The following is a 55,540-nucleotide window of genomic DNA, read 5'->3' as shown; positions in this document are numbered from 1 at the left end:
GTCGAACGGATATGAAACCCGAGTCAGGTCTGCGCGAACGCACCCGCCGGGCGGTCCAGCGGGAGATCGGCGAGGCCGCCCTCGCGCTGTTCATCGAGCGGGGTTTCGACGCCACCACCATCGACGACATCGCCACCGCCGCCGGCATGTCCCAGCGCAGCGTGTTCCGCTATTTCGCCACCAAGGAAGAAATCGTGGTCGGCAAGATGGACGCGACCGTGCCGCTGATGCTGCACACGCTGCGCGCCCGGCCGCCCGGCGAACCGGTCTGGACGTCGCTGCGCCACCTGTTCTTCATGCTGGACGAGCCCGGCCGGGCCGAGACCGCCGAGGCGACCCACCGGGTCCTGCTCGAGACACCCGCCCTGTTCGCCGCCTACCTGCGAAAGTTGCACCTCATGCAGGAGGCGGTGGTCCAGGTCCTGCGAGAACGCGCGACAGCCACCGGTACGCCCTACACCGACGACGACCCGGCGCCCCGCGCGATCACCGCGGCCGCCTTCGGATGCCTGGTCGCCGCGCAGCACTCCTGGCTGGCCTCCGGTGCGACCGGCACACTCGGCGACGCCATCGACCGGGCCATGGCCACGGTGGCGCCTCGCTGAGGGGTACAAGCGTTACCAGGCTCGCCGCCGGTCGGGAGCGGCAGACTGGAGACATGACTGACACGGAGTTCGGGCCGGCCGTGCGCCGCTGGCGTGATCGGGTCACCCCCGAGGCCGCCGGGCTTCCCGCGGGCGGCCACCGGCGTGCGGCCGGCCTGCGCCGCGAGGAGCTGGCCCTGCTCGCGGGCATCTCCGTCGACTACATCACGCGCCTGGAACAGGGCCGCTCGACCGGCCCGTCCGCGCAGGTCGTCGAGGCCCTCGCCCGGGCGCTGCGCCTGGACGCGACCGAGCGCGAGCACCTGTTCACCCTCGCCGGTCTGGCGCCGCCCGCGCGGGGCGTGGTCTCCGCGCACATCACCCCGGGCGTCCAGCGGCTGCTCGACCGCCTCTCCGACACACCGGTGGCGGTCCACGACGCGGCCTGGAACCTCATCACGGGCAACCCCCTGTGGGCGGCGCTGTTCGGCGACCCGGCTGCCCTGCACGGGCACGAGCGCAACATCGTCTGGCGGCACTTCGCCGGTTTCAACAGCCGGGTGATCCAGACGCCCGAGCAGGAACGCGTCTTCGGTGCCGCCACCGCCGCCGACCTGCGCGCGGCCACCGCCCGCTATCCCGCCGACAGCCGTGTCACCGATCTCATCAAGGAGTTGCTCGCCCGCAGCGAGACCTTCGCCCGCATCTGGGAGGCCGGGGCGATCACACCGCACGACTCCACGTCCAAGCTCGTCCAGCACCCCCAGGTCGGCGACATCCACCTCGACTGCGACGTGCTGACGGTCCCGGGCAGCGATCTGCGCATCGTGGCGTACACCGCCGAACCGGGCAGCGAGGCCGCCGACCGCCTGGCCTTGCTGTCGGTGGTGGGACAGCAGAGCTTCACCGGATGACCGTATTGTCGGTGCGATGGACTGGACGCTGCTCGCCGCCCTGGCCGGTCTGGCCCTCGTCGACAGCACCAGCGTCGGGACCTTGCTGATTCCCCTGTGGATGCTCCTCGCGCCCCGCCTGCGGGTCCGGCCGTTCTTCCTCTATCTCGCCACCGTGGCGGCCTTCTACTTCGTCGTCGGCATCGTGCTGACCGCCGGCGCGGGCACGCTGCGCGGTCTGATCGGCCGCAGTGACACGCTGAGCTGGGTGCAGCTCGTGGTCGGAGTCGCCTTGTTCGCCCTGAGTTTCTGGTTCGAGCCCAAGGCCGTACGCCGCCGCCGCGCCCGCCGCGGTGGCCCCGACCCGGCGGACCGCTGGCGTGCCCGTCTCTCCACGGCCGAGGCCTCCCCGGGCGCAATGGTCGGGCTGGGTGTCGCGGCGGCCGGCATCGAGGTCATGTCGATGCTGCCGTACCTGGCCGCCGTGGGCCTGATCACCGCCTCGGGAGCCGGCGCGACGGTCTGGATCCCGGTCCTGGCCGGCTACGTCCTGGTCATGATCCTGCCGGCGCTGCTCCTGCTGGGCATCCGCCAGGCCCTCGGCACACGCATCGAGACACCCCTGCGGGTGATCAGCGCCTGGCTCTCCCGCCACCTCGACGGCGCCCTGAGCTGGATCTTCGCCATCATCGGCTTCCTCCTCGCCCGCGACGCAGTGATACGCCTCGACCTCATCGGGTGACCGTCAGTAGGCATCCGGGCGACGCTGATCCGGAGCCATGTCAGCGCTGCCACGCAGTTCCGGCAGGTTCCAGACGGTGATCCGGCCGTACCGGGTGCTGATCAGGTGAGAGCGGCGCATGTCGCGGAGCGCCTTGTGCACGGTGATCTCCGCCGCGCCGCACATGGTCGCCAGTTCGGGCTGCGTGAGCCGCACGCCGATCTCGAGCGCGCCGTGCCGCCGTTCCTGTCCGTAGAGCTCGGCGAGCTCGGCCAGAACGCGGGCGAGCCGGGTCTTGAGCGGGTACGACGTGAAGTCGATGCGGCGCCTGTTCGACCAGCGGAGTCGCTCGCCCACCATGGTGGCCAGTTCGACGGCAGCACCGGGAAAGTCGTTCAGGAACGGCGTGAAGTCCCGCCGGTGAACAAAGCGCACCAGGCCCGACCCGCACATCGTGACCGTCGCCGAGCGAGGTGACCCGCTGAGCGCGGACATCTCTCCGAGGATGTCGCCCGCGACCCGGATGGAAAGCAGCGCCGACCTGCCGTCGGCCATCTCCGCGGTCACCTTCGTCAGTCCTCGCCGGATGATCACCACGTGCGACTCGGTGCTGCCCTCGCGGATCAACACCCGACCGGCCGGCACCCGTTGCTCGACCCCGAGGCTCAGCAGGGCGTTTGCGGTCTGCGGAGCCAACCTGGCGAGCAACGTCCCCTCCGGCCATTGAGGTGTCTCGGCTCCGGGCATGCACACTCCCGCCACATGTACTCAACGTTACGCTGAGCCTACTGTGCGGTGCTCGCCAGGCATAGCCAGCCGACGATGCCTGAGACGGAGACGACCATTGCGCACATCGCGATCCGGACGAGCTCGTACTTGCGTCGTGCTGTGCCGGAAAGGTCCATGGCCAGGCGCCACGCATCCTCGGGACCTGTGTGTTCTCGTGATCGGGGAGGCTCGGCGAGCGCGGCCAGCGCTGGAAAAGCGAACACGTTGCCCGCGTGATCGCCGCTGATCCGAGGCCAGATCACCGCACCGAGCAGGGCGAGCGAGCCGGCGAGCCCGAGCACCAGCATGACCGCAAGCACGATTGCCGCGCTACGCGTGCCCGAACTCCACACCCGCGCCGCAGCCTCGGTCTGGCCGAGCGCGATGGTGAGCACCGAGAGCTGAAAGCCCGCCAGCCCGGCCGCTTTGGTGTCGGCACGCCGGATCGAGAGCTGAGCCCGGTCCACCGCGCCGAGCGCCATGGTCAAGTCGTCGGCCTGGATCTCGTCGTTCTTCTCCATGCCTCCAGCAGAGCCGTTCACGTGCGTCGGAACCCGGTCGAAAGACGGTTTGTGAGCGATGGGCAAACCCATATTTCGACGGGGTGTCACGGCTGCCTGCGGCCTAGGAAGTAACAAGCCGGTCGCCAGACCGCGCCATCCTTTCGTGGAGGTCGACGTGGGAGATACATCCCGTTCATTCCGGCGCCTGGTCATGGTCGCCGACATGGAGCGGTACAGCGCGCGGAGCTCCGTGCTCCAGAACAAGGCACAAACTGTCTTCCTCGATGCTCTCGACGCCGCGGGCCTGGCCGCCGATCTCGACCGGGGTACGTGGCGACGGCAGGCCAGCGGCGACGGGGAACTCGCCGTGCTTCCGGCTGATGTCGACGAGCCGGCCCTGCTCAGCGCCTTCCTGCTGACTCTGGACAAGCGTCTGCGGGCGTACAACGTCGAGCGGCAGCCGCAGGCGAGAGTCAGGGTCAGGGTCTCGGTGCACCAGGGTCTGCTCTTCCCGGAGAGCCGGAACGGCTTCGCCGGCGAGGCGGTCAACACCGCGGCGCGGCTGGTCGACGCCCCGGTCCTGAAGCGGGCGCTGAGGGAATTCCCTGACGCTGCCGTCGCGTGCATCGTCTCCGACGGGATACATCGCGACGTCATCGCCGGCGGCTACGAAGGAATCAGGCCGGAGCGATTCCGCCGCCTCCGGGTCGTTCTCGGCGACAAGAACTTCGACGAGTGGGCCTGGCTGCAGATCGTGGACGAGGACATCAACAATCTCGATCTGCAGTCGGCGACCGCCGAGTCCGTTCCGGTCGTGTCGGAGCGCCGGCCGTCACGGGAGGTCCCGCCCGGCGGCATTCAGGTCGGTGATGTGGACAACCGCGACGGTCAGGTGGCCATCGGTCACGGCGCCACCGCCACCGGGGGAGTCCACCAGCGGATCCGGTTCCCGCGATGAGCGAAGAGCCGCAGGACGAAGACACGCCCGAAGCTGCCCCCGCCGAGGATTCAGCGCCACCTGAGCCCGGCGAGCCGCCGAAGGACGAGTTGCCCGACGACTTCGTGGTGTCCGAGAAGCAGGACATCGGCCAGGAGAAAATCGACCGCCAGCTGTCCGGCATGGTCGGCGGGATCGGGACAGGCAACATCCGCAACAAGGGGCAGGCGGCTATCGGTGACGGCGCGATGGCCGCCGAGTCGATCTACTACACGACGTACAACCTGCGGCAGAAGGGAAAGAGCTGGTTCGGCACCGTGCCGGGCGACCACCTCGGCCGTCTGCTCGCCGGGTATTCCCCAGGACCGTCCGACACCGAGCTGGCCGCCGCCCTCAAGCTCCGCCACGTCGTCTACCTCAGTGCCCGGCCGGGTTGGGGCCGGTACGCGACAGCGCAGGTTGCCCTGGCCAGACGCCACTCACCGGACCGGGTGGTGATGATCCATGTCGCCCGGGGTGAACGGATCGTCGACGCCGTCGACGAGGGCAGTTACTCGGAGGATCACGGCCACGTCCTCGACGCCAAGGACGCGGAGTCGATCAGCTTCATGGACCTGCTCCTGATCGACCAGCACGCCCGGAGCCGGAAGGCCAGCGTCATCGTTATCGGGCCGCTCGCCGACCGCGGACATGACTTGGGCTCCTACCTGTTTCCCTTGCGCAGGCCGACCGCCGCGGCGGTCTTTCGGAGCCAGCTGACCTACTTGTTGCACGAGCGGGGCAACTGTGTCGGCACTTGCGCGGACTGCGGACTCGACTGTGTGGCGGACTACGTCGAGAAGTGCGTCTCCGGGGGTGAGCTGAGCCGGCATCTCAACGAGACTCTCGCCCTCGAGGAAGCCGCAAGAATTGCCTCGGTAATCGGCACCGCGGCGTCCGATGCGGACCGGGACCAGCTGGTCGCGCAGATCCTCAACGAGCAGCTGCACGCCCAGGCCCGGCTCGTGCTCCGCGCCTCGGACGCGGAGAGGCGGGCCGACGGGGAGCACTGGAGTGGCACCGCGGACTACCGACGGGCGTTCCGCCTCGCGTTCGGCGCCCTGGAGGGAGCGCCGATGGCCTCCGTCTACAGCGCGGCCGCGCGTCTGGTCCGCATCCATCGTGAGGAGCAGCCGGAGACCGCACCCACACCCGACCCGATCGAGTTCGAGCTCGACTGCCTGCTCTCGTACGAGATGCAGGTGCCTGACCTGAATTCGCTGCCGGTCGGCGCGCCACGAATCGCGCGGCTGGCCAACCCCGGGCTCGTTCCCGCGATGCTCGACGTCGCCTGGAACGAACGCGGGCTCGGTCCTCGGCTGATGCGCTGGCTGGGGGAACTGGTGACCGAGCCGCAACTCGTGGTCCGTGAGCGGGCGGCGATGATGGCCGGTCTGCTCAGCTTCAGCGACTTCACCGGTGTGATGGACGGCCTCATCGCGCCCTGGGCGCGCAGCCGCAGCATGCGTCCGCGGCAGGCCGCCGGCCTGAGCCTGCTGTCGTGTGCCCACAACCCGGCCCTGCATCCGGCCTTGCAGGGCCGGATCAAGCAGTGGATGGACAAGACCAAGGGCAACGCCTACACCCGTGACACGGTGGCCTGGGCGTACGCGTACGGACTGGGCCGTTATCTGCCCTACGACGGCCTCGCCCAGTTGCGTCGCATCGGCAAGGACCTGTGGCAGCGGCGCAGTTTCCTCGTCGCCTTCGGGGTGGAGCAGGCCTACACCCGGGATCGCGCCGCCTCCCTGCTGGGTGAGCTGCTCGAGTGGACCCTCGCCGAGGACAACGGGAAACGGCTGCAGGTGCACGCGGCCCGCGCCTTCGTCCGGCTGTCCGGCATCGAGACGCTGCTGGGCAGTGTGCGCTGGCCGGAACTCCTGCTCCGGCGGCACCGAGGTGACGTCGATGAGCAGCAGCTGGCGGATCTCTGGCTCACCGCGCTGTGCCTGCCGTCGACCGCCTGGTCGGCCTGGAAGGCGTTCACCCGCTGGCTGACGCTCGCCGAGAACGATCCGGACGTGGCCGACCGCTTTCTGGCCCTCCTCAGGGTCCTTGTCGCCGATGGCGGCCTCCGGACCCGTCTTGCTCATCACCGTGACCACGTCTGGGCCGAGCAGCGGCCCTCGAGCGCCTTGCTCACCGCTGCTGCCGCGATCATCGGAAGGGTCTGATCATGTCCGCGAACACGCACACAGCCGGGTTCGACGTCCCGGTCCAAGGCCGTGCCGAGGGAAGACAGGGCTGGTTCACGAAATTGTTCTCCGCCACCCACGAAACCATCAACCTGCCGCCGTACCCCGACCGGGAGTTCAGCTGCCGGCACGAGCCCTCGGATCCGATCCGGGTTCTCGCCGACGGCGACGCGTTCACCTTCAAGGTTTTTCCGACTTACGAGTGGCGGGGTTACGCCGACTCCCGCGAGGAGCTTCAAGACCTCACTCACGTCCTCCTGCCGCGGGCGCGCCGGACGGCCGTGCACGTGCTGAGGCCGATCGCCCGCGGCCATCAGCCGCACCGGGCGCGGGACTTCGAGATCGCCGTCAACAAGCGGACCGACGAGGACTGGCGGAAACTCACCGACGACGGCCGCGACTTCTGGTTCCGGTTCACCGTGCGTGCCGAGCCGGACGACCTCATCCAGGAGCAGATCCGTCCGTATTGGGAGAAGCGGATCAAGGCCGAGTGCGACCATGCACTCGGGCTGCAGCGGGCGCAGCAGGCCGACGAGCTGACGCGGCGCTGGTCGACGATCTTCGACAACCTGGAGAAGGACCCGCGAGCCGCGCACGCCGCGAGGCTCAGTGGCCAGGATTTCGCCGAGGTCTTCGGGGCCTTTGTCGGCGGGAAGAAGAAGGCGGTCGCCGACCTGTTGAAGCTTTTGCAGGATGCGGTGAGCGGTAACGAGGCCGGGCTCGGCCCGTCCGAGTACACCCGGGCCTGGGACGAGGCGCTCAAGGCTTTCCAGCAGCAGTACGGGCTCAAGGTCGGCGAGTCCGACTAACGGGTGACCGCATAAAACAACAAACTTGCCGCATGGCTATGCGCGTTGATACGGTTCTTTGCATAGTCATGCGGAGGTAAGTATGGGAATCAGGGTTGCTGTCGCCGGGGCGAGTGGGTACGCCGGGGGCGAGTTGCTGCGCCTGATCGCCGGGCACCCCGAGCTCGATCTGGTCGCGGCCACGGCGCACACACAGGCGGGTTCGCCCGTGGCTGCCGTACATCCGCAGCTCACCGGGCTGGACCTGGTCCTCGGGGCGACCGATGCGGCCACGCTGAGCGACGCCGACCTGGTCTTTCTCGCTCTGCCGCACGGGCAGTCGGCGGCGCTGGCCGCGCAGCTGCCCGCCGGGGTGAAGGTCGTCGATCTGGGGGCCGACTTCCGTTTGAGGGACGGCGACGCCTGGGGCCGCTACTACGGCGGCACGCACGCCGGGACCTGGACCTACGGCCTGCCGGAACTGCCGGGGCACCGGGCCGCGATCGCCGCGAGTGACCGGGTGGCGAACACCGGTTGTTATGCGGCCACGATCACCCTCGCGCTGGCACCGCTGATCGCCGCCGGGCTCGCCGACCCGGCCGACGTCGTTGTCGTTGCCTCGTCGGGCACGTCCGGCGCCGGGCGGTCCGCGAAGGTGAACCTGCTCGCCAGCGAGGTCATGGGTGACCTGTCGCCCTACAAGGTCGGCGCGCACCAGCACGTTCCCGAGATCAAGCAGGCGAGCGGGGCGACCTCGCTGTCGATGACGCCGGTGCTGGCGCCGATGCCGCGCGGGATCCTCGCGACGGTCACGGCACGTCCGCTGGGCCCTGGAGACCCCCGCGAAGCACTGCAGAATGCCTACGCCGAAGAGCCGTTCGTGCACGTGCTCCCGACCGGGAGCTGGCCGCACACCGCGGCCACCGCGGGTTCCAACTCGTGCCACCTGCAGGCCACGCTCGACGTCGACTCCGGCCGGATCGTCGTGGTCAGCGCGCTCGACAACCTCGGGAAGGGTGCTGCCGGCCAGGCCGTGCAGTGCGCCAACCTCATGCTCGGCCTGCCGGAAACCGCGGGCCTCTCGGTATTCGGAGTCGCACCGTGACCGTCACCACCCCCAGGGGATTCCGGGCCAGCGGTGTTGCCGCCGGGCTCAAGACCAGCGGCGGCGCCGACGTGGCGATCGTCGTCAACGACGGGCCCGACGCGACCGTCGCCGGTGTCTTCACCGGCAACCGCGTGAAGGCCGCACCGGTCATGTGGAGCCAGCAGGTGCTCAAGGGCGGCGTCGTGCGGGCCGTCGTGCTCAACTCCGGCGGTGCCAACGCCTGTACGGGTACGCAGGGCTTCCGCGACACGCACGCGACCGCCGAACATGCCGCCGCCGTGCTGCGCGGCGGGCCGAAGCCGCTGCTCGTCGGCGCCGGTGACATCGCGGTCTGCTCGACCGGCCTCATCGGCGAGATGCTGCCGATGGGCAAGCTGCTGCCGGGGGTGACCGCGGCGGTCAAGGCGCTGAACACCGACGGCGGCGCACGCGCGGCCGAGGCCATCATGACCACCGACACGGTCGCCAAGAATGCGGTCGTGCAGGGTGACGGCTGGTCGGTCGGCGGCATGGCCAAGGGCGCGGGCATGCTCGCCCCGGCGCTGGCCACGATGCTGGTCGTGCTGACCACCGACGCTGTCGCGGGTTCCGAGGCGCTGGACACCGCCCTGCGTGAGGCGACCCGGCTCACCTTCGACCGCATCGACGCCGACGGTTGCATGTCCACCAACGACACCGTGCTGCTGCTGGCCAGCGGCGCTTCCGACGTTCAGCCCACGCAGGAGGAGCTGACCGCCGCGGTCACCGCCCTGTGCCACGACCTGGCGCAGCAGCTGATCGACGATGCCGAGGGTGCCACCAAGCACATCGCGATCGAGGTGCTCGGCGCGGCCAGTGAGGCCGACGCGGTCGAGGTCGGGCGTACGGTGGCCCGCAACAACCTGGTCAAGACCGCGCTGTTCGGCAACGACCCGAACTGGGGCCGCATCCTCGCCGCGGTCGGCACCACCCAGGCGGCGTTCGCCCCGGACCGCATCGACGTCGCCGTCAACGGTGTGTGGGTGTGCCGCGGTGGCTCGGCGGCCGACGACCGCTCCAAGGTGGACCTGGCCGGCAAGGACGTCACGATCACTGTGCACCTGCACGAGGGTGAGATGTCCGCGACGATCTGGACCACCGACCTCTCGCACGCCTACGTGCACGAGAACTCGGCGTACTCGTCGTGACGCCCCACGAGAAAGCCGCCACCCTGATCGAAGCTTTGCCGTGGCTGGAACGCTTCCACGGCACCACCGTCGTCATCAAGTACGGCGGCAACGCGATGATCGACCCGGAGCTGCAGCGGGCGTTCGCGGCCGACATGGTCTTCCTGCGCTACGCCGGCATCAAACCGGTCGTGGTGCACGGCGGCGGCCCGCAGATCTCGTCGATGCTGGGCAAGCTCGGCATCGAGAGCGAGTTCCGGGGCGGCCTGCGGGTCACCACCCCCGAGGCGATGGACGTCGTCCGGATGGTGCTGGTCGGGCAGGTCGGCCGCGAGCTGGTCGGCCTGATCAACGAGCACGGCCCGTTCGCCGTGGGCCTGTCCGGTGAGGACGCCCGCCTGTTCACCGCGGTCCGCCGGCACGCCGTGGTCGACGGTGAGCCCGTCGACATCGGCCAGGTCGGCGACGTCGCGCACGTGGACACCTCGGCCGTCGACGACCTCATCGCCGCCGGGCGCATCCCCGTGGTCGCGACGGTCGCGCCCGACGTCGACGGCGTGGTGCACAACGTCAACGCCGACACCGCCGCGGCCGCGCTGGCCGTGGCGCTCGGCGCCCGCAAGCTCGTCGTGCTCACCGACGTGCCCGGCCTCTACACCAACTGGCCCGACACGTCCTCGCTGACGACGAAGATCGACACCGACGCCCTGGAGAAGCTGCTGCCCAGCCTGCAGTCGGGCATGGTGCCGAAGATGGAGGCGTGCCTGCGCGCCGTCCAGGGCGGTGTGCCCGCGGCCCACGTGGTCGACGGCCGCGAACCCCACTCCACGCTGCTCGAAGTGTTCACCTCGGAAGGATTCGGCACGATGGTGGTCCCGTCATGACGTCGTTCGTCGACCGCTGGTCGCAGAGCATGATGAACAACTACGGCACGCCGTCGCTCGGCCTGATCAGCGGATCCGGGTCCGTCGTGGTCGGTGAGGACGGCAAGGAGTACGTCGACCTGCTCGGTGGCATCGCCGTCAACGCGCTCGGTCACGCCCACCCGGCGATCGTCGCCGCCGTCTCCCAGCAGGTCGCCACCCTGGGGCACGTCTCCAACCTCTTCATCGCCGAGCCGCCGCTGGCCCTGGCCGAGGTGCTCCTCGCGCTCGCCGGGCGTCCCGGCCGGGTGATCTTCAGCAACTCGGGCGCCGAGGCCAACGAGGCCGCGTTCAAGCTGTCCCGCCTCACCGGGCGCACCCACGTGGTCGCGGCCGACGGCGGATTCCACGGCCGCACGATGGGCGCGCTCGCCCTGACGGGCCAGCCCGGCAAACGCGAGCCCTTCCAGCCGCTGCCGGGTGAGGTCACCCATGTCCCGTACGGCGACAGCGAAGCCCTGCGTGCGGCGGTCACGACGGACACCGCCATGGTCATCCTGGAGCCGATCCAGGGCGAGATGGGCGTGGTCGTGCCACCGCCCGGTTACCTGGCCGCGGCGCGGGAGATCTGCACCGCCACCGGCGCGCTGCTCGTCCTCGACGAGGTGCAGACGGGCATCGGCCGCACCGGGCACTGGTTCCACCACCAGAGCGAGGGTGTCGAGCCCGACATCATCACGCTGGCCAAGGGCCTCGGTGGTGGCCTGCCGATCGGTGCGTGCATCGCCTTCGGCAAGGCCGGTGACCTGTTCGGTCCCGGCTCGCACGGCACGACCTTCGGCGGGAACCCCGTGAGCTGCGCCGCCGGTCTCGCCGTCATCCGGACGATCGCTGGTGAGGGACTGCTCGACCACGTCAAGCGGGTCGGCGAGCTGATCCGGCGCGGTGTCGAGGGCCTGAACAACCCGGCGATCGCCGGTGTCCGGGGTGCCGGTCTGCTGCTCGGCATCGAGCTGACCTCGCCCATCTCGGCTCAGCTCGCCGAGTCCCTGCGGGAGGCCGGGTTCCTGGTCAACCCGATCCAGCCCGACGTGATCCGGCTCGCGCCGCCGCTGATCCTGACCACCGAGCAGGCCGAGGCGTTCGTCGCGGCGCTCTCCGAGGTGCTCGCATGACCCGCCACTTCCTGCGCGACGACGACCTGTCCCCGGCCGAGCAGAGCGCCGTCCTCGAGCTCGCCGCGGCGATGAAGGCGGACCGGTTCGCGTACCAGCCCCTCGCCGGGCCGAAGTCGGTGGCGGTGTTCTTCGACAAGGTCAGCCTGCGGACACGGCTGTCGTTCGAGACCGGCATCCCCGAGCTCGGCGGCAACGCGATCGTGGTGGACACCCAGGCCACCCACTTCGGCCGGGGCGAGTCGCTCCTCGACGCGGGCCGGGTCGTTTCCCGTTACGTGTCCGCCATCGTGTTCCGCACCTCCGGCGACGAGCGGCTGGCCGAGCTCGCCTCCGACGTCAACGTGCCCGTGGTCAACGCCCTGACCGACGGCTTCCACCCGTGCCAGCTGCTGGCCGACCTCCAGACGGTCCGCGAGCGGCTCGGCGGCACCCAGGGCCGGATCCTCACGTACGTCGGTGACGGCGCGAACAACATGGCCCACTCGTACCTGCTGGCCGGGGCGACCGCGGGCATGCACGTACGGATCGCGGGTCCTGAAGGTTTTGATCCGGACCCCGAGGTGGTCGCCCGGGCCGCGGAGATCGGGGCGTCGACGGGCGGCTCGGTGCAGGTGCTGCGGGACCCGCGCGAGGCCGCCACCGGCGCGGACGTGCTGGCGACCGACGCGTGGACGTCGATGGGCATGGAGGACGACGGCATCGACCGGCGGACGCCGTTCTGGCCCTACCAGATCAACAAGGAGCTGCTGGCCGCCGCCGCGCCCGGCGCGATCGTGCTGCACTGCCTGCCGGCGCACCGCGGCGAGGAGATCACGGACGAGGTCATGGACGGCGCCCAGAGCGCCGTCTTCGACCAGGCCGAGAACCGTCTGCACGCGCAGAAAGCCCTGCTGGCCTGGCTCCTGGCTGTGAAAGAGCAGTGACCGGGCCCGGCACCCGTGCCGCGCGGCACGCGCGCATCGTCGACCTGATCCGGGACAAGGCCGTCCGGTCGCAGACCGAGCTCGCCGAGCTGCTCGGCCTCGACGGCGTCCAGGTCACCCAGGCGACGCTGTCGCGTGACCTCGAGGAGCTACGTGCCGTCAAGGCCGGTGGGGTCTACGTCATCCCCGAGGACGGGATGCCCGCGCTGCGCCCGGTGGAGCAGGCCCCGGCCCGCCTCATCCGGCTGCTGCGCGAGCTGCTCAACTCGGTCGACGTCAGCGGCAACCTCGTCGTCCTGCGGGTGCCGCCGGGTGCCGCGCAGTTCCTGGCCAGCGCGCTCGACCGCTCGGGCCTGCCGGACGTCGTCGGCACCATCGCCGGCGACGACACGATCCTGGTGGTGGCGCGCGACTCCGGCGACGGGCCGGGCGCCGCGCTCGCCGAGAAACTCACGGCTTGGAGCCGTACCGACCCCGAAGGGAGCCAGCCATGACCGCCGTCGAGGCTCATTTTCCCGGCTTTGCCGACAACATGCAGAAGCTCCTGGGCCACGGCCTCGAGTTCTACCTGGCTTCCAACGAGACGCTGCGTCCCTACCTCAACGAGGTCCCGTACGGCCTCAAGCTGAGTTGGCTGGACTTCACCGACACGACCGAGGACAAGGGCTGGGACACGGGCGAGTTCCTCAACCTGTTCAACGTGATGAACGGCATCGCGTTCGGTGACCGGGGCATCCCGATGCCGCAGTGGGTGATGGTCGACCTGATCCTGATGCCCTCGGCCGCGGTCATCGCCGCGCTGCCGCAGTCGGCGTTCACCGAGATCCTCGAGACCAGCGCCTTCGACGAGGACGCCAAGCGGCACATGCGGGCCGTCTTCGACAAGGCCAAGCAGAGCGACTACAACGGGCCCATCCCGATCGCCGGGTACTGCGCGGCCCCGAGCGCCGCCCCCGGCACCTGGGTCGGCTGGTCGCTGTGGTCGTTGTGGACCAGCGTCGGGCTCGGCAAGGCGCTCAAGGCGCTGGCCCTCTCGGCCTACCAGGCGGAGAAGCTCGACGGCGTCACCCAGTACGACAACAGCGCGCTGCGCGTGCACACCCGCTTCGGCCGGCTGCGTGTGCTGGTCGCCACCGTGCCGTTCCATACCTCACCCGGGTCGTTCGTTTACGAGAACGACTTCACCGTGCCGGTGACCGCGACCGAGCCGGAGCCGTCGTTCCTGCTGGATCCGTTCGACTACGAGCGCCAGCGGGCCATGCAGAAGGCCATCGAGAACCGGGAGTGCACCTATTACGTGCTCGCCCCCGGTCACCTCGTGCAGGACGGGACGACCTATGTGCCCGTCCTCGAGATCCCCACAGCCCGATAAGGAAACTTGATGTCCAAGCGCAAGATCGTCCTCGCCTTCTCCGGCGGTCTCGACACCTCGTACGCCCTGGTCTCGCTGCGTGAGCAGGGCTGGGAGGTGCTCACCGCCAACATCGACACCGGTGGTCTGCACAGCGGTGAGGGTGACGTCGTGCGGGCCCGCGCGGAGGAGCTCGGCTCGGCGCAGCACTTCGTCATCGACGCCCGCGAGGAGCTGTACGCCCGCGTCGTCACGTACGCGGTCAAGGCGAACTATCTCCGCAACGGCGGCTACCCGTCCTGTGTCGGGGCGGAACGTCTCGTGCAGGCCGAGAAGGTCGTGCAGTGCGCGCTGGAGAACGGCGCCGACGCGGTCGCGCACGGTTCGACCGGTGCCGGCGCGGACCACGTGCGTTACGACTCGGTGATCCGCGCGCTCGCGCCGCACCTGGAGATCATCACCCCGATCCGCGACGAGCGGCTGACGCGGGAGTTCGAGCGGGACTTCCTGCGGCAGCACGGCTTCGAGACCAGTGACAAGGTCACCACGTACTCGATCAACGAGGGTCTGATCGGCACCTCCATCGGTGGCAAGGAGACCTACGGCTCGTGGGACTACCTGCCCGAGGACGCGTGGGAGAGCACCAAGGCGATCAAGGACGCGCCCGAAGACGGCGTCGAGCTGATTCTGGCCTTCGAGAAGGGTGAGGTCACCTCGGCCACGACCCTCGACGGCACCCCGATCGACGGCACCGGCCCGGACGCCCCGAACTACGCGATCCTGCGGTCGCTCAACGTCCTCGCCGCCGAGCACGGTGTCGGCCGCGGCATCCACATGGGCTCGACCATGGTCGGCAACCTCGCCCGGGTGGGCTTCGAGGCCCCCGGCATGCTCACCCTGATCGCCGCGCACCGCGAGCTCGAACGCCTCACCCTGAGCAACCGCCAGCAGGCGACCAAACTCCAGCTCGGCAACACGTACGGCGACCTGCTGCACGAAGCGGTCTACTACGACCCGATCCTGGACGACTTCCGCGCGTTCCTGGACTCGAGCCAGACCCGGGTGACCGGCGAGGTGCGCGTACGCCTGCAGAAGGGCAACATCGTCGCCCTCGGCAGCCGCAGCCCGTACAGCCTGCTCGACGCCGCCACGCGCCAGGGTGTCGTCTACGGCTACGGTTCTTCGCTGTGGAGCGGCGAGGAAGCCCGCGCGTTCGCCCACATGTACGCGATCCCGGGTGCCATCGCTCGCAACGCCGGCCTGGCCGAGCAGCCGAAGCCCTGAGACTTCCTGCCTTTTTTGAGATTCGACCTTGAGGAGTGAGCACGTGCCGGAGACCGAAGGTCCGACCAGGCTGTGGGGTGGCCGTTTCACCGGTGGACCGGCGGACGCCCTGGCCCGCCTGAGCGTGAGCGTGCACTTCGACTGGCGCCTGGCGCCGTACGACATCGCCGCGTCGCGGGCCCACGCCCGCGTCCTGGCCGGCGCCGGCCTGCTGGACGCCGACGAGCTCGGTCAGATGCTGGCCGCCCTCGACGACCTCGAGTCGGCCTGCGCGGCGGGGGAGTTCCGCCCGACCGTCGAGGACGAGGACGTCCACACCGCCCTCGAACGCGGCCTGCTGGAACGTCTCGGCGGTCTCGGCGGCAAGCTGCGCGCCGGCCGGTCCCGCAACGACCAGGTCGCCACCGACCTGCGCATGTACCTGCGCGACCACGCCCGCGGTGTGGCCGCCGCGGTGGTCGAGCTGGCTGACGCCCTCATGGAACAGGCCGGCCGCCACATCGACACCCCGGCGCCGGGCCTGACCCACGTGCAGCACGCCCAGCCGGTCAGCTTCGGCCACTGGCTGCTGGCCCACGTCCAGCCCCTGCTCCGCGACCTGGACCGCCTCCGCGACTGGGACGAACGCACCGCGATCTCCCCGCTCGGCTCGGGCGCGCTGGCCGGCTCGTCCCTGCCGCTCGACCCGGGCGCGGTCGCCAAGGAACTGGGCTTCAAGGCCCCGGCCCAGAACTCGATGGACGCGGTCTCCGACCGTGACTTCGTCGCCGAGTTCCTCTTCATCACCAGCCTGATCGGCGTGCACCTGTCCCGCCTCGGCGAGGAAGTCGTCCTCTGGACCTCCCAGGAGTTCGGCTGGGTGATCCTCGACGACGCGTTCGCCACCGGCTCGTCGATCATGCCGCAGAAGAAGAACGCCGACATCGCCGAACTCGCCCGCGGCAAGGCGGGCCGGCTCATCGGCGGCCTGGTCGCGGTCCTGACGATGCTCAAGGGCCTGCCCCTGACCTACGACCGCGACATGCAGGAGGACAAGGAACCCGCCTTCGACGCGATCGACACCCTCCAGCTCCTGCTGCCCGCCCTCGCCGGCATGATCTCCACGATGACGGTCCGCGTCGACCGCCTCGCGGCGGCGGCCCCGGTCGGCTTCTCCCTGGCCACCGAGGTCGCGGACTGGCTCGTCCGCAAGCACGTCCCCTTCCGTGACGCCCACGAGATCACCGGTCGTCTGGTGGCCCTGTGCGCGGCCCGCGAATGCGAACTCGAGGACGTCTCGGACGAAGACCTGAAAACGGTCAGCGAACACCTCGACCCGGCGGTCCGCCAGGTGCTCAGCGTCAAGTCGGCGCTCGCGGCCCGGACGACGGCCGGCTCGACCGGCCCGGGCCCGGTGGCCGACCAGCTCCAGACCGCCTCGGACAAACTCGACGGCTGGCGCGAATGGTCCATCGAACCGGTCGTCCCCCGCTAGATCATTTTCCTTGCGAGGCGTCGTCCATTCCGGACGGCGCCTCGTTTCCTTCGGTACGCAAGACTTGTCGCCCGGTCGTGGTTGTCCGATAACCGACGGTCATCATCGCGCCTTTACAGTGGCCTCCGGTCAATCCTGGGGAGTCGCTGGTGCGCGTAGTTTCAGTCATGAATTACAAGGGCGGCGTCGGGAAGACCACGCTGACAGCCAATCTCGCCGCGGAGATCGCCAACCGCGGTCACCGGGTGCTGATGATCGACCTGGACCCGCAGACGAACCTCACCTTCTCGTTCTTCACCGTCGAGGAATGGAACGCCGACCTTCGGAACACGCGCACCATCCAACGCTGGTACGACGGTGAGATGCCCGGGCGGGACATCCCGCTGGAGCAGCTGGTCCTGACGCCGGAGCGGGTCAACGCCAAGGTCAAGGAGAATGCCGGGCAGCTCGACCTCATCTCGTCGCACCTGGGTCTCATCAACATCGACCTGCAGCTGGCGGCCAAGTTGGGGGCCACGACGCTCGGCGAGTCGAAGCGCAAGTTCCTCCAGGTGCACGGCTGTCTGGCCGCGGCTCTGAAGTCCCCGGCCTTCGCCGATTACGACCTCGTGCTGATCGACTGCCCACCCAATTTTGGGCTGGTCACCAAGACGGCGATCGTAGCGAGCGAATACATCCTGGTCCCGGCCAAGGCCGACTACCTGTCTACCTTGGGCATCGGCTATCTGCGGCACAGCGTGGACAAGCTGGTCACCGACTACAACGACTACCTAGGGCACGGTTCCGTTGGTGAGGCCGGTGGAAAACGCATCGAACCAAAATTCGCCGGAGTCGTCTTTACGATGACCCAGATTCACGCCGGGCAACCGATCAACACACAGCGGATGCAGATCGAGAACACCAGGGCGCTCGGAGACATGCCGGTTTTCCGGGCGTCCGTCCGCAACAGCCCGCGCTATTTTGCCGAAGCAGGTCCTGACGGAGTCCCGCCGGTCCTGGTCGGCGCCATTGACGATCCGGTGAGCCGGGAGTTGCGCGCGCTGTCGGACGAATTCGTCGAGGCGATCGCCGGCGGAAAGCACCGGTCTTGAGCGCCGACCTGCTCGGCCTGCTCAGGCTGACCCACCACGTGACGGGGTTCCTCATCCGCCTCACTCCCGGCCAGCTCAGCGGCATCGCCGAGGGCCGGGTCCAGCTGAGCCTCGCCGAGGCCGCGACCCCGACGTCTCTACCCACACAGCGGGATGTCACCACGTCGAGAACCGAGCCCGCCGCAACCAGCGCGCCCCCGGCCCCGATGCCACAAGCTGCCCCCGTCGCGCCTGCCGGCAGCGAAGGAACGCGGGCGGCGCCGACCGCGCCTGGCGGCAGCGAGGGGCCGCGGGCGGTGCCGGCCGCGCCTGGCGGCAGTGAGGGGACGCGGGCGGTGCCCGTTGCTCCTGGCGGCAGTGAGGGGACGCAGGTGGTGCCCGTTGCTCCTGGCGGCAGCGAAGGAACGCAGGTGGTGCCCGTCGCGCCTGGCGGTAGTGAGGGGACGCGCGCGGTGCCCGTTGCTACTGGCGGCAGCGAAGGAACGCAGGTGGTGCCCGTCGCTCCTGGCGGCAGCGAAGGGACGCGGGTTCCGCCTGTCGCCGGGGTCCGCGGCAGGGGGACGCGGGTTGCGCCGGTCCCCGGCGAGGAGATCGACTATGCCGGGATCGCGGCCAAGGTTCGCGAGCAGGAGACGGTCGACGACGGTATCGCCTGTCTCGAAGGGCTGAAGCTTCGTGGCAAGAAGCCACTCAAGAGTGACCTCATCGCCATCGCGAAGGAGCTCGGCTTGACACTGCCGGCGAGCGTCACCCTGGCCGACGCGAAGCGCAAGTTGCTGCACCACGCGATCGGCAACCGCCGGAAGTACGACGGTCTCAGGCCCTGACGCTCTCCTCTGCGGGCTGGGTCTCGCTCGGCGTCTCCGGGGCGGGGCGGGTGACCCGGCGCCAGATCGCCAGGCCGATGGCGGCCAGCAGGGCAGCCCCGGTGATCGCGCCGACGGCCGGTGTGGGGACGTCGAGGAGTTTGAGGGCGCTGGCCAGCAGGACGATCACCAGGGCGGCGCGGACGATGCCACCCGGGGCGCGGGAGGAGATGCGGGCGCCGAGCAGGACGCCGGGGATCGAGCCGAGCAGGACCGCGCCCGCGATGTCGAGTTTGAGGTCGCCGAAGAGGGCGTGGCCGATCGCGGCCGAGATCACCAGGGGGATTGCCTGGATCAGGTCGGTGCCGACGAGGTCGTTGGCGCGCAGTTTCGGGTAGAGCGCGAGCAGCGCGACGATGATCAGGGAGCCGGAGCCGACCGAGGTCATGCCCACGATCACGCCGCCGCCGATGCCGACCAGCAGCGTCGGGATCGGGCGCACCACGATCGGTTCGGCCGGGCCGTCGCTGCTCTGGCGGCGGGTGACCCAGGCCTTGAGCAGCATGCCGCCGGCCGCGAGCAGCAGGGCGACGCCGAGGGCCACCTTGATCGTGTGCTGGACGGTCTCGTCGTCGCCGAGCAGGCGCAGCAGCAGGACCCCCAGGAAGGCGCTCGGGATGCTGCCCGCGCAGAGCCAGCCGACGAGGCGCCAGTTGACCGTGCCGCGGCGGGCGTGGACCCAGCCGCCGAACGGTTTCATGACCGCGCTGGCGGCCAGATCGCTGGAGACGGCGGCCACCGGCGGGATCCCGAAGAACAGGACCAGGATGGGTGTCATCAGGGCGCCGCCGCCCATGCCGGTGAGTCCGACCACGATGCCGACGCCGAGTCCGGCGAGCGCCAGGGTGAGATCCATCGGTCGAGTGTCGGCCAGAATCCCCTCTTTGTCTACTAACTTGGTTGACTTAGTGGTGTTTTCCCAGCCAGCGGATTCGGGGCCGCTCACCGGGCCGCTGAGCGCCTCGTTGCGGAAGTGTTACGCCTTGACTACGGGAATGTTAGCGATAACACTGCGAGATACGTGTCGATAGATACGACGGGGTGTCGATCGAGGAGGTCTCGGTATGAGCAGCCTGCCCCGCCAGTCGACGCGCGACAGCAGCCGGCGGTCCGGAAGCCCGATCCGGGCCGTCCCCGACGCGGTCAGCAGCGCCCGCATCGAGCTGCGCCAGCTGCGCTACCTGGTGACGCTCGCCGAGGAGCTGCACTTCGGCCGGGCCGCTGCCCGCGAGCACATCGTGCCCTCGGCGCTCAGCGCCCAGGTCCAGCGTCTCGAGCGCGCCGTCGGCGTTCTGCTGGTCGACCGCACCACCCGGCACGTCGCGCTGACCCCCGCCGGTGCCCGTTTCCTCATCGAGGCCCGCCAGATCCTCGAGCACGTCGACCGCGCGGCCTTCCTCGCCCAGGGCATGGCCCTGGCGGCGCCGACCCTCCGCGTCGGCGTCCTCGACGAGGGCTACGACGCCGTACGCCCGGTGCTGCGCGCGGTGCAGGCCCGCCACCCCGAGCTGGAGATCCACCAGGTGCTGGCCGGTGTCCCCGAGCAGTGCCGCCTGCTCGCCGACGGCCGCCTCGACGTCGGCATCGGCCGCCTGCCGGGCACCGCACCGGAGATCGCCGCCGAGATGTTCCGCCTCGACCCGCTCGGTGTCCTGATCCCCGACGAGCACCCGCTCGCCCGCCTGCCGCACATCCCGGTGTCCGCGCTGCGCGACGAGACCCTGCTGCTGGCCGACGAGGAACAGGCCCCGGAGTTCAACGCCTTCGTCGCCGAGGTGTGCCGGTCCGCCGGCTTCTTCCCGAAACTCTTCTCCGGCAGCGTCCAGACCCTGCGCGCGGCGGTCGACCTGGTGGTCCAGGGACGCTGCGTCCTCTGCACCTCCGCCTCCACCGCGGGCATCTCCCACGGCACGGACCTGACGTGGCGCCCGCTCGGCCCCTCGGTTCCCCGTTACCCCTGGTCCATCCTGTGGCGAGCCCAGGACCCTTCCCGGTACGCCGTCGCCCTCGTCCACACGGCCCGCGAACTCTCCGCCGAACGCGGCTGGCGCGAAGCCGCCGGCGAACGCGCCAGCTGATCCCGCCACGCGCTTGCCCCGACCGATCCGGCCGCGCGCTTGCCCCGACCGATCCCGCCGTGCGCGTGCACCGACCAATCCCGCCGCGCTTGCGCCGACCAATCCCGCTGCGCGAGCGCGCGTGCTGAGCCGGCCCGCGGGCGAGGCAGGCTGGCGACGTGTCGGTCGTTCCGGGCTTCAGGATTTCCGGGCGCGCCCGTGCACGAGCGCGACGACGTGATCGAGCCCGCGTGGTTCCAGCGGTGACGCGACCTGCGGCAGCACGAGCGCCGCGATGCCGGCGACGACCGCACCCCCGTCCCCGGCCGGGTGGTCTCCCACCATCACCGTCTCGGCCGGGTCGGCCCGCAGCGCGTGCAGCGCCGCCTTCCAGATAGCCGGGTCCGGTTTCACGAAGCCCACCTCGTACGACAGCACAAAAGCGTCGACGAACCCGTCGAGCCCGTTGCGGGTGAACGCCGGCCGCAGATCGCAGCCGATGTTGCTCACGACGCCGATGCGTACGCCCAGGGTTTTGAGGGTCTTGAAGGTCGAGGCGACGTCGGCGTAGGGCGCGAGGCTCGTCATGTGGGTCGCGGCGAGCGCGGCCGCGAAGTCCGGCGTCACACCGGGGATGCCGGTGAGCACGACCGAGATGGCCGCGTCGTAGACCGACGGGTCGAGGTCCCGGGCGAGGTGGGCCGGATCGGTCGCTGTTGTCCGCAGGCGATCCATGTACGCCGCGCTGATGGCCGCGGGTTCACCGTCGGCGACCGGCCGCCCGATCGCTTGCGCGGCACCGCGTACCCAGGTGTCGGGGTCGCCGGCGAAGAGCGTCCAGGCGAAGTCGAAGAGCACACAGGTCAGCGGTGGCGGCGGCATGTGCGCCACCGTAACCACCGGCCACCAATGCCCACTGTGGAGGATGGCCGCTCAGGCAGTGGCGGACAGCTTGCGGCAGCGGTCGGTCAGGGAGTCGATCCGGGTGGTGAGGGCGGCCGGGGCTGCGCCGTCGGCGAGTTCGGTGAGCAGGCCGGTGTAGTCGGCTGTCAGCTTGCGGTACTGCCGGTCGAACTTGCGGCTGCGGCGGCCCTGGGCGTAGCGCTGGTCGAGGTCGATGATTCCTTGCGCCAGGACGGTTGCGGCGGCGCCCACCTCGGTGCGCGCGTCGGTCGCGGCCTGGCGGTTCTCGGCTGCGGCTGCGGCGAGGCGGCCGGCGCGGCGCCCGCCGAGGTAGAGGATCAGCGAGCCGAGCAGGACAGCAAGAATCGCGGCGGCCGCGATCAGGTAGCGGGGCAGTGACGGGCTGATCGTCCGGGCGCCGTCCGGGACAACACCGGCTTTGACCAGGCCGTCGTAGTTGACCGCCACCACCTTGAGTGCCTCGACGGGCCGGTCGGCGAAGCCGTCGACGCCGGAGGCGATCGTCGTCTCGGCCACGGCGGCCTTGCCGAAGTTCTCGTCGTCGACACCGGGCAGCAGGGCGCAGCCGTAGTTGTCGAACTCGTCGTCCTGGCGGCTGAGGACCAGCACCAGTGTGCCCTTCGCGGCCTGGCGGACGGCGTCGCAGCCCTGGCGCAGGTCCTCGGTGCCGGGTTCGAGCATGACCACGACCAGGCGGCGGTTGCCGATGACACGTTCCGCGGCGGCCTGGTCGAGGCCGACGCCGGGTGCGGCGTAGACGGACGACGAGCGGACCTGCCGGGCGATGGGGCCGTCGAGGATGCCGCCGGACCACAGCGCCCAGCCCGCCAGGATCAGGCATCCGACCACCGCGAGGCCGAACGGGGTCACGCGCCGCTTCATGCGAGCCTCTTCAGGTAGTCGGCGGGCCGGAAACCGTCGAACGGCATCAGCCGGGCGGCCTCGTCGAGCTCGGACTCGGCGTCGTCGAGCAACTCGCGGACGTGCTGGTCGGGCAGGCCTTCACCGAGCGCGTCGCGGGCAGCCACGAGTTTGGTGATGCCCCGGGTGACACCGGGTTCGTCGGTCAGTGCGGACATCTCCACCGCGAGCCCGGTGAGACCGGCCAGCCGCGCAGGGGTGCTGACCGGGCCCGGCTCCGGGCGGCGACCGCGGGCGGAACGCACCGACAGCACGAGGAACACCGCAACGCAGGCGGCGAAGAGCCACGGCAGCACGGGCAGGGAGACCCGCAGCGGGTCGAGCGGCCGGTACGGCAGAGGGCGGTCGAACAGCCCGGAGTAGCGCACGTCGGCGACGCGGTTCAGCCACGCGGCCAGCACGTTGCGCTGCGGATACGCCGACCGGCTCAGCAGATCACCGAAGCGCCCGTAGTAGCTGGCGGCGGTCAGCTCGGCAAAATCGGCCGCCTCGGGACCGTCGTACTCGATCCACGACCCGTACATCACCACGATGGGCGTACCGGGGAAGGTGGCGGCGAGGGCGGGCCCGTACCGGGGGAGGGGTTGACCGGGTTTTTGCTGGGGGAACGCGACGTAGAGGGCGTTGCCGGACGGGAAGGCCGCGGTCCCGGCCTCGGCGGGGATGCCGGTGAGCGTGGCGCCCTCGGCGAGGTGCATCTTGGTGCGGCGCAGGTCGGCGACCACCGTCGCGAGCTCGGCGGCGGTCGGGTCGCGGCGGGTCACGGTGTCGACATCCGCGGGCTCGGGCTGGTCCTGGTCGGCGGCGAGCAGCGTGAGCAGCAGGCTCGTCACGTCACCGGTGGCGAACTGCGCCCGCCAGCTCGTGATCGTGCTGCCGGACGCCTGGTAGAGGCCGCCGCTCACTTCGGTGCCGACGATGCGGATCGTCGCGTTCTCGACGTCGTGGACGCGGGCCCGCTCGGCCTTGTCCAGACCGGGTGGCGCGACCAGGATGCGCTGCGCCGGTGCGGCCGCACGAACCTTGGCCTCGTCCCAGAAGGCGATCGACCCCGGCAGGCGGACCACGTCCCGGGCTGCGACCAGCGCGGTCATCTCCTCGACGGACGGCACGGTGACCGCGGCCGGTTCCCCGGCGGACGGCTCGTCGATCTTGGTCGAGGTCGACGGCGACCGGCCGTAGCTCACGTCGACGCTCTGGCGCTGGGCCACCAGGAAGATCACCAGGATGCCCACGGCCACGGCCAGCGCGACCCAGCGGACCCATTCGGGAACGGTCCGGTCAGCCACGAGCGGCCTCCCGCCACAGCCTGTCGGCCTGCCGCGCGCACTCGGCGGCGGTCCGCGCCGCGGCGCTCCCGCCACGCCCGGCGACGATCAGTTCGGCCCGGCTCAGCAACTGCTCCGCCTCGGTCACCGTGACGGGACAGGCGTCGCGGCTCACGCTCGCTGTCCCGATCGCGGCCCGTGCCCCGGACCATCCCGTACGCCGGGAGAGCGCGCCCGCCCGCAGCCGCGGCACCACCACAGCGGCAAACCCGGCGGCGACCAGCACCCCGGCGCCGACCGCCCACACCACCCAGGACAACGACAAAACAGCAGCTCCGTACGCGTTCGAGGGGTCACCGGCCACTCGATTCTGCCCGATCGGATCAAACCGTGCGCGGGTGTGCTGTACTCCCGGACACCAGACATCGGGCGATGTGGATCGGGGAGGGTCACGATGACGCGGATCGTGGTGGTCGGGGACGTCGGCGGCTGCGTGACGCACCTCGCCGAGGCGATGGCCGGTGTGGTCGAGGACGAGGACACCGTGGTCGTGCAGGTCGGGGATCTGGTCGACCGCGGACCCGACAGCACGGGTGTGCTGCGGTTCGTCGCCGAGCGGCTCGCCACCGCGCCGCGCCGGTGGATTCAGCTCATCGGCAACCACGAGGAGCAGTACCTCGACGGGGAAGTGTTCTGGCCCGAACCGATCAGCGACGAGGACACGCAGCTGCTGCGTTCGTGGTGGTTGCGCGACCGGATCCGGGTGGCCGCCGCGCTGCGGACCGCCGATGGTGAGGAGTTTCTGCTGACCCATGCGGCCCTGACCGTCGACGCCTGGAACGAGCTGGGTGCGCCGGTGACCGCGGGCACGGCGGCGGACCTGCTCAACACGCGACCCGAGGAGCTGCTCCGCGACGAGCGCGGGCCGCTCTGGGCCGAGGCCGGTTCCGACGTGTACGAGTCGTGGCTGCGCGCCGGGGTGCCGCCACCGTTCGGTCAGGTGCACGGTCATTCGACGATCGTCGACTTCCCCACGCGTACCTGGAGGTGTGGTGAACGGATCCGGCAGCGATCCACCGTGGACTGGGACGCCCGGCACACGGTGACGCGGATCGGTGGCGCCCGGTTCATCGGGTGCGATCCGAGACACGGCCGGACGGGGGCGCCGCGGTGGTCTCCGCTGGTGTTCGAGGGTGCGACGTTGCTGGGTTGACGCGGTCGGCGCGCTCGGCCAGTTCGTCGAGCAGCAGCAGGTCGGCGCGGGCCTGACCGGCGCGGTAGCCCGCCCGGCCGATCATGTGGGCGGCCACCGGTGCGGTGCCGAGCTGGAACACTGCGACCAGCAGCAGCGTCGTGGTGTCGACCGTGTCGCGCAGCCGCAGGCCGCAGCCGAGCAGCACGAGCAGCAGCCCGAGCACCTGCGGTTTGGTGGCCGCGTGCATCCGCGACAGCAGGTCCGGGAAGCGCACCAGGGCGACCCCGGCGGCCAGGCTCAGCAGAGCGCCCGCCACCAGGCAGACAGCGGCGATGACGTCGAGCGCGGCAGTCACGGCGACTCCCGGTCGAGCGCCGGCTGCCGGTCGAGCGCCGGCTGCCGGTCGAGCGCCGGCTGCCGGTCGAGCGCCGGCTCCCGGTCGGGCGGTGACACCCGGTCGAGCGGGGGATCCGGGGAAGGGTGACCGGCGGCCTTGCGGGTGGCGAAGCGGGCGACGCTTACCGAGCCCGTGAACCCGAGGATGGAGAGCACCGCCAGGATCGGCAGGGCCGTCGCGTCGCGGGTGATGGCGGCCACGCAGGCGATGGCCACGACGACAATGGCGAGCAGGACGTCGGTGGCCACGATCCGGTCCAGCGTCGACGGTCCGCGGATCACCCGGACCATGGTCAGGGCCGTCCCGGCGGCCAGCAGGACGGTGATGACGGCGGCTACGGCGGTCATGCGGCGAGGTCCTTCCGTGAGATCCGGTCCCGGTCGGCGGTGGAGCCGAGGGCGTGGACGATGCGGGCCTCCAGGTCGAGGACGCTCTGCCGGAAGCCGTCGGCCTCGCTGCTGTCGCGCATCCCCAGGACGTGGACGTAGAGCACGCCCTGCTCGCGGTCGACCTCGACGATGAGGCTGCCGGGCACCAGCGACAGGGCCTCGGCGGTCAGGGTCAGGGTGATGTCGGACGGCGCCCGGAGCCGGACGGCGATGACGGCGCTGCGCGGCACGTGACCGAAGCGGAACGCCAGCAGCGCGATCTGGATGCTGGCCGCGACCAGGTCCACCAGGAACTTCCCGGCGAACCGCAGCACCCCCACCAGGTTGATCCGGCCGGCCACGGTGACCTGCGGCAACGGGAAGACGGTCAGGATCACCGCGGCGACCAGCAGCCCACCGGCGATGGTGATCGGGGTCGGGCGGCCCCACAGCAGGACCCAGATGACGGTCAGGCCTCCTGCGGCGACCAGGCGGTCGCGCCACTTCTGCCACCGTGTGCTCATGGCCCCTCCGGGAAGACGGCGTGGACATATCCGCTGCGTTCGAGCAGGTAGCCCGCGGCCTGGTCGCTGATGTCGAACAGCGGCCCGGCCACGACGGTCAGGCCCACACCCAGCACGACCAGCGCCAGCGTCGGCGCGACCATCAGCCGGGGTAGCAGAGCGCGCGAGGCCTCCGGCAGGGCCGGGTTCGGGCCGCGCCAGAACGCGAGGTTCCAGACGCGGGCGATCGCGTACAGCGTGAGCAGGCTGGTCAGGACACCACCGGCGACCAGGGACCAGGCGAGCGGGCCGCCGTCGTCGGCGCCGGCCTGCAGCAGGCCGATCTTGCCGATGAAACCGGAGAACGGCGGGATCCCGGCCAGGTTCAGCGCCGGTACGAAGAAGAGCCCCGCGAGCAGCGGCGACAGCCGTGCCAGCCCGCCCAGGCGTTCGAGACCGGTGCTGCCACCCCGGCGTTCGATCAACCCCGCGGTGAGGAACAGCGTCGTCTGGATGGTGATGTGGTGCACGACGTAGAAGATCGCGCTGGCCAGCCCGAGACGGGTGGACAGCCCGACACCGAAGAGCAGATAACCGATGTGGCTGATCAGGGTGAACGACAGCAGCCGTTTGATGTCGGACTGGGCGACCGCACCGAGGATGCCGATCACCATGGTCAGCAACGCGGCGACCATCAGCAGATTGGCAGCCCGTCCGCCCGGGAAGAGCAGCGTCTCGGTACGGATGATCGCGTACACGCCGATCTTGGTGAGCAGACCGGCGAAGACGGCCGTGACCGGTGCCGGGGCGGTGGGATAGCTGTCGGGCAGCCACGCCGACAGCGGGAAGACCGCCGCCTTGATGCCGAACGCGAGCAGCAGCATGCCCTGCAGCATCAGCCGCAGGCTGTCGGGCAGCGCGTCGAGACGGCCGACGAGCTGGGCCAGGTTGAGGGTGCCGGTCGCGGCGTAGACCAGCCCGATGGCGGTCAGGAAGATCAGGGACGAGACCAGGCTGACCACCACGTACGTCGTACCGGCCCGGATCCTGTTCTCGGTCCCGCCCAGGGTGAGCAGCACGTAGCTGGCCACCAGCAGGATCTCGAAGCCGACGTAGAGGTTGAACAGGTCGCCGGCCAGGAACGCGTTGGTGACACCGGCGGTCAGGATCAGGTACGTCGGGTGGTAGATCGAGAGCGGTGTCTCCTCGTTGCCGTCGGCCATGCCCTGGCCGATCGAGTAGACGAGCACGCAGACCGTGACCGCCGACGAGACCACCAGCATCAACGCGGCGAGCTGATCGGCGACCAGCACGATGCCCAGCGGCGCGACCCAGCCGCCGACCGCCACCACCAGCGGACCGTCCATCGTGGAGAGAACGAGCAGCGCGATCGACACGAGGAGCGTGCCGGTCAGGACGGTGAGGCTCACGGTGCGCTGGGCGCGCGGCTTGCCGGCCATCATCAGCGTCAGGGCCGCGCCGATCAGCGGCATCACCACCGGTAGCGGGACGAGGAAGGTCATCGGGGAGCACCGGCCTCGGTGTCGTCGGTGCCGGGGCCCTCGTCCTGCTCGGCGAGCCGCATGATGCGGCGGTCCTCGACGTCGTCCTGCACCTCGTCGTGGCCGGTCAGCGCCCAGCTGCGATAGGCCAGGGCGAGCAGGAACGCGGTCATGCCCAGGGTGATGACGATGGCCGTGAGGATCATGATCTGCGGCAGCGGGTCACTCATCTCGGCGTCGGGTGTCGCGCCGACGATCGGGGCGCCGCCCGCCTTGCCGCCGAGCAGGATCAGCAGGTTGGCGCCGTTGCCGAGCAGGATCACCCCCATCACGATCCGGGTGAGACTGCGTTCGAGCAGAAGCGACACCCCCGTGGCGAAGAGCACGCCGACGACGATCACGTACAACAGATTCGGTGTCATGCTGTGCCCTCCTTTGGCATGCCCTTCTGGCCCTCGCCGTCACGGCCGTCGCCGGCTCGCGGTGGGCGAGGCTCGGTGCAGGCGGTCATGCCGGCTCCCTTTCGTGTTGTCGGTCTAGTTCGGAACCGAGGCTGCGCAGGATCTCCAGGACCAGGGCGACGACGATGAGGTAGACGCCGACGTCGAAGAAGACCGAGGTCGCGAGGTGGAGGTCGCCGAGCAGGGGCAGGTGGACGTCGAGCAGGGCGCTCTGCAGCACCTCGCCGCCGAAGAACATCGCGACCACCCCGCTGCCGACGGCGACGAGCAGCCCCGAGCCGAGCACCAGCCCGGCGTCGACGGGGGCGGCCGCGTTCAGCTCGCGGCGACCGCCGGCCAGGTAGCGGACGGTCAGGGCCAGACCGGCGACCAGGCCACCGGCGAAGCCGCCACCGATCGCGTTGTGCCCCGAGAACAGCAGGTAGACGGAGAACAGCAGCACGGTGTGGAACATCAGCCGTGTCACCACCTGCAGGATGATCGACTGCCGCCGGGCCTCCGGCGTGTCACCGGCGGCGAGCCAGCCGGCCGATTCCCCGGCCGGGTGACGCCCGGTGCCCTGCTCGGCGCTGCGGCGTTCCAGGGCACCGGTACGCCGGAAGATCAGGCTGGCCACCCCGGTCGCGGCGACCACCAGGACGGAGATCTCGCCCATGGTGTCCCAGGCGCGGATGTCGACCAGCGCCACGTTGACGATGTTGGTGCCGCCGCCGTAGGAGACCGCGAGGTCCGGGAACTCCGTCGAGATCGGCACCGCCTGGCGGCCGCCGACCGCCGCGTACGCCATCGCGGCGGTGACGGTGCCGACCGCGAGGGCCAGGGCACCGCGCACCCGGCGGGTGAACGCCAGCGGCCGCGCGGAGAACTCCTCGGGCAGCCGCCGCAGTACGAGCACGAACATCACGATGGTGACGGTCTCGACGAGGAACTGGGTCAGCGCCAGGTCGGGTGCGCCGTGCAGCACGAACAGCACGGCGATGCCGTACCCGGAGACGCCGACCAGGACCATCGCGGTCAGCCGGCGCCGGGACCGGGCGGCGAAGAGCGCGGCGACGATGACGGCGATCCCGGCGACGGCCTGCGCGGGGGAGTCCCACAGCCGCACGCCCACCGGCCACGGCGTGCCGGCGAGCAGGGTGGCGCCGCCGAGGATCACCATCACGACGAGGATCACGCCGACGTAGAACGGCAGCGAACCCCGCTGGGTCGCACCGGTCACCTCGACCGCCAGCCGGTCGACGCCGGCCATCACGCGGGTGTAGGCCGAGCCGCGCCGGGCCGGTGTCACGGCCCGGTTGCGCAGCAGCAGGAAGATCACGGTGCCGGCGGCCAGCGCCACGGCGGTCAGCAGCAGCGGCAGACCGGGCCCGTGCCACAGCGCCAGGTGGTACGGGTACGCGGGAGCGGCGTACTCGTCCGCGTACCCGGTGATCAGGCGGTCGACGACCGGGGCGGCGAGTCCGGCGGCGAGCCCGGCCCCGGCGAGCAGCGCGGCGGGGGTGACAAAGGCCCAGCCGGGCGGTGCCGCCTTGACCGCCTCGATCCCGGGCTTGTTCGCGAACGCACCCCACAGGAAACGCAGGCTGTAGGCGACCGTCAGCGCCGAGCCGGCGACCAGCACGGTCAGCACGAGCGGCTCGCCGGTGAAGGCCGCGAAGATCGCTTCCTTGCCGACAAACCCGGCCAGCGGCGGCACCCCGGCCATCGACGCCGCCGCCAGCGCCGCGGTCACCGCCAGGACGGGCATCCGGGTGCCGAGCCCGCTGAGCTCCCGCAGGTCACGGGTCCCGGCTGTGTGGTCGATGATGCCGACGACGAGGAACAGCGCCGCCTTGAACAGCGCGTGCGCGAGCAGCATCGCCGTCCCGGCCAGCGCGGCGTTGCGGTTGCCCGCCCCGAACACCACCGCGAGCAGCCCGAGCTGGCTGACCGTCCCGTACGCGAGCAGCAGCTTCAGGTCGTGCTGCCGCAGCGCCGCCCACGCCCCCGAGATCAGCGTGATCAGACCGCCGATCACCAGCATCGGGCGCCACGGCAGGTCGGTGGCGAACGCCGGGCCCAGCACCGCGATCAGGAAGATCCCGGCCTTGACCATCGACGCGGCGTGCAGATAGGCCGACACCGGTGTGGGCGCGGTCATCGCGGCGGGCAGCCAGAAGCCGAACGGGAAGATCGCCGACTTCGACAGCGCGCCGAGCAGGATCAGCGCGAGCGCCGTCCCGAGGTAACCGGCCGACGGCGGCGGCGCGGCCATGATCTCCGACAGCCGGTACGTGCCGGCGTGCTGGCCGAGCATCACGAAGCCGACCAGCATCGCCAGCCCGCCGACGGTGGTGACCAGCAGGGCCTGCATCGCCGCGCGCCGGCTCGGCCCGTGCTCCGGGTCGTTGCCGATCAACAGGTACGAAAAGACGGTGGTGAGCTCCCAGAAGACGTAGAGCACCACGAGGTCGTCGGCGAGCACGAGCCCGGCCATCGCCCCCGCGAACGCCAGGAACACCGCGGCAAAACGCCCCAGCCCCCGGTCGTCGCGGGCGAAGTACCGGGCGCTGTACGCGAGCACGACCGCACCGATGCCGCCGACGAGCACGACCATCAGCCAGGGCAGGGTCGTCAGCCGCAGGGCGACCTCGGCCCCGAGCTGCGGCACCCACGGATAACGTTCGGTCGGCGGGCGCCCGTCGAGCACTCGCGAGGTCTGGGCCAGGGCCCAGAGGCAGGCGGCGGCCGGTACGAGGGCCAGGGCGTACAGGGCCGGACGGCCGGCACGTCGCACCAGAACAGGCGCCAGCACCGCCGCCAGGGCATGCGTCATCAACAGAACGAGCACTCCGTCCCCTTTCGGCGGATGGCTCAGGTGGTGATCGGTGTCAGGGTTCGATGAGTCCGGCGCGGATCGCGTACCGGGTCAGCTCCAGCCGGTCGCGCAGGCCGAGTTTCTGCAGGATGTTGGACCGGTGCCGCTCGACGGTCTTGTGGCTGATGTAGAGCAGCTCGGCGATCTCGCGGGTCGAGTGGCCCTCGGCGACCAGCTTGAGGACCTCTTCCTCGCGGTCGGTGACCGCCCGGGCCGGGATGTCGCCACCGGCCCGCGCCCGGTCGAGGTAGTCGCGCACCAGCGCCGTCTCCGCGGCGGGGTAGAGGAACGGTTCGTCGCGCATCGCCGCGTGACAGGCCTCGACGAGGTCACGGTCGGCGGCCGACTTCAGCACGTACCCGGCCGCGCCGACCCGCAGCGCCTCGAAGAAGTACTGCTCGTTGTCGTACATGGTCAGAAAGAGGATCCGCAGCGCGGGCAGCCGGCGGTTGAGCTCGCGGGCCGCCTGCAGGCCCGTCATCCGGGGCATCGCGATGTCGAGGATCGCCAGGTCGGGAGGGTCGGCGCGGGCCAGCTCGACCGCCTCGGCGCCGTCGGCGGCCTCGCCGATCACGGTGAGGTCGCTCTCCTGGTCGAGGATCAGGCGCACACCGCGGCGCACCAGGGCGTGGTCGTCCGCGAGCAGGATCCGGGTGGGCGCGGTCATCGGGTCACCCGCAGGCTCACGTCGGTGCCACCCTCGGGCCCGGGAGCCACCGTCAGCGCAGCGCCGATGAGCAGCGCCCGCTCGCGCATGCCGTGGATGCCGGCGCCCTCGGAGGCGGTGCCCACACCCCGGCCGTCGTCGCGGATGCGCAGCTCGACCCCGTCACCCTCGCGGCGCAGGATCAGCGCCGCGTGCCGGGCGTCGGCGTGGCGGGCCACGTTGGTCAGGCCCTCCTGGGCGACGCGGTAGAGCACGAGCTCGACATCCTCGCTGAGAGTGGGCAGGTCGGGGCCGATCTGGCGCTGCACGGCCAGGCCGGCGGTGGAGAACTCCGTGGTCAGCGCGCGCAGCGCACTGGTCAGCCCGAGCTCCTCCAGGACACCGGGACGCAACCGCCGGGCGATGCGCCGGATCTCGTCCAGGCTGTTGCGGGTGGTCTCCTGCACCTGGCGCAGCTGGTCGCGGACCGGCGGGGGCGACTGGTCGGCGACCCGTTTGAGCTCCAGCAGCACGGCGGTCAGGGTCTGGCCGATCTCGTCGTGCAGCTCCTGAGCGACCCGCTTGCGCTCGGCCTCCTGCGCCGACAGGGCCCGGGCGGCGCTGGTGGCGCGCTCGGTCTCGAGCCGGTCGAGCATGGCGTTGAAGGCCCGGATCAGCGCGGCGATGCCCGCACGACCGGTCACCGGCAGCCGGGTGCCGGGCTTGAGCAGGTCGATCGTGGTCATCGTGCGGGTCAGCCGGGCGAGCGGGGCGAGGCCGATGCGCAGCAGCACGGCGTTGGCGACGAGCATCGCGGCCAGACCGCCGATCAGCACGACCGCCTCGGTCAGCACCACAGGGGTGGACACAGTGACGGGTCCGAGCAGCAGCCCCACCGTCGCGACGGCCAGCACGGCCGCGTTCAGTGAGAAGATCCGCCAGAACAGTGTCACCCGGGTGCCCCTCCTACCTTCGTGGTCTTGTGCCTACCAGCCTGACGAGCCGCGGGCGCCCTGTCCATCCGTGCTGACACCCACTCGTGAGAAGCACAAATGGGTGCCGGCCCGGATGGTCGACGGCCCGCGGGCGGGTCAGCCTGGAGACAGCAGCAGGCACCACCAGCCGGAGAGGGAGACGATGACCATCGAGCGCACGGCCCTGCCGGGTGTCGGCATCAGCCATTCCGTGACGACCGCCGCACAGCAGCGGCTCGGCGTCGTCAGCCATCTCAGCGGGCGCCGGGATCTGGTCGTCTACGACACCGAGGACCCGGAGCAGGCCGCCCGGACGGTGACGCTGGAGGACCACGAGGCCCACCAGCTGGCCGGCCTGCTGGCCGGGACCGTCACCGTCGACCACGTCGGCGAGCTCGAGCGGCTCATCGCCGGCATCTCCGCCGTGCGCCTGCGGATCCCGGCCGGCTCGGCCTACGACGGGGTCGCGCTGCGCGAGACCCGCGCCCGGACGCACACCGGCGTCTCCGTCGTCGCGGTGGAACGCGACGACGAGGTCATCCCGGCGCCGGATCCCGGGTTTGTGCTGCGCCACGGCGACACCGTGGTCGCCGTCGGCGACGACCCGGGCATCGTCGCGCTGACGGCCCTGATCGCCGCCGTCAGCTGATCCTGATCATGTTCCAGGACAGGGCGGGCAGCACGACCTGCAGACGCCCGCCGTCGACCTTCGGGTCGTCGAGGCTGCGCGGGGTCACACGGTCCGGCTCCTGGACCGTGTTGACCGCGTCGGGGTCGTCGTCGGCGATCACCGTGTGCGCGGCCTGCGACAGCGCCGGCAGTGCGCGCAGGTCGACGTCCAGGGTCATCGGCTCGGTCTGCGAGCGGTTGACCGCGAACACCACCACACCGGCGTCGGACTGCACCGCCACCGCGTCCAGCAGCGGCACCTCGCCGTGGCGGGCGGTCTCGTGCATGGGGGCGGTGATCGCGGGCTGCAGCACCGTGCCGCGGCCGTAACGGGTCGTCAGCGCGTACGGGTGGAAGGACGCCTGACGCCACGCCGCGCCGCCGGGCTCGGTCATGATCGTGGCGATGACGTTGACCAGCTGGGCCTGGCAGCCGATCTTCACGCGGTCGGCGTGGCGCAGCAGGCTGATCAGCAGATTGCCGACCACAACCGCGTCGGTGACCGAGTAGACGTCCTCGATCAGGTGCGGCGCCTCCTCGATCTCGAGGTTGGTCTCGCCGGCAAAACGGCTCTGGTACCAGACGTTCCACTCGTCGAACGAGATGTTGATCTTCTTGCTGTGCCGGCCGACCGCGCGGACGTGGTCGGCGGTGGCGACGACCTCGTCGATGAAATGGTCCATGTCGGTCGCGCAGGCCAGGAAGCTGTCGCGGTCGTCGCCGTGCTGCTGGTAGTAGCCGTGCATCGAGACGTAGTCGACCGCGTCGTAGGTCTCGCCGAGCACGGTCGCCTCCCAGCTGCCGAACGTCGGCATCTGGCGCCCCGAACTGCCGCACGCGACCAGCTCGATCGACGGGTCGACCTGGCGCATCGCCTTGGCCGTCTCGAGGGCCAGCCGGGCGTACTCGGTGGCGGTCTTGTGGCCGATCTGCCAGGGCCCGTCCAGCTCGTTGCCCAGACACCAGGTCTTGATCCCGTACGGGTCACCGCCGCGCAGATCCGACCAGTAGGTGCCGCCGGGCAGGTTGCAGTACTCGACCAGTGACCGGGCCGCGTCGATGCCCCGGGTGCCCAGGTTGACCGCCATCATCGGTTCCACACCGACGGTCCGGGCCCACGTCATGAACTCGCCGATCCCGACGTGGTTGGTCTCCAGCGACCGCCAGGCCAGATCCAGGCGTGTCGGCCGCTCACCGACCGGCCCGATGCCGTCCTCCCACCGGTACCCGGAGACGAAGTTCCCCCCGGGGTACCGCACGATCGGCGCACCGAGCTCGCGGACCAGTTCGGCGGTGTCACGGCGGAAACCGTTTTCGTCCGCGGTCGGATGACCCGGCTCGTAGATGCCGGTGTAGACGCACCGGCCCATGTGCTCGACGAACGAGCCGTAGAGCCGCGGGTCGACCTCACCCACCCGGAACGCGGGGTCGACGGTCATGGAGGAGACAAGCATGCTCAACCTTTCAGGCCGCTGCCGGCGATGCCCTCGACGATATGACGCTGGAACAGCAGGAACACGGCGACGAGCGGAATCGCGCCGAGGATGGCGGATGCCATCGTGTCGGCGTACCGGATGCCGAACGCACCCTGGACGGTGGCCAGGCCGACGGGGATGGTCATGATGTCCGGATTGCTCAGGACGAGCAACGGCCAGAGAAGATCGTTCCACGACTGGACGAAGGTGAAGATGGCGACGGCCGCGACCGCCGGGCGAGCCAGCGGCATGATGATGCGGCCGTAGATCCGCAGGTAGCTCGCGCCGTCGGTGCGGGCGACCTCCTCGAGCTCCTTGGGCAGGCCGTCGAAGAACTGCTTGAAGATGAACACGGCGATCGCGGTGGGGATCTGCGGCAGGCTCACCGCCCACCAGGTGTTGAGCAGGCCGAGCGCGTCGAACTGGCGGAACCACGGCACGATCAGCACCTGGCCGGGGATCATGATGCCGGCCAGCACGACCCAGAAGACGACGTTGCGGTAGCGGAACCTCATCCGGGACAACGCGAACGCGGCCAGGCTGGCGACCAGCACGGTCCCGGCGGCCGACAGTGTCGCGATGAACAGGCTCGAGCCGAACCAGGTCAGGATGTCGGTGTCGCGCAGCATCCGCCCGAACGCGTCCACGGTCGGATCCGCGATCGCCCACGTGGTGCGGGTGGTCTCGGCGTTGGGCTTGAGCGCGGTGTCCAGCGCCCAGGCCAGCGGCACGATCCAGACCAGGGCGAAGGCGATCAGCACCCCGAAGCAGATGCGGTTGAACAGCTTGATGCGGAAGTCGGCCCGCTGGGCAAGATCGGTCATCGCTGTCACACCTCCCTTTCCTGGCGCCGCACGATCGCGAACCACACCGCCGAGACGGCCAGCACGACCAGGAAGAACAGCATCGAGACGGCCGCGGCGTACCCGACCCGGAAGTTGGTGAAGCCCTCGTCGTAGACGTACTGCAGGATCGAGCGGGTGGCGAAGTTCGGCCCGCCGGAGGTCATGATGTACATCTGGTCGAAGACCTTGAGCGAGGCGATCACCTGCAGCACCGCGACCAGCGTCGTCGTGCGTCCCAGCATCGGGATGGTGATCCGGCGGATCTGCTGCCAGGGTGTCGCACCGTCCATCGAGGACGCCTCGTAGAGGTCGCGCGGGATCTCCTGCAGGCCGGCCAGGTAGAGCACGAAGTTGAAGCCCAGCGTCCACCAGATCGTGGTCATCGCCAGCGACGGCATCGCCCAGTTCGGGTCGCCCAGCCAGTTCGGCGAGGTGATGCCGATCTTGAGCAGGCCGGCCTCGATCAGGCCCAGCCCCGGGGTGTAGATGAAGATCCAGATCAGCGCCACGACCGCGGACGGCAGGATGTACGGCGCGAAGAACGCCAGCCGGAAGAACCAGCGGCCGTGTTTGGCCCGGTCGGCCAGCAGCGCGAAGACGAACGCCAGGATGATCAGCGGCGGCGTGGTCAGGATCGTGAACCAGAGCGTGTGCCACAGCGACGACCAGAAGTCACCGCTCTGCAGCGCCTCGGCGTAGTTGCCGAAGCCGGCGAAGGTCGACAGCCCCGGCTTGACCAGGCTGGTGTCGAAGAAGCTCATCACCAGGCCGTAGATCGTGGGACCGATGATGAAGGCCAGGTAGAGGATCAGGAACGGCGCCAGGAAGCCCAGCGCGGGCAGGCCGGTCCAGCCGCGCTTCTCCGGCGGTGGTGTTCCGGGCTCGGCGGCGTCGCGGGGGCGTACGGCGGTCTCGGTGGTCACCAGGCACCCCCTCAGATGGGTGACGCGGTCGTGGACAGGGTCTCGAGCTGGCCGCGCATCCGGCTCAGCGCGTCGGCGGGCGCCGCCTGACCGCTGAGCACGGTGGCGACCGCTGATCCGGTGACGATCTCGAAGTTCGAGCCGGACCCGGAGTACCAGCCGTCCGGGTCGTAGACGGCCCCGTCGGCCGCCGCCGCGTAGTTCGACTGCGGCGTCATGGCCTGGTATTCGGCGCTGTCGCGGAACGGCAGCCAGGTCGGCACGTGCCCGCCCTCGGCCCACGTCTTGCTCTGGTCCAGCATCGAGCGGACCAGCAGCAGCGAACGGTCGAGCTGCGCGGTGTCCTGTTTCGGCTGACGGGGGATGACCAGCGTGTGGGAGTCCGCCTGCACGGCGTACGTGCTGCCGCCGTACAGGTTGGGGAAGAGCGTCATGGAGAACGGCATCTTGGCGGTCTGGAAGGTGGAGATCTCCCACTCGCCCTGGAAGTAGAAACCGGCCTGGCCGTTGGCGAAGGTGGCGATCGCACCCTGGTAGTCGATGTCGGCCGGGAACAGCCCGTCCTTGGTCAGCGACTGCAGGAAGCCGAGCACCTGTGTGGCCTTGGCGTCGTCGATGACCACCCGGCGGCCCTCGTCGGTCAGCGTCTCGCCGCCGAGCTGGCTGTAGAGCGACTGGAAGATCCGCCACGGCGTCGACGTGTCGTTGTTGACCGTCACGACCCCGCCGTACGCGCCGGAGGCTTCCTTGGCGCGCTTCATCGCGTCGAGGAACTTCTCCGGGCTGTCCAGCGGCGTCAGCGCCCCGGAGGAGTCGAGCAGCCCCGCCTTCTCGCAGATGTCGGTGTTGTAGAACATCACGAACGGGTGGGTGTCGATCGGGATCGCGTACGCCTTGCCGTCGACGAGCCCGGCCTGCCAGGCACGCTCGGTGAACTTGTCCGCGGCGATGCCGTGCCGGGCCAGGTCCTCGGGCCGCAGCTCCTCCAGCAGGTCGGAGGCGACCAGGGTTTTCATCCGCGTCAGATGCGAGATGGCGACGTCCGGCGGCTTGTCACCCAGGGTGGCCAGCGACAGCTTCGTGTAGTACGGATTGCCCCAGGCCAGGGTGACGGCGCTGAGCTCGATCCCGGGGTTCGCGGTGCGGAAACCGTCGAGCATCTGGGTCATCCGGACGCCGTCGCCGCCTCCGAAGAGGTTCCAGAAGTCGAGCGACCCGCTGGTGTCCCGGCCCGGCGTGAGCCCGGCACACCCCGTCAGCCCCAGAGCCGTCGCGGCTGCGGTGCCGCTCAGCAGTGCGCGTCGGGTCAATGTCATGAACGGAGCCTGCCGCCGCGGCTGCGAACGAGTCCAGGAATCGGTCTTCGCAAGACGAGAAGGACCGTCCGCGAATGGAGAATGATCCCGCCGGGCGCCGCGGTCCCCGGACGGGGTCCCGCGGCGCCACCGCCGGCTACTGCTGCTCGGAGGCCTTGTCCTGCTCGGCGTCCGGCTTCGCCTCGTCCTGCTGCTGCGATTGCTGCTGCGCCGCGGGCTCCGGCGTCAGGTCGTGGCCGACCTGCGGCTGGTCGACCCACAGAGCACGCAGCTGGCCCTGCATGAACGTGGTCAGCCGCGTGCGGTACTCGCGGTCGAAGTTCTCGAGCGACTCGATCTGCTGCTGCAGCGCCTCGCGCTTGGCGATCAGGCTGCCCACGGAGTCCTCGTAGCGCTGCTGGGCCTGCGACTTGAGCTGCTCGGCGTGGCCCTCGGCCTCACCGATGATCGTCTGCGACTGCGCGTTGGCGTCGGCCAGGATCTGGTCGGCCTTGCGCTGAGCCTCGTCGGCGCGGATCCGGGCGTCACGGGCCGCCTGCTCCGAGGTCGCCCGGGCGTCGTTGAGGACCTTGTCCGCCTCTTTGCGGACGTTGTGCGCGTGCACCTGGGCGTCGCGGGCGGACTGGTCGGCCGCGGCCTGCGCGTCCGTACGGATCTTCTCCGCGTGCCGGTTCGCCGCCGCGATGTGTTCCTCGGCGGTGCGCTGCGCCAGGGTCAGCACCTGCAGCGCGTTGTCGGGCCGTGTCGGGCCTCCGGGGATGACCAGGGGATGTTCCGAGGTCGCGCTGTCCGCCGAGCCGCCGAGCACCGCCTTGACACGAGCTTTTATCTGATTGTCAGTCACGGGAGACCTCCAGTTCGTGTCAATGAGCGTCGTGGCCGGACCGCTGAGGTCCGGCCATCCTCATAACGCGCTGGGCCCCGATCCGGCGCGGTCTCGGCCGGTTGATTGGGACAAATCACGCACGCGGCGTTACCCGTCGCGGCACCCGGGTATGAGCACCGCGTGGATGAACTGGAATGGCTGGGGATCGTGCGGCACGGGCAGAGCACCGGCAACGTGATCGCCCAGGAGGCGGAGACCGAGGGCCTCGAGGCGATCGACATCCCGGAGCGTGACGCCGACGTGCCGCTCTCGGAAACCGGCCGTGACCAGGCCCGGGCCGTCGGGCAGTGGCTCGCGGACCGGCCCGCCGGGCAGCGCCCCACGATCGCCGTCGTCTCGCCGTACCTGCGGACCCGGCAGACCGCCGAACTGGCCCTGGAGGGCACCGGCATCACCGCGGTCGTCGACGAGCGACTGCGTGACCGCGAGCTGGGGGTCCTCGACCTGCTGACCGGCCACGGGGTGCGCACCCGCCTGCCGGACGAGTTCGCGCGCCGGGCCCGGCTCGGGAAGTTCTACTACCGCCCGCCGGGCGGCGAGTCCTGGGCCGACGTCCTGCTGCGCCTGCGCGCCGTGCTGCGCGAGATCCGCCAGGACCACCCCGGCGGCCGGGTGCTGCTCTTCGGCCACGAGGCGACGGTGCTGCTGGTGCGCTACCTGGCCGAGTCGCTCAGCGAGGCGCAGCTGATGGAGATCGCCCACGCCACCACGATGGCGAACTGCTCGATCAGCTCCTGGCGCCGCACCGGCGGGGTGCTGCACCCGGAGATGTTCAACGCGGTCGCCCACCTGCACGAGCAGGGGGCCCCGCCCACCAAGCAGGAGGAAGTCAATGCCGAGCCCGTCTGAGACCGAACGGGTCATCACACCGCAGCTGCTGCGGGACTGGCCGCTGCCGAACCCGCAGGGCGGCAAGCTGGCCCGCGGCACGGTCCTGGTCGTCGGCGGGTCCCGTTTCACCCCCGGCGCCGCGCTGCTCGCCGGTGTCGGCGCGCTGCGGGCCGGGGCCGGGCGCCTGCAGCTGGCCGTCGAGTCGTCGACCGCGTCCGCGCTGAGCATCGCCGTCCCCGAGGCACTGGTGATCGGCCTGCCCGAGAACGAGGACGAGCTGTCGCGGCTGGCGGGTGAGGCCGACGTCGTGGCGGTCGGGCCGGGCCTCAACGACATCGAGGGCACCGCCCGGCTGCTGCACCGGGTGCTGGACGTGGCGGCCAAGGACACGGCGATCGTGCTGGACGCGTACGCGCTGGGCGCTCTGAGCAAGGAGCCGGATCTGCTGGCCGGCCGCTCGCAGGGTTTTGTCCTGACGCCGAACGTCACCGAGGCCGAGCATCTGCTGGGCCGCGAGCCGAGCGACGACCTGGCCGCCGAGGCCCGCGAGCTGTCCGACCGGTACGCCGCCACGGTGAGCCTTTTCGGCCACATCGCGGCGCCGGACGGACGCGCGTGGCGCGAGGAGAGCGGCGACGCCGGCCTGGGCACCTCCGGCAGCGGTGACGTCCGCGCGGGCATCGTCGCCGGTCTGCTGGGCCGCGGCGCCGAACCGGCCCAGGCGGCGTGCTGGGGCGCCTTCGCGCACGCGGTCAGCGGTCAGCGGCTGGCCCCGCGCCACGGCCGCACGGGTTTCCTGGCCCGCGAGCTGGTCGACGAGGTGGCGTCCACGATCGCGACGGTCTGACGCCGTTCAGATCTCGCGGATCTCCATCTCCGAGACCAGGTCCTCGGCGAAGCGGTAGACGTGGATGACCTGGCCCTCGCTGAGCGTCGCGCCGGCCTTGTCCTTGACGACCTGACGAACCAGCACGGCGACGCGGCCGTCCTTCTCGGGGCGGAAGCCGGTGGGCACGAACGACGGGTTGCTCTGCGCCCACTGGCGGGTCCAGTGGTCGCGGACCTCGTCGGTGCCGGAGAGCGAGCCGCCCTTGCTGCCGTCGGGCCACACCACATCGGCGGTCAGCGCGCCGAGCAACGCGTCCAGGTCACGCCGGTTGAAGGCGGCGTAGAAGCCGGTGATCAGTTCCTGCCGGGCCGCCGGCACCTTGCCACTCATGCCCTGCAGTCTGCCTGCCGGGTGTGCCGGCGGTGGCCCGGGGTGGGAATCGCGGGACCCGACTCCCACCCCGGGGGTTTCTACTGGACCAGCACCTCGTAGAGGCGTGCCGCCGTGTTGCCGTCCTGGGCCGGTGTCACGACGGTGATACGGACGTAGCGGGCGTCCACGTTCACCGCCGTGGTCGTCGAGTCGGCGGTGTTGCCCCGGACCTGGGACCGGGTGGTCCAGGTCGCCCCGTCATCCGAGGTCTGGATGTCGAGGTCGCGGGTGTTCCACGACGGGGTCTCGCCGCCGGCACCCGCGTGGCGGATCACCACGGAGCTGACACGCTGGCGCGTGCCGAGGTCGGTCTGCACCCACTTGGTCGCGCCCTGCGAGCACCACTTGTCGTTCCAGCCGCCCAGCCAGCTGCCGTTGAACGCCTTGGCCGGCGCCTCGTTGGCCCCGCAGGACGAGTCGGCGGTGGCCGGGCGGTTCAGCGCCAGGTCGGCCGGTGCGCTGCTGCTGCCGTAGACCTCCAGCTCGTAGATCCGGGCCGCGGCGTTCGTGTCGTTCGCCGGCTGGCTGGTCTCGAAGCGCACGTACCGGGCGGTGCGTGCGGCGATCGGGTTGTAGGTGCGGCTGCTCTTCGAGCCGGTGACCGTGACGGCGTTCGACCAGGTCGTGCCGTCGGTGCTGGTCGCGATCGTGAACGCGCCGGTGTTCCAGTTCGTGCTCTCGCCGGCCAGACCCGCGTGCTTGACCACGAACGACGACACCGTGCGGGCCGAGCCGAGGTCGACCTGCAGCTGCCGCGGTGCCGTGCTCGAGCACCACTTGCTGTTGCCGGTGAGCACCCCGTCGACCGCCTTGGCCGGGGCTTCCGCGCTCCCGCAGGCCGTGGATCCGGTCACGGTGCGGCCCTGGGCCAGGTTGGCCCCGAGATCCGGTTCCGGTGCCGGCTGGGTCGCGCCCGCGGCAAAACTCGGGGGTACGTCCGCAGCGCCCGTGCCCCACGCCGACGGACTGCCGCCCATCGTGAACGCCACGGTGCCGCCGGCGGCGATGTCGGCGTACCGCAGGTAGCTCTTCGTGGTCGAGGTGCCCCCGATCGACAGTGACTGCACGTACCGGTTGGTCGCGCTGCCACCGGTGATCGTGATGTTGCCGGGTGCCCGCTGGATGAGAGCACTCGGAAACAGTCCACCATGGACGGCCAGAGTGTCTGCACCCGGTGTCACCGGGTAGAAACCGAGCGCCGACCAGACGAACCAGGCCGAGGTGGCGCCGAGGTCGTCGTTGCCGGGCAGCCCGCCGGCGCCGGTGGTGAACGACTCGGCCATGATGCGCCGCACCGCGTCACTGGCACCGGCCGGCTTGCGCGCGGCGTTGTACGTCCACGGCACGTTGTGCTCGGGCTCGTTGCCGATGTAGAAGTACGGCCGGCTCAGCCCGCCGTTGAGCTCGGTGAAGTGGTGGTCGAGCCGCTGGACCGCCGTGGCCGGGCCACCCATCAGCGTGATCAGCGCGCCGAGGTTGTGCGGGACCATCCACGAGTACTGCGCGGCGTTGCCCTCGACGTACGGGCTCTCCTGCGCCGGGTTCAGTCCTGCCGACCAGCCCCCGCCGCTGTCGCGGGTGTGCAGGTACGCCGATTCACCGTTGAACAGGCTGCGCCAGTACTGCGAGCGGCCCGCGTACGTGTCCCGGGCGGCGGTGTCACCGAGCGCACCGGCGAACTGGGCGATGGCGAAGTCCGAGGCCGCGTACTCGAGGGTCTCGCTGGGGTTGCCGGGGATGAAACGGCTGGTCTGGTAGACGTTCTGGTTGCCGCGCAGCACGACACCCTGCGTCGAGCCGCCACTGCCGCTCTTTTTCATCAGCGTCAGCGCGGCGGCGGTGTCGAAGCCGCGCACGCCGAACGCGTACGCGCTGGCCACGATGATCGGCCCGGGGTCGCCGGGCATGACGAAGTCCTCGACCGTCTGGTGCGACCACTTGGGCAGCAGCCCGCCCTGCTGACCGTCGAGGACCATCGACTTCATGATGTCGCTCATGACGTCCGGCGCTATCAGGGCGACCAGCGCCGCCCACGACCGGTAGATGTCCCAGCCGGAGTAGTTCTGGTAGACCGGGTGCGCGGCGGTGTGCACGGCGTTGTCGAAGCCGCGGTACTCGCCGTTGGTGTCGCTGGACAGGTTCGGGTTCTGCAGCACGTGGTAGAGCGCGGTGTAGAACTTCTGCAGGTCGGTGGCGCCGCCACCGCTGACCTGGATGCGGTTCAGGGCGGTGTTCCATGCGGCGGCGGCGTTGCTGCGCACGGTCGCGAAGGCCGCGGTCTCGGCGGTGGCGTTGTTCTGCGCGTTGGCCACGCTGACGAAGGAGATGCCGACCGTGGCGTTCACGACCGCGTTCGACGTGGTGTCGAAGGTGACGTAGGCGCCGGTGCTGGTGCCGCTGGTGGTCGCCGAGCCGGCGCTCACGGTCCCGGCCTTGAAGGTGCCGAAGCCGGTCGGGGTCCGGTCGAACTGGATCGAGTAGTACATCTTGAACGTCTTGCCGCCGCAGAAGCCGCCCGCGGTGTGCTCGCCCCAGACGCGGTTGCCGCTGATGGTGACGTTGCCGTCGCGGTCGCCGGTGGCGGAGCGGCTGGCGTTGATCAGCACCCGGGCGGTCGTGCTCGCCGGGTAGGTCAGCTTCAGCGCGCCGGTGCGCTTGGTGGCGCTCAGTTCCGCGTCGACGCCGTACTTGTCGAGCCGGTTGCGGTAGTAACCGGCCGTCGCGGTCTCGTTGGTCTTGGTGTACGCGGACGCGTAACTGGTCCAGCTGGAACCGGGCGAGGCGCCGAGGTTGCCGGTGATCGGCAGGATCGGGATGTCCTCGTTGTTGGGGCAGCCGGCGCCGTTGAAGTGGGTCAGGCTGAACGACTCGATCGTCCGGTCGCGGTCGCGGTATCCGGAGGGTGACGCGGTCGGGGTGTCAGGGCTGAACTGCACCATCCCGAACGGCACCGTGGCACCGGGGAAGGTGCTGCCGCCCGCGCCGCCGCCGACGGGGTTGGGGGAGTTGCTGTCGTCGGTGCCGACGAGCGGATTGACGTACTGGACCAGGTCGAGATCGGCGGCCGCCTGCGCGGCCTGCGGAACCGAGAGTGCCGCGGCGGCGAGGACGACCGCCGCGGCGAGGGTACGGAGCATAAGGTGCCGTCCCTTCGTGGTGACAACGATGTCAAAAAGAGCGCTGCTTATAGAAGCACGCCAATGTCACTAGTTGTCAATACGAAGACCACGCACCGGTCTCAGCCGATCCGGTACGCCCGGTAGATCGTCACCTCGGTCTTGTTGCCACCCTTGTCCTGGGTCTGCGTCTTGAGGGCGACCACCCCCGAGCCCGGGTTCTTCACCGTCGCCTTCCAGGCACTGCCGGACTTCTTCACCGGTACGGACTTCCAGGTCTTGCCGCCGTCGAAGGACGCCTTGGCCGTGACCGACTTCGGGATCGCCTTGCCCTGCAGCTTGATGTCCACGGTGGTGCTGCTGCCGGGCTTGGCGCGGTTCCAGATGTCGAGGCCCGCCGGGTTCATCCGCGGCAGCAGCACCGACGCGGTCTTGTTCTTCTTCGGGTCGGCGTAGAAGGAGAACCAGACCCCGGTCCTGTCCGACAGCAGCCCCGAGGGGTACTTCAGACCCGGCCGGTACCGCTGGGCGCTGACCGTCAGCAGGTACCAGCCCTTCTTGGTGATCTTCTTCTCGAACCAGGCCGTGTCGATGCTGCCCCAGTCGGTGCGGCTCTGCTTCTTGAGCACCTTGCCCTTGAGGCTCAGCGTCACGAGCGACTTCTCGCTGGCCTCGCTCTGCGGGTAGTACTGCGAGCCGAAGCTCGGGTCCACGAACATCGAGGTGGTGTCGAAGCTCAGGTGACCACCGCTGACCCGCGGCACGTTGTACGCCGGGCCCCAGGCCGAGCGGAAGAACGTCTGCGTGTACGACTTGCCGGCGGTGAACGTGCGCTGTGCCCACTGGAAACCCAGCGTGGTGCTCTCGCCGTTGTTCAGCCGGCCCCAGGTGTCCGCCCGCACCAGCCACGAACCGGGGCTGACGTGCGTCTTGAAGGTGAACGGGGTGTTCTCCTGGTAGATGCCGAACGACAGGTCGGTGCGGCACTGGTCGCCGCCGGCCTGCAGCATGATGCTGGTCTCGAGCCCGGCCGACGGGCCGTTGCGCGCCCACGCCGTGAGGTTGGCCAGCGACGAGCGCTTGAACGACTTGGTCAGGCTGCTCGGCACGGTCGTCGACGACGAGGTGACGATCCAGGACTCGCTGCCCTGCCCGCTCCACGACGCCGCGAACGCCGACCGCAGGTGCTTCGACTTGTTCGGGATGACGAAGATCTTCCCGGGGCTGTTGTAGACCTCGACCTGCGAGGAGAACGTGTCACCGCCGCAGATCCGCGCCCGCAGCTCCTGGTTCTGACCGGCCGGCGGCTTGTCGAGCGACATCTTCAACGCCTTGCCCGCCCGCGCGTCGATCGTCGTTGTCGTCTTGCCCGAGCCGACCTTCAGCACCCGCGCACCGACGGTGTCGGACGAGTCCCGCCGCGTCGTGATCGCGGCCACCACCGTGTACGTGCCCTTGGGCAGCGACTTCGCCTTGCCGCTGGTCGCGGTGTAGTCGGTGTTGGTGGCGATGTTGGTCAGGCTCAAGGGCGTGCTCACCTTGGCGCCCGTCCGGTCGTACGTGGTGACCGTCAGCGAGCCGCTCGCCGCCGAGGCCGACGCGGTGGTTGTCCAGATCGTGGCGGGCACCAGGGCGACCGCGGCCAGCAACATCAAGGGGGTTCGTCGCACTCGTGCGCTCCTGAGCTCTCACGCCCCCGCTTCGTGAGGGCGAGCGATGCTAACAAGATCGCCCGGGCGGCCGCTGTCCCCTTACCGGGCAGCCATCTGCCGCTCCCCGGTCCGCACCGAGCGCCTGTTGCGCACCAGCGCACCGGCGGCCAGCGCTGTGCCCCCGGTGCCGATGCCGCCGAGCACACCGAGCCCGAACCGCTGCTGATGGCTGACCTGCCGCTCCTGCGCCGCGGTGTCACCCGGAGGCAGATCATCCTGGCTGAGTCCGGTGAACGCGCTCATCCCCGCGGCCCAGAAGGCCAGGAAGACCAGACCCGTCACCACGATCCCCCAGCGCGGCAGCTCGGGCGGCGACCACACCGAGCGCACCCACCCGCTCTGCGGCTGCCGTCCGCGTACGGTCCGGCGGTTGGTGATCACACCGGCCGTGAATCCGGGCAGGACCAGCACCATGGTCACGATGATGGCCACAGCGGTCGGGAGCAGGCGTGTCCCGGCGAGCAACCCGCCGATCAGCACGGCCGAGAACAGGACACCGGCGGCACACATGACGTCCAGCAGCAGCAACATCCGACGTGAGATCACCAGGCAGGACGTTAGCTCCCGGCCCGGCCCGCCGGGGCCGGATCCGGCGTTTTACCCACGCCGGGGCGTGTGGCGGCGGTAGACGCTGACGGTCGGGTCGCCCTTGATCCAGAAACGCCAGGCCACGTCGTGGGCCGAGGTCACACCGACCCGCGGGCCGGCCTCGATCAGCCCGTCCGGCACCGGATCCGCCGGCGGGGTGATCGTCAGCGGCCCGCTGCCGTCGACCACCGACGTGCCGTACGCCGACTTGTCCAGCCCGAGCACCTGCGTCAGCTTCGCCGGGCCCGACGCCAGGTCACGGTCCTTCTTCGCCCCCGGCCGCCGGGTACGCGCCAGGCCGACCCCGTCGACCACCTCACCGGCGCGCAGCAGCACAGCCGCGGCGACGCCCTCCTCACCGCAGACCACGTTCAGGCACTGGTACATGCCGTAGATCTGATAGACGTACAGCCTCCCGGCCGGGCCGAACATCACCTCGTTGCGGCTGGTCCGGCCCCGGTGGGCATGGCTGGCCGGGTCCGCGCCGAGCCCGCTGTACGCCTCGACCTCGGTGAGCCGCACGGTGACTCCGTTCGCGGTCAGCAGCCAGCCGAGCAGGGTCCGGGCGGTGTCCGCGACGGCCACCGCCGGCGCCTCGAGCCAGGGATAGGTCACCCGTCCAGCGAAGCACAGCCGCCGTGAGGCCTGTCCGGGACCCGGCTGCTCAGATCCTGGTGCAGGTCAGCACGATGAGCGCGCCCGCCTTGAGCTTCTTGCCGGCCTTCGGCGACACCTTCTTGACGGTCCACTCCGCGGTCCGCTCGCCGACCTTGCCGCCACCGGACGAGTTCAGGCGGATGTTGGTGAAGCCCAGCCGGCGCAGCTGATCCTCGGCGATCGCGGCGTTCTCCCCGGCCACCTTGGGCAGCTTGATGAGCTTCGGCGCTTTGGCGGCCGGCGCTGCCGAGGCCGGACCTTCGCCGAAGGTCGAGGGCGCAACCCGGCTCGGGGCCGGCGCGACCGGCGCGGCAGCGACCGGCTTCTCCTGGCTCGACGCCCCGCCGGACTTGTCGTCGGACCCGCCGCTGCAGCCGAACGCGGTCATCGCCGCCAGCACGACCACGGCGACCCGGACAGTGCGTTGCTTGTGCATCGGCACAGGGAAACACCCCGCCGAGACACGAGTAAACCCCAGCCGCCTGTGCCGGCACCGAAGTGGCGGAACGGCTGAGGCCCGAGGGTCAGCTGGCCGGGCGGGTCGGTCCGGTCGGGCGCGTACGGCGGATCGGACCGCAGCAGCCACCCGGCCGGGTCGGGCCGAAGGGGCGGGTCGGGCCGAAGAGGAAGAGGCGGCGCAGCCGGCGGCGGCGGGCGGGGCCGCTGGGGTACCGGGAGGTCATCCGACGAAGTCCTGGGTCAGCCAGACGATGCCCTTGCCGTCACGCACGACGCTCAGGCCGATCCGCTTGAAGTCCTTGCTGAGCAGGTTCCGGCGATGGCCGTCTTCGGGCGGGACCTCGGCGAGCATGCTGTCGGTCAGGCCGTTGGCTGCCTTGACCTTGTCGGAGTCGCTGGAGCCGGCCGAGCCGAAGCCGATGTTCTCGCCGGCCGAGCGCCAGCTGACACCCTGCGCGCTGAACCGGCCGCCGATGCCCTCCTCGCCCGAGCACTGGTGCGACAGCCCGCACCCGCCGATCATCAGCTGGTTGTGCAGGGCGGCCGCCTTCGACAGCGACGTGTCGAGGCTGAGCGCGCCGAGGCCCTCGTCGGCGCGGGCCGCGTTGATGTGGGCGAGCACCTGGTCGAGGACCGAACCGCTGGTCGACGGCGGGTTCTTCGGCTTGTCCGGCGTCGACGGCGCGGTGGTCCGGCGCTTGGTCGGCTTCGGTTTCGGCTTGCTGGTGGTCCGGCTCGGCGTCGGCTTAGCCGTCGGCGTGGTGCTGGTGGCCGGGGCGGACGGCGTCGCCGAGCTCGGCAGCGTCGCGGTCGCCGCGTCGTCGAGCAGCAGGTCGGGGCCTGTGCCCGTACCCGGGTCGGCGGTCGGCTCGGCCGCGATCAGCGGGACGTCGGCGGAGGCGCGGTCCGCGGTGCCGGCGGAGTGCCGGTTGAGCCCGACGGCCGTGAAGCCCACTCCGATCACCACTGCGGTGGCCCCTGCCACCAGCGTGTAGCGGAATCGGTGGGCGGCGGACATCGGCACGGCTTCGGTCACCTCGGGTCTGGACTGCTGCGGCCGCGGGCGCGGCGCGACTGCCGGTCCGGCAGCTCACCGACTATGCGGTCACGCACCCGCGCGCGGGGGCCACCTCAGGAGCGCTTAAGGATCGACACACGAAGACATAAGAAGCGGTCAGCCGACCCAGGCCAGGAACCGCTCGTAGAGGTCCGCCGGACTCGGCTCGCCGGTGGCGGTCAGGTCCTCGACCGCGTCGTACATCACCGAGGCCATGTAGATCGCCAGCCCGGCCGGGAAGCGGGCGTACTGCGAGGCGAGGTCCTCCTTGGCGTTCACGCACGGCCAGGAGCACTCGCACACCAGGCAGTCCCAGGACGGGCGCGCGGGCAGATGGTCCGTCCGCGGAACCAGCATCACGCACCCTTCGCTACACCCGGCTCCCTCATGACTACACAGAGGAAGGTGGATTCACCTAGATTCAGTCATCAACGGGCCGGGGCGACGTCCGGCGTTCGCTAGCCTGAGTCGGTGATCACCACCGTTGAGCTGCCCGGACCCGCCACGCTGTGGACCCGCTGGGCCACCCTGGCCGCCGCGATCACCGCGATCGGCCACGACGACGTCTGGACCGTCGGCGAGTCCGGAGCCCACCACGACGACGGCGGCGGCAACTGGTCACACCTGGCCCTCATCGAGGGTGACCGGGCCGTGCTCTACGGATACGACCACGAATACAGCGACACGGTCTCCGCCGACCCGCCCGTCGACCTGCTCGAGGACGCACCCGCCTGGCTGCCCTGGGACGACCTCACCGCGCTCGCGGCCGACGACCAGCTCGGTTACGTCCTCTGGCACGACGGCACGAACTGGCAGCGGGCCGGCTACCCGGACGGCCTCGACGACGGTCTCACCTCGACGGCGGCACAGGTGCTCGACGACAACGCCACGCTCGCCGAGCTGGGCGAGTTCGTCTTCGAGTGGGGCGAGCACACCGTGTCGGGCCCGGAGGAACAGACCGACGTGCACACTGCGGCCGTACGCGTGCTGCGGACCGCGACCACCGGTGAGCTCGACGGTGACGCCCTGGCCGCGCTGCTCGGCCGGCTGACCGAGGTGACGCTCGACCTCGCCGCGGGCCTGGCCGTGGCGACCCGCGGCGGCCTGACGCCGGGCACGCAGCCGCCCGTGGTGGCCGCGGGGACACGTCCCTCCACGCGGCGGGTCCGCAAGCTCAGCGACCACGAGCACGACAAACTCGTCTGGGCCGCGATGCACGAGGAGACCGAGCGCGAACGCCCCGAGCCGGTGCCGACCGGTGAACTCGGCGCCCTGGTCACCTGGCTGCGCGGGCGCGCACCCGCCGGCGACGGCCGCTGCTCGCTGCAGGTCTACGCCGACTCGAGCAGCCTGTCCGGCCAGGCGGGCGAGCACGAGCCGGCCAAGCGGCCCGGCGAGGGCACCTTCGGCCCGTTCCGCGAGATGGGCGACCTGGTCCGGCGCCTGCGCGAGGCCGAGGCCGACGACGCGTACGGGCGCTGGCTCTTCCTGCACGTCGAGACGACCGCCCAGAGCTTCACCGTCGAGCGCTTCTACGACTCGTGGCCCTCGTGGTGGGAGGACAACGGCATCTCCGGGCCGTGGCGCAGCAACCTCAAGACCGAGGTCGACGCGCGCGAGCTGCCGTGGCGGCCGTCCTGGACGGCGCTGCTCGACCCCGGGGTCGCCTACCGTCCCGCGGCGAGCTGAGCCGAAGTCACACCCTGTCGCTACAGTGCGCGGGTGAGCAGACTCCTCAAGGGCATCGCCAGCACGCTGCGCCGGGTCGCGGGACGCCCCGCCCCCGGGCCGCAGGGCACGTCGCACCCGGCGCCGCCCGTGCCGCAGCAGGTCCCGACCGCCCGCCGCGGCCGCCACCTCGAATACTCGCCGAACCTCGACGGTGACGCCGACCCGGGCGAGATCGTGTGGACCTGGGTGAAATACGAGGACGACCCCAGCCAGGGCAAGGACCGGCCCGTGCTGGTCGTCGGGCGCAACGGCCGCACCCTGCTCGGCCTGATGCTCTCCAGCCAGCACGAGCGCGACGGTCAGCACGGCTGGCTGGGGCTGGGCCCGGGGGAGTGGGACCGCGAGTCGCGGCCCAGCTGGGTCCGCCTCGACCGCGTCATCGAGGTCGACCAGGACGGCATCCGCCGCGAAGGCTCGATCCTCGACCGCGCCCGCTTCGACCAGGTCGCCGCGCAGCTGCGGCGCGACTACGGCTGGGCATAAGAAACGGATCGCGTGAGTTGCCCACTACCGTGGGAACCATGGATACGGACGTTATGGTCGGTTTCGGCGGCAAGCAGGCCTGGCTGGCCGTCCGCGACGGTGACCCCGCACAGGTCCTCGAGGCCCTCGGCCTGCGCGACCTCGGCGAGGTCCGCTGGCGTGACGGCATCGACCTGGCCCATCTCAGCGACGACCGGGTCGCGGTGACCCCACCGCTGCCCGGCGCCCGCGACACCTCCTGGGTGCTCGCGGCCGGGCGCTACCTGATGCGACCCGACACCAAACTCGACGTCATCGAGCTCTCGCAGCGCCTGCACACCGAGGTCCAGTTCTTCTCCACGCACCGGGTCACCGAGTCCCACCGCTGGCAGCGGGCCGTCGACGGCGAGCTCGTCCGCGCCTTCGGCTACGTCGGCCAGACCGGCGACGTGACGTCCTGGCACGGCGAGCCCGACCCGGCCGAACGCTCGGCCGGCCTGCCCGCCACCTTCGTCGACGAGGAGACCTCGATCCTCGTCTCCGAACAGGACGTGCTGAAAGTCGCCGACGGGTGGAGCATCAACCCCGCCCGGCTCGACGGAAAAGCGCCGGGCCCGCTGCGCGTCGGCGCCGCGGACTGAGGAAGGACGCCACCATGCGCAAATACGTGATCATGGGTGTGCAGGGCAGCGGCAAGGGCACCCAGAGCGAGCTGCTCTGCGACGACCTCGACCTGGTCCACATCAGCGTCGGCGACCTCTTCCGCTGGCACGTCCAGAACCACACCAAACTCGGCGCCCAGGTCCGCCGCACCATGAAATCCGGCGAACTCGTCAGCGACGATCTGGTCGAATCCGTCGTCCGCGACCGGCTCGACAGCCACGACTGGAACTTCGGCTTCGTCGTCGACGGATTCCCTCGGAACGGCCGCCAGGCCGAGTTCTTCATGGAGAGCTACGACATCGACGGCGTCATCCACCTCGAACTCAGCGACGACGAGGTCCGCCGGCGCGTCCTGAGCCGGCGCCTCTGCCCGGGCTGCGGCATGGACTACAACCTCATCGCCGACCGCCCCAAGGTCGAGGGCCGCTGCGACATCTGCGGCACGACCCTGATCACCCGCGAGGACGACACCCCCGAGGCCCTGGCAGCCCGCCTGCGCGACTACTACGAGAAGACCAAACCGGTCCTGGAGCTCTTCCGCCGCAAGGAAGTCGTCCACGACGTCGACGCCGCCCCCGCCGCCGACGAGGTCCAGGCCAGCATCCGCTCAACATTGGGCCTGCCCGCCTACGAACCCAAAAGCTGAAGGCCCACCTTCACGGATGTCGGGCCTTCGTGACGCCGGCGAGGGCCCGACAGATCAAGGGCTTCCTTGCCACGGTCCGTGCATGGCACTGACCGCTGCTCCCGCGGAGCCCGGGCACGAGCGACCACTCGCCCAAGGGCTCGTAACCGGTCACCCGCACCCTGCCGGGTCCGTGCTCCCTGAAACCCGTGCCTGTGCGGGCCGTGCTTATTTGATGCCGCGGCGTTCGAGTTCGGCTTCGATGCGGTCGCAGACGGTTTCGACGACGGCGAGGCGGGCGTAGTGCTTGTTGTCGCCGGGGATCACGTGCCACGGCGCCCACTTGTGCTCGGTGCGCTCGAGCATGTCCTCGACCGCCTCCTCGTATGCCGGTCGCTTGTCCCGGTTACGCCAGTCCTCGTCGGTGAGCTTCCACTGCCGCAACGGGTCGGCGGCGCGGTCCTCGAAGCGCCGCAGCTGCTCCTCCGGCGACACGTGCATCCAGAACTTGACCATGATCATGCCCTCGGCCGTCAGGGTCCGCTCGAACTCGACGATCTCCTTGTAGGCCCGCGACCACTGCTCCTCGGTCGCGAAACCCTCGACCCGCTCGACCAGCACACGGCCGTACCAGGAGCGGTCGAAGACGGCCATGCCACCCCAGCCGGGCAGCTTCGGCCAGAACCGCCACAGGAAATGGTGCCGCTTCTCGTCGTAGGTCGGCGCCGCGAACTGCGACACCCGCACGTGCCGCGGGTCCAGCGGCTGCGCGAGCCGCTTGATCGCCCCGCCCTTGCCCGAGGCGTCCCACCCCTCGAAGGCCACACAGAGCGGCGGCCCGATCTTCTGCTCGCCGATCTGCCCGCCGAGGATCAGCCGCAACCGCAGCAGCCGCTGCTGGGCCTCCTCCAGCCGGGCAACCGCCTTCTTCTTGGACAACTCGGCAGGGGGTTCAGCAGACCCGAGGCGACTCATGGCCCCAGCCTCGCACCCGCGTACGACAGAAGCATCCCGAAACAGGACGGTGCTCAGGGCGTACCGTCCGGATCGGGTGACCGACCGCCCAGCCGCAGGCCGATCTGACCCCCGGCGCAGCACTCACGCCGGCAGGGATGACGCTCCGCCCGGGCCATGAGGTCGAGCAGATCAGGCCGGTCATGACCCGGGTAGGATCCGTGCTGGTAGGAGTTGACCACCTCATATCCCCGCCGCAGCACCTGCAACCTCGGATGCCAGTAGTCGAGCACCCACCGCCGCGGCACGATCCCGCGCCGCGCATAGGCCCCCATCAGGTCGAAGGTGGCGAGCGCCCGGACCATCAGATAGACGTCGTCGGGCTCGGTGGAGACGATCACCCCGTTGAGCCCCGACTGATAGATCATCAGCCGTCCCCGCCAGAGATCGTCGGCCAGCATCATCGTCTGCACGGCGAGAAAACTGCTCGCCAGCCGCCGCCGGCTGATCAGCACAGTGATCAACGAAATGAGAATCGCCAGCAGCCCGATCCCGATCCCGATGACGTCCTTGTTGACGCTGAACCAGTCCATGTCCGCCTCACCAGTGCAGGAGCAGGGACGCGCCGGCGGCGATCAGGGAGAGGAGGCTGGCCGAGGTGAGCAGCCAGCCGGTGTTGATGAGGCGGTGTTTGCGCAGGACCGTGCGGGCCAGGCCGTGCACGTTGTAGGTGAGGACCTCGACCTCGAAGTCCTCGTCCGCGTCCTTGAGCCTCGACTGGACGCCTTCCCACTGCAGCGACGCGAGGTGGCCGAAGTACCAGAGCACCTCCGGGCGGTAGGTGGTGTCGTCGTCGGGGTTGATGCCGAGCGCGGCGAAGTCGTTGCGGACGTGGTGGCCGTGGCGGGAGAGCAGGCTGGCGGCCGCGGCCACGATGGCCCCGCACAGCGAGGCCAGGGCGAGGGTCAGGAACAGCCAGGTGAACGCGCCGACCGACTCGAACGAGCGGCGCAGGTCGTCGACGCTGCTGGAGATCAGCCCGAACACGACCGTGACGAAGGCGCCGTTGACCGTCAGGATCAGCTGCGCCTTGGACTCCGCGACCTTGTACCAGTCCATGACGCGGTCGTACATGCGGCGGGCGTAATCCACGTTGGCGGCGACGGCCGAGAGTCTCACGTTCCGTATGTCACCCATGAGCCGAGAGTAAAGATGGGTGTCTAGATAGCCGCCGGGCTGCGACCCGCCCTGCCGCATGCGCGACAATTCGCAGGTGACTCTCGTTGACGACATGCAGTGGCGCGGACTGATCCAGGACTCCACCGACCCCGAGGAGCTGCGCAAGCACCTCGAGGGAGGCTCGATCACGTTCTATGTGGGATTCGACCCGACCGCCGCCTCCTTGCACGTCGGCAACCTCATGCAGGTCGTCACCGCCCGCCGCCTGCAGCTGGCCGGGCACCGCCCGTTGCTGCTCGTCGGCGGGGCGACCGGGCAGATCGGTGACCCGGGCGGCAAGTCGGCCGAGCGGGTCCTGAACCCCCGCGAGGTCACCGCCGGCTGGGTGCTGCGCATCCGCGACCAGCTGGCGCCGTTCGTTTCCTACGACGGTGAGAACGCCGCCACGCTGGTCAACAACCTGGACTGGACCGGGGAGCTGTCGGTGGTCGACTTCCTGCGGGACGTCGGCAAGCACTTCCCGATCAACAAGATGCTGGCGCGCGACGTGGTCAAGAACCGCCTCGAGACCGGCATCAGCTACACCGAGTTCAGCTACCAGCTGCTCCAGGCGAACGACTTCTACGAGCTGCACCTGCGCCACGGCTGCTCACTGCAGTTCGGGGGCTCGGACCAGTGGGGCAACATCACCGCGGGTGTCGACTTCGTGCGCCGCCGCGGGGCCGGGCCGGTGCACGCCTTCACCACACCGCTGGTCCTGAAGGCCGACGGCACCAAGTTCGGCAAGAGCGAGGGTGGCGCCACCTGGCTCGACCCGACGATGACCTCGCCGTACGCGTTCTACCAGTTCTGGGTGAATGCCGACGACCGTGACGTCTCGAGCTACCTGCGCTACTTCAGCTTCAAGAGCCGCGAGAAGATCGAGGAGCTGGAGAAGGCCACCGCCGAGCGCCCGCAGGCCCGCCTGGCCCAGCGTGAGCTGGCCTTCGAGATCACCGCCCTGGTCCATGGTGAGGAAGAGGCCAGGCAGGCGGTCGCCGCCAGCCAGGCGTTGTTCGGCCGCGGATCCCTGGAGGAGCTCTCCGCGGACACGCTGCGGGCCGCGTTGTCCGAGGCCGGCCTCACCCAGGTACGCGGGGAGCTGCCGACCGTCACCGCCCTGCTGCAGACCGCTGGACTGGTCAAGAGCGGTGGTGACGCGCGCCGGACGATCGCCGAGGGCGGCGCGTACCTGAACAACGAGCGCATCACCGACCCCGAGGCGACGATCCCGGAGTCCGCGCTGCTGCAGGGCAGCTTCCTGGTGCTGCGCAAGGGCAAGCGGACCTTCGCCGGTGTGGAAGTGAC

Annotated in this window: 59 protein-coding genes (1 of these 59 cut by a window edge); 27 read left to right on the top strand and 32 right to left on the bottom strand. The window is 70.4% G+C overall.

Annotated elements, in window-relative coordinates; genetic code table 11:
• Positions 1-11: 11 nt before the first annotated feature.
• Genes AFR_RS30435 through AFR_RS30425 form a run of 3 tightly spaced genes read left to right on the top strand, consistent with a single transcriptional unit; the run spans position 12 to position 2,219 of the window.
• Positions 12-605, top strand: coding sequence for a TetR family transcriptional regulator (locus AFR_RS30435; protein WP_023560654.1), 594 nt, complete (start codon positions 12-14; stop codon positions 603-605).
• 53 nt (positions 606-658) lie between these two features.
• Positions 659-1,498 carry a helix-turn-helix transcriptional regulator gene (locus AFR_RS30430; RefSeq protein ID WP_023560653.1) on the top strand — a complete coding sequence of 280 codons (840 nt, stop codon included), beginning with the start codon at positions 659-661 and terminating at the stop codon, positions 1,496-1,498.
• A gap of 16 nt (positions 1,499-1,514) precedes the next feature.
• Positions 1,515-2,219, top strand: coding sequence for a GAP family protein (locus tag AFR_RS30425; protein ID WP_023560652.1), 705 nt, complete (start codon positions 1,515-1,517; stop codon positions 2,217-2,219).
• Between the two features lie 3 nt (positions 2,220-2,222).
• Here the strand turns inward: AFR_RS30425 and AFR_RS30420 are convergent, their stop codons facing one another.
• Together AFR_RS30420 and AFR_RS30415 are read right to left on the bottom strand one after the other, a co-directional pair.
• Positions 2,223-2,945: a Crp/Fnr family transcriptional regulator gene (locus tag AFR_RS30420; RefSeq protein ID WP_041841261.1), complete on the bottom strand. Its 723-nt coding sequence runs from the start codon at positions 2,943-2,945 to the stop codon at positions 2,223-2,225.
• 38 nt (positions 2,946-2,983) lie between these two features.
• Positions 2,984-3,487, bottom strand: coding sequence for a Pycsar system effector family protein (locus AFR_RS30415; RefSeq protein WP_023560650.1), 504 nt, complete (start codon positions 3,485-3,487; stop codon positions 2,984-2,986).
• Between the two features lie 205 nt (positions 3,488-3,692).
• Between AFR_RS30415 and AFR_RS30410 the strand changes: the two genes are divergently transcribed.
• The 14 genes from AFR_RS30410 (at position 3,693) to AFR_RS30345 (ending at position 18,672) form a co-directional block, all read left to right on the top strand.
• Entirely contained in the window at positions 3,693-4,427 is a 735-nt protein-coding gene (locus AFR_RS30410) for a nucleotidyl cyclase domain-containing protein (RefSeq protein ID WP_238547155.1), read from the top strand.
• Positions 4,424-6,619 (top strand): hypothetical protein, encoded by a 2,196-nt coding sequence (locus AFR_RS30405; protein ID WP_041841260.1) that lies wholly within the window; start codon positions 4,424-4,426, stop codon positions 6,617-6,619. The genes AFR_RS30410 and AFR_RS30405 overlap by 4 nt, the downstream gene beginning before the upstream one ends.
• Positions 6,620-6,621: 2 nt before the next feature.
• Positions 6,622-7,449 (top strand): hypothetical protein, encoded by an 828-nt coding sequence (locus AFR_RS44140; RefSeq protein ID WP_023560647.1) that lies wholly within the window; start codon positions 6,622-6,624, stop codon positions 7,447-7,449.
• A gap of 82 nt (positions 7,450-7,531) precedes the next feature.
• Positions 7,532-8,533, top strand: a complete 1,002-nt coding sequence (gene argC / locus AFR_RS30395) for an N-acetyl-gamma-glutamyl-phosphate reductase (RefSeq protein ID WP_023560646.1) — start codon at positions 7,532-7,534, stop codon at positions 8,531-8,533.
• On the top strand, positions 8,530-9,702 hold the full coding sequence (argJ, locus tag AFR_RS30390; protein WP_023560645.1) for a bifunctional glutamate N-acetyltransferase/amino-acid acetyltransferase ArgJ: 1,173 nt from the start codon (positions 8,530-8,532) through the stop codon (positions 9,700-9,702). The genes argC and argJ overlap by 4 nt, the downstream gene beginning before the upstream one ends.
• Positions 9,699-10,565, top strand: a complete 867-nt coding sequence (gene argB, locus AFR_RS30385) for an acetylglutamate kinase (protein WP_023560644.1) — start codon at positions 9,699-9,701, stop codon at positions 10,563-10,565. The genes argJ and argB overlap by 4 nt, the downstream gene beginning before the upstream one ends.
• The gene (locus AFR_RS30380) at positions 10,562-11,719 is read left to right on the top strand and encodes an acetylornithine transaminase (protein WP_023560643.1); all 1,158 of its coding nucleotides are present in this window, start codon (positions 10,562-10,564) and stop codon (positions 11,717-11,719) included. Before argB ends, AFR_RS30380 begins: the two co-directional genes overlap by 4 nt.
• Positions 11,716-12,645, top strand: coding sequence for an ornithine carbamoyltransferase (argF, locus tag AFR_RS30375; protein WP_023560642.1), 930 nt, complete (start codon positions 11,716-11,718; stop codon positions 12,643-12,645). Before AFR_RS30380 ends, argF begins: the two co-directional genes overlap by 4 nt.
• Positions 12,642-13,139, top strand: a complete 498-nt coding sequence (locus AFR_RS30370) for an arginine repressor (protein WP_023560641.1) — start codon at positions 12,642-12,644, stop codon at positions 13,137-13,139. Before argF ends, AFR_RS30370 begins: the two co-directional genes overlap by 4 nt.
• Positions 13,136-14,017: a hypothetical protein gene (locus AFR_RS30365; RefSeq protein WP_023560640.1), complete on the top strand. Its 882-nt coding sequence runs from the start codon at positions 13,136-13,138 to the stop codon at positions 14,015-14,017. The genes AFR_RS30370 and AFR_RS30365 overlap by 4 nt, the downstream gene beginning before the upstream one ends.
• A 9-nt stretch (positions 14,018-14,026) precedes the next feature.
• Positions 14,027-15,280 carry an argininosuccinate synthase gene (gene argG / locus AFR_RS30360; protein ID WP_023560639.1) on the top strand — a complete coding sequence of 418 codons (1,254 nt, stop codon included), beginning with the start codon at positions 14,027-14,029 and terminating at the stop codon, positions 15,278-15,280.
• A 43-nt stretch (positions 15,281-15,323) separates the two neighbouring features.
• Positions 15,324-16,754, top strand: a complete 1,431-nt coding sequence (argH, locus tag AFR_RS30355) for an argininosuccinate lyase (protein ID WP_023560638.1) — start codon at positions 15,324-15,326, stop codon at positions 16,752-16,754.
• A 167-nt stretch (positions 16,755-16,921) separates the two neighbouring features.
• On the top strand, positions 16,922-17,845 hold the full coding sequence (locus AFR_RS30350) for a ParA family protein (protein WP_023560637.1): 924 nt from the start codon (positions 16,922-16,924) through the stop codon (positions 17,843-17,845).
• The gene (locus AFR_RS30345) at positions 17,842-18,672 is read left to right on the top strand and encodes a hypothetical protein (protein WP_041841258.1); all 831 of its coding nucleotides are present in this window, start codon (positions 17,842-17,844) and stop codon (positions 18,670-18,672) included. Before AFR_RS30350 ends, AFR_RS30345 begins: the two co-directional genes overlap by 4 nt.
• Here the strand turns inward: AFR_RS30345 and AFR_RS30340 are convergent.
• A complete protein-coding gene (locus tag AFR_RS30340; RefSeq protein ID WP_023560635.1) occupies positions 18,662-19,567 on the bottom strand; it encodes a sulfite exporter TauE/SafE family protein in 906 nt (301 codons plus the stop codon). The two genes, AFR_RS30345 and AFR_RS30340, sit on opposite strands and share 11 nt — an antisense overlap.
• Positions 19,568-19,775: 208 nt before the next feature.
• Between AFR_RS30340 and AFR_RS44135 the strand changes: the two genes are divergently transcribed.
• On the top strand, positions 19,776-20,789 hold the full coding sequence (locus AFR_RS44135; protein WP_023560634.1) for a LysR family transcriptional regulator: 1,014 nt from the start codon (positions 19,776-19,778) through the stop codon (positions 20,787-20,789).
• Positions 20,790-20,966: 177 nt separating this feature from the next.
• Here AFR_RS44135 and AFR_RS30330 read toward each other — a convergent pair whose 3' ends face one another.
• The 4 genes from AFR_RS30330 to AFR_RS30315 are packed head-to-tail and all read right to left on the bottom strand — an operon-like array spanning position 20,967 to position 24,245.
• Complete coding sequence (locus AFR_RS30330) at positions 20,967-21,650, bottom strand: HAD family hydrolase (RefSeq protein WP_023560633.1); 684 nt, start codon at positions 21,648-21,650, stop codon at positions 20,967-20,969.
• Positions 21,651-21,701: 51 nt separating this feature from the next.
• Positions 21,702-22,574 carry a hypothetical protein gene (locus AFR_RS30325; RefSeq protein WP_023560632.1) on the bottom strand — a complete coding sequence of 291 codons (873 nt, stop codon included), beginning with the start codon at positions 22,572-22,574 and terminating at the stop codon, positions 21,702-21,704.
• Positions 22,571-23,902: a hypothetical protein gene (locus tag AFR_RS30320; RefSeq protein ID WP_023560631.1), complete on the bottom strand. Its 1,332-nt coding sequence runs from the start codon at positions 23,900-23,902 to the stop codon at positions 22,571-22,573. Before AFR_RS30320 ends, AFR_RS30325 begins: the two co-directional genes overlap by 4 nt.
• The gene (locus tag AFR_RS30315) at positions 23,895-24,245 is read right to left on the bottom strand and encodes a DUF6403 family protein (RefSeq protein WP_238547154.1); all 351 of its coding nucleotides are present in this window, start codon (positions 24,243-24,245) and stop codon (positions 23,895-23,897) included. The genes AFR_RS30320 and AFR_RS30315 overlap by 8 nt, the downstream gene beginning before the upstream one ends.
• A gap of 90 nt (positions 24,246-24,335) precedes the next feature.
• On the opposite strand from AFR_RS30315, the gene AFR_RS30310 reads away from it, so the two are divergent.
• Positions 24,336-25,094 (top strand): metallophosphoesterase, encoded by a 759-nt coding sequence (locus tag AFR_RS30310; protein ID WP_023560629.1) that lies wholly within the window; start codon positions 24,336-24,338, stop codon positions 25,092-25,094.
• Here AFR_RS30310 and mnhG read toward each other — a convergent pair.
• The 8 genes from mnhG to AFR_RS30270 all read right to left on the bottom strand — a co-directional run bounded on the left by mnhG (position 25,009) and on the right by AFR_RS30270 (position 32,763).
• The gene (gene mnhG / locus AFR_RS30305) at positions 25,009-25,431 is read right to left on the bottom strand and encodes a monovalent cation/H(+) antiporter subunit G (RefSeq protein WP_023560628.1); all 423 of its coding nucleotides are present in this window, start codon (positions 25,429-25,431) and stop codon (positions 25,009-25,011) included. The genes AFR_RS30310 and mnhG overlap by 86 nt on opposite strands.
• Complete coding sequence (locus tag AFR_RS48630) at positions 25,428-25,820, bottom strand: MrpF/PhaF family protein (RefSeq protein WP_023560627.1); 393 nt, start codon at positions 25,818-25,820, stop codon at positions 25,428-25,430. The genes mnhG and AFR_RS48630 overlap by 4 nt, the downstream gene beginning before the upstream one ends.
• Entirely contained in the window at positions 25,817-26,365 is a 549-nt protein-coding gene (locus AFR_RS30295; protein WP_023560626.1) for a Na+/H+ antiporter subunit E, read from the bottom strand. Before AFR_RS30295 ends, AFR_RS48630 begins: the two co-directional genes overlap by 4 nt.
• Positions 26,362-27,867 (bottom strand): Na+/H+ antiporter subunit D, encoded by a 1,506-nt coding sequence (locus tag AFR_RS30290; RefSeq protein WP_023560625.1) that lies wholly within the window; start codon positions 27,865-27,867, stop codon positions 26,362-26,364. The genes AFR_RS30295 and AFR_RS30290 overlap by 4 nt, the downstream gene beginning before the upstream one ends.
• A complete protein-coding gene (locus tag AFR_RS30285; RefSeq protein ID WP_023560624.1) occupies positions 27,864-28,268 on the bottom strand; it encodes a Na(+)/H(+) antiporter subunit C in 405 nt (134 codons plus the stop codon). Before AFR_RS30285 ends, AFR_RS30290 begins: the two co-directional genes overlap by 4 nt.
• Positions 28,269-28,353: 85 nt before the next feature.
• Entirely contained in the window at positions 28,354-31,137 is a 2,784-nt protein-coding gene (locus AFR_RS30280; protein WP_023560623.1) for a Na+/H+ antiporter subunit A, read from the bottom strand.
• A 40-nt stretch (positions 31,138-31,177) separates the two neighbouring features.
• Complete coding sequence (locus AFR_RS30275; protein ID WP_023560622.1) at positions 31,178-31,831, bottom strand: response regulator; 654 nt, start codon at positions 31,829-31,831, stop codon at positions 31,178-31,180.
• Positions 31,828-32,763 (bottom strand): HAMP domain-containing sensor histidine kinase, encoded by a 936-nt coding sequence (locus AFR_RS30270; RefSeq protein ID WP_023560621.1) that lies wholly within the window; start codon positions 32,761-32,763, stop codon positions 31,828-31,830. The genes AFR_RS30275 and AFR_RS30270 overlap by 4 nt, the downstream gene beginning before the upstream one ends.
• 70 nt (positions 32,764-32,833) lie before the next feature.
• Here AFR_RS30270 and AFR_RS30265 point away from each other — a divergent pair, with 70 nt between their 5' ends.
• Complete coding sequence (locus AFR_RS30265; protein WP_148308114.1) at positions 32,834-33,433, top strand: cation:proton antiporter regulatory subunit; 600 nt, start codon at positions 32,834-32,836, stop codon at positions 33,431-33,433.
• On the opposite strand, the gene arfA is transcribed toward AFR_RS30265, so the two are convergent.
• The 5 genes from arfA to AFR_RS30240 all read right to left on the bottom strand — a co-directional run bounded on the left by arfA (position 33,426) and on the right by AFR_RS30240 (position 38,856).
• Positions 33,426-34,907, bottom strand: a complete 1,482-nt coding sequence (arfA, locus tag AFR_RS30260; RefSeq protein ID WP_041841257.1) for an arabinosylfuranosidase ArfA — start codon at positions 34,905-34,907, stop codon at positions 33,426-33,428. The two genes, AFR_RS30265 and arfA, sit on opposite strands and share 8 nt — an antisense overlap.
• A 2-nt stretch (positions 34,908-34,909) precedes the next feature.
• Positions 34,910-35,752: a carbohydrate ABC transporter permease gene (locus tag AFR_RS30255; protein WP_023560618.1), complete on the bottom strand. Its 843-nt coding sequence runs from the start codon at positions 35,750-35,752 to the stop codon at positions 34,910-34,912.
• A gap of 5 nt (positions 35,753-35,757) precedes the next feature.
• Entirely contained in the window at positions 35,758-36,696 is a 939-nt protein-coding gene (locus tag AFR_RS30250; RefSeq protein WP_023560617.1) for a carbohydrate ABC transporter permease, read from the bottom strand.
• An 11-nt stretch (positions 36,697-36,707) separates the two neighbouring features.
• Entirely contained in the window at positions 36,708-38,012 is a 1,305-nt protein-coding gene (locus tag AFR_RS30245; RefSeq protein ID WP_041841256.1) for an ABC transporter substrate-binding protein, read from the bottom strand.
• 136 nt (positions 38,013-38,148) lie between these two features.
• Positions 38,149-38,856, bottom strand: a complete 708-nt coding sequence (locus AFR_RS30240) for a V-type ATP synthase subunit E family protein (RefSeq protein WP_052359512.1) — start codon at positions 38,854-38,856, stop codon at positions 38,149-38,151.
• 162 nt (positions 38,857-39,018) lie between these two features.
• Between AFR_RS30240 and AFR_RS30235 the strand changes: the two genes are divergently transcribed.
• Positions 39,019-39,747: a histidine phosphatase family protein gene (locus tag AFR_RS30235; RefSeq protein ID WP_023560614.1), complete on the top strand. Its 729-nt coding sequence runs from the start codon at positions 39,019-39,021 to the stop codon at positions 39,745-39,747.
• Positions 39,731-40,576 (top strand): NAD(P)H-hydrate dehydratase, encoded by an 846-nt coding sequence (locus AFR_RS30230; protein WP_023560613.1) that lies wholly within the window; start codon positions 39,731-39,733, stop codon positions 40,574-40,576. The genes AFR_RS30235 and AFR_RS30230 overlap by 17 nt, the downstream gene beginning before the upstream one ends.
• Before the next feature lie 6 nt (positions 40,577-40,582).
• Here the strand turns inward: AFR_RS30230 and AFR_RS30225 are convergent, their stop codons facing one another.
• The 9 genes from AFR_RS30225 to AFR_RS30190 form a co-directional block, all read right to left on the bottom strand.
• A complete protein-coding gene (locus tag AFR_RS30225) occupies positions 40,583-40,948 on the bottom strand; it encodes a nuclear transport factor 2 family protein (RefSeq protein WP_023560612.1) in 366 nt (121 codons plus the stop codon).
• Between the two features lie 80 nt (positions 40,949-41,028).
• Positions 41,029-44,127, bottom strand: a complete 3,099-nt coding sequence (locus AFR_RS30220; protein ID WP_023560611.1) for a GH92 family glycosyl hydrolase — start codon at positions 44,125-44,127, stop codon at positions 41,029-41,031.
• A 101-nt stretch (positions 44,128-44,228) separates the two neighbouring features.
• A complete protein-coding gene (locus AFR_RS30215) occupies positions 44,229-45,776 on the bottom strand; it encodes a hypothetical protein (protein WP_148308113.1) in 1,548 nt (515 codons plus the stop codon).
• Positions 45,777-45,857: 81 nt separating this feature from the next.
• Positions 45,858-46,364: a hypothetical protein gene (locus AFR_RS30210; protein WP_193786329.1), complete on the bottom strand. Its 507-nt coding sequence runs from the start codon at positions 46,362-46,364 to the stop codon at positions 45,858-45,860.
• A 51-nt stretch (positions 46,365-46,415) separates the two neighbouring features.
• On the bottom strand, positions 46,416-47,021 hold the full coding sequence (locus AFR_RS30205; protein WP_023560608.1) for a DNA-3-methyladenine glycosylase: 606 nt from the start codon (positions 47,019-47,021) through the stop codon (positions 46,416-46,418).
• A 49-nt stretch (positions 47,022-47,070) separates the two neighbouring features.
• Positions 47,071-47,499 (bottom strand): PASTA domain-containing protein, encoded by a 429-nt coding sequence (locus AFR_RS30200; protein ID WP_041841255.1) that lies wholly within the window; start codon positions 47,497-47,499, stop codon positions 47,071-47,073.
• Between the two features lie 88 nt (positions 47,500-47,587).
• Positions 47,588-47,746, bottom strand: a complete 159-nt coding sequence (locus tag AFR_RS46900; protein WP_158510584.1) for a hypothetical protein — start codon at positions 47,744-47,746, stop codon at positions 47,588-47,590.
• Positions 47,743-48,558: a CAP domain-containing protein gene (locus AFR_RS30195; protein WP_023560606.1), complete on the bottom strand. Its 816-nt coding sequence runs from the start codon at positions 48,556-48,558 to the stop codon at positions 47,743-47,745. Before AFR_RS30195 ends, AFR_RS46900 begins: the two co-directional genes overlap by 4 nt.
• A 138-nt stretch (positions 48,559-48,696) precedes the next feature.
• Positions 48,697-48,936: a hypothetical protein gene (locus tag AFR_RS30190; RefSeq protein WP_023560605.1), complete on the bottom strand. Its 240-nt coding sequence runs from the start codon at positions 48,934-48,936 to the stop codon at positions 48,697-48,699.
• Between the two features lie 114 nt (positions 48,937-49,050).
• Here AFR_RS30190 and AFR_RS30185 point away from each other — a divergent pair, with 114 nt between their 5' ends.
• From AFR_RS30185 to AFR_RS30170, 4 genes are read left to right on the top strand one after another with little or no spacing between them, the layout of a single operon-like run.
• Positions 49,051-50,268 (top strand): hypothetical protein, encoded by a 1,218-nt coding sequence (locus AFR_RS30185; protein WP_023560604.1) that lies wholly within the window; start codon positions 49,051-49,053, stop codon positions 50,266-50,268.
• Between the two features lie 33 nt (positions 50,269-50,301).
• Positions 50,302-50,793, top strand: coding sequence for a type II toxin-antitoxin system PemK/MazF family toxin (locus tag AFR_RS30180; RefSeq protein WP_023560603.1), 492 nt, complete (start codon positions 50,302-50,304; stop codon positions 50,791-50,793).
• Positions 50,794-50,831: 38 nt separating this feature from the next.
• A complete protein-coding gene (locus AFR_RS30175) occupies positions 50,832-51,413 on the top strand; it encodes a hypothetical protein (protein WP_041841252.1) in 582 nt (193 codons plus the stop codon).
• Between the two features lie 14 nt (positions 51,414-51,427).
• A complete protein-coding gene (locus AFR_RS30170) occupies positions 51,428-52,081 on the top strand; it encodes an adenylate kinase family protein (protein ID WP_023560601.1) in 654 nt (217 codons plus the stop codon).
• 207 nt (positions 52,082-52,288) lie between these two features.
• On the opposite strand, the gene AFR_RS30165 is transcribed toward AFR_RS30170, so the two are convergent.
• From AFR_RS30165 to AFR_RS30155, 3 genes are read right to left on the bottom strand one after another with little or no spacing between them, the layout of a single operon-like run.
• Complete coding sequence (locus tag AFR_RS30165) at positions 52,289-53,035, bottom strand: polyphosphate kinase 2 family protein (RefSeq protein WP_041841251.1); 747 nt, start codon at positions 53,033-53,035, stop codon at positions 52,289-52,291.
• A gap of 53 nt (positions 53,036-53,088) precedes the next feature.
• Positions 53,089-53,607 (bottom strand): hypothetical protein, encoded by a 519-nt coding sequence (locus AFR_RS30160; protein WP_023560599.1) that lies wholly within the window; start codon positions 53,605-53,607, stop codon positions 53,089-53,091.
• Between the two features lie 7 nt (positions 53,608-53,614).
• A complete protein-coding gene (locus tag AFR_RS30155; RefSeq protein WP_148308110.1) occupies positions 53,615-54,211 on the bottom strand; it encodes a Pycsar system effector family protein in 597 nt (198 codons plus the stop codon).
• Positions 54,212-54,269: 58 nt separating this feature from the next.
• On the opposite strand from AFR_RS30155, the gene tyrS reads away from it, so the two are divergent.
• A protein-coding gene (tyrS, locus tag AFR_RS30150; RefSeq protein ID WP_023560597.1) for a tyrosine--tRNA ligase crosses the window boundary here: on the top strand, positions 54,270-55,540 show its 5' portion. 7 nt of this gene lie beyond the right edge of the window; 1,271 of the gene's 1,278 nt are visible here — the first part of the coding sequence; the start codon lies at positions 54,270-54,272; the stop codon falls past the right edge of the window.

This window comes from Amorphoplanes friuliensis DSM 7358 (assembly GCF_000494755.1).
Lineage (GTDB): Bacteria > Actinomycetota > Actinomycetes > Mycobacteriales > Micromonosporaceae > Actinoplanes > Actinoplanes friuliensis.
This window is presented reverse-complemented; position numbering and strand designations above follow the sequence as displayed.

Excerpts from the sequence above, each read along its gene's own strand:
- AFR_RS30420 (WP_041841261.1), bottom strand. The coding sequence starts at position 2,945 with ATGCCCGGAGCCGAGACACCTCAATGGCCGGAGGGGACGTTGCTCGCC.
- AFR_RS30230 (WP_023560613.1), top strand. The coding sequence starts at position 39,731 with ATGCCGAGCCCGTCTGAGACCGAACGGGTCATCACACCGCAGCTGCTG.
- AFR_RS30190 (WP_023560605.1), bottom strand. The coding sequence starts at position 48,936 with ATGCTGGTTCCGCGGACGGACCATCTGCCCGCGCGCCCGTCCTGGGAC.
- AFR_RS30175 (WP_041841252.1), top strand. The coding sequence starts at position 50,832 with ATGGATACGGACGTTATGGTCGGTTTCGGCGGCAAGCAGGCCTGGCTG.
- AFR_RS30415 (WP_023560650.1), bottom strand. The coding sequence starts at position 3,487 with ATGGAGAAGAACGACGAGATCCAGGCCGACGACTTGACCATGGCGCTC.
- AFR_RS30220 (WP_023560611.1), bottom strand. The coding sequence starts at position 44,127 with ATGCTCCGTACCCTCGCCGCGGCGGTCGTCCTCGCCGCCGCGGCACTC.
- argF (WP_023560642.1), top strand. The coding sequence starts at position 11,716 with ATGACCCGCCACTTCCTGCGCGACGACGACCTGTCCCCGGCCGAGCAG.
- AFR_RS44140 (WP_023560647.1), top strand. The coding sequence starts at position 6,622 with ATGTCCGCGAACACGCACACAGCCGGGTTCGACGTCCCGGTCCAAGGC.
- AFR_RS30340 (WP_023560635.1), bottom strand. The coding sequence starts at position 19,567 with ATGGATCTCACCCTGGCGCTCGCCGGACTCGGCGTCGGCATCGTGGTC.
- AFR_RS44135 (WP_023560634.1), top strand. The coding sequence starts at position 19,776 with ATGAGCAGCCTGCCCCGCCAGTCGACGCGCGACAGCAGCCGGCGGTCC.
- AFR_RS30165 (WP_041841251.1), bottom strand. The coding sequence starts at position 53,035 with ATGAGTCGCCTCGGGTCTGCTGAACCCCCTGCCGAGTTGTCCAAGAAG.
- AFR_RS30410 (WP_238547155.1), top strand. The coding sequence starts at position 3,693 with ATGGAGCGGTACAGCGCGCGGAGCTCCGTGCTCCAGAACAAGGCACAA.
- argC (WP_023560646.1), top strand. The coding sequence starts at position 7,532 with ATGGGAATCAGGGTTGCTGTCGCCGGGGCGAGTGGGTACGCCGGGGGC.
- AFR_RS30200 (WP_041841255.1), bottom strand. The coding sequence starts at position 47,499 with ATGCACAAGCAACGCACTGTCCGGGTCGCCGTGGTCGTGCTGGCGGCG.
- AFR_RS30155 (WP_148308110.1), bottom strand. The coding sequence starts at position 54,211 with ATGGGTGACATACGGAACGTGAGACTCTCGGCCGTCGCCGCCAACGTG.
- AFR_RS30160 (WP_023560599.1), bottom strand. The coding sequence starts at position 53,607 with ATGGACTGGTTCAGCGTCAACAAGGACGTCATCGGGATCGGGATCGGG.
- AFR_RS30405 (WP_041841260.1), top strand. The coding sequence starts at position 4,424 with ATGAGCGAAGAGCCGCAGGACGAAGACACGCCCGAAGCTGCCCCCGCC.
- arfA (WP_041841257.1), bottom strand. The coding sequence starts at position 34,907 with ATGCTTGTCTCCTCCATGACCGTCGACCCCGCGTTCCGGGTGGGTGAG.
- AFR_RS30430 (WP_023560653.1), top strand. The coding sequence starts at position 659 with ATGACTGACACGGAGTTCGGGCCGGCCGTGCGCCGCTGGCGTGATCGG.
- AFR_RS30365 (WP_023560640.1), top strand. The coding sequence starts at position 13,136 with ATGACCGCCGTCGAGGCTCATTTTCCCGGCTTTGCCGACAACATGCAG.
- AFR_RS30310 (WP_023560629.1), top strand. The coding sequence starts at position 24,336 with ATGACGCGGATCGTGGTGGTCGGGGACGTCGGCGGCTGCGTGACGCAC.
- AFR_RS30380 (WP_023560643.1), top strand. The coding sequence starts at position 10,562 with ATGACGTCGTTCGTCGACCGCTGGTCGCAGAGCATGATGAACAACTAC.
- AFR_RS30425 (WP_023560652.1), top strand. The coding sequence starts at position 1,515 with ATGGACTGGACGCTGCTCGCCGCCCTGGCCGGTCTGGCCCTCGTCGAC.
- AFR_RS30330 (WP_023560633.1), bottom strand. The coding sequence starts at position 21,650 with ATGCCGCCGCCACCGCTGACCTGTGTGCTCTTCGACTTCGCCTGGACG.
- AFR_RS30245 (WP_041841256.1), bottom strand. The coding sequence starts at position 38,012 with ATGACATTGACCCGACGCGCACTGCTGAGCGGCACCGCAGCCGCGACG.
- argG (WP_023560639.1), top strand. The coding sequence starts at position 14,027 with ATGTCCAAGCGCAAGATCGTCCTCGCCTTCTCCGGCGGTCTCGACACC.
- AFR_RS30325 (WP_023560632.1), bottom strand. The coding sequence starts at position 22,574 with ATGAAGCGGCGCGTGACCCCGTTCGGCCTCGCGGTGGTCGGATGCCTG.
- AFR_RS30435 (WP_023560654.1), top strand. The coding sequence starts at position 12 with ATGAAACCCGAGTCAGGTCTGCGCGAACGCACCCGCCGGGCGGTCCAG.
- AFR_RS30290 (WP_023560625.1), bottom strand. The coding sequence starts at position 27,867 with ATGACCTTCCTCGTCCCGCTACCGGTGGTGATGCCGCTGATCGGCGCG.
- AFR_RS30255 (WP_023560618.1), bottom strand. The coding sequence starts at position 35,752 with ATGACCGATCTTGCCCAGCGGGCCGACTTCCGCATCAAGCTGTTCAAC.
- AFR_RS30295 (WP_023560626.1), bottom strand. The coding sequence starts at position 26,365 with ATGAGCACACGGTGGCAGAAGTGGCGCGACCGCCTGGTCGCCGCAGGA.
- AFR_RS30275 (WP_023560622.1), bottom strand. The coding sequence starts at position 31,831 with ATGACCGCGCCCACCCGGATCCTGCTCGCGGACGACCACGCCCTGGTG.
- AFR_RS30225 (WP_023560612.1), bottom strand. The coding sequence starts at position 40,948 with ATGAGTGGCAAGGTGCCGGCGGCCCGGCAGGAACTGATCACCGGCTTC.
- AFR_RS30350 (WP_023560637.1), top strand. The coding sequence starts at position 16,922 with ATGAATTACAAGGGCGGCGTCGGGAAGACCACGCTGACAGCCAATCTC.
- AFR_RS46900 (WP_158510584.1), bottom strand. The coding sequence starts at position 47,746 with ATGACCTCCCGGTACCCCAGCGGCCCCGCCCGCCGCCGCCGGCTGCGC.
- AFR_RS48630 (WP_023560627.1), bottom strand. The coding sequence starts at position 25,820 with ATGACCGCCGTAGCCGCCGTCATCACCGTCCTGCTGGCCGCCGGGACG.
- AFR_RS30170 (WP_023560601.1), top strand. The coding sequence starts at position 51,428 with ATGCGCAAATACGTGATCATGGGTGTGCAGGGCAGCGGCAAGGGCACC.
- AFR_RS30285 (WP_023560624.1), bottom strand. The coding sequence starts at position 28,268 with ATGACACCGAATCTGTTGTACGTGATCGTCGTCGGCGTGCTCTTCGCC.